General features: G+C 61.1%; 50 protein-coding genes and 2 tRNA genes (1 of these 52 running past the window's edge). 17 read left to right on the forward strand and 35 right to left on the reverse strand.

The window, feature by feature from the left end:
• Positions 1-320: 320 nt before the first annotated feature.
• The 6 genes from msrQ to HAQ05_RS20210 all read right to left on the reverse strand — a co-directional run bounded on the left by msrQ (position 321) and on the right by HAQ05_RS20210 (position 6,316).
• Entirely contained in the window at positions 321-941 is a 621-nt protein-coding gene (gene msrQ / locus HAQ05_RS20185) for a protein-methionine-sulfoxide reductase heme-binding subunit MsrQ (protein ID WP_190423851.1), read from the reverse strand.
• A complete protein-coding gene (gene msrP, locus HAQ05_RS20190) occupies positions 941-1,954 on the reverse strand; it encodes a protein-methionine-sulfoxide reductase catalytic subunit MsrP (RefSeq protein WP_190423853.1) in 1,014 nt (337 codons plus the stop codon). The genes msrQ and msrP overlap by 1 nt, the downstream gene beginning before the upstream one ends.
• 64 nt (positions 1,955-2,018) lie before the next feature.
• Positions 2,019-2,867 (reverse strand): CDP-diacylglycerol--serine O-phosphatidyltransferase, encoded by an 849-nt coding sequence (gene pssA / locus HAQ05_RS20195; RefSeq protein ID WP_190423855.1) that lies wholly within the window; start codon positions 2,865-2,867, stop codon positions 2,019-2,021.
• Positions 2,868-3,024: 157 nt separating this feature from the next.
• Positions 3,025-4,041, reverse strand: a complete 1,017-nt coding sequence (gene ilvC, locus HAQ05_RS20200) for a ketol-acid reductoisomerase (protein WP_190423856.1) — start codon at positions 4,039-4,041, stop codon at positions 3,025-3,027.
• A 57-nt stretch (positions 4,042-4,098) separates the two neighbouring features.
• Positions 4,099-4,590, reverse strand: a complete 492-nt coding sequence (gene ilvN / locus HAQ05_RS20205; protein WP_190423858.1) for an acetolactate synthase small subunit — start codon at positions 4,588-4,590, stop codon at positions 4,099-4,101.
• Position 4,591: 1 nt separating this feature from the next.
• On the reverse strand, positions 4,592-6,316 hold the full coding sequence (locus HAQ05_RS20210) for an acetolactate synthase 3 large subunit (protein WP_190423860.1): 1,725 nt from the start codon (positions 6,314-6,316) through the stop codon (positions 4,592-4,594).
• A 359-nt stretch (positions 6,317-6,675) separates the two neighbouring features.
• Between HAQ05_RS20210 and HAQ05_RS20215 the strand changes: the two genes are divergently transcribed.
• Positions 6,676-7,113, forward strand: a complete 438-nt coding sequence (locus HAQ05_RS20215; RefSeq protein WP_190423862.1) for a DUF4124 domain-containing protein — start codon at positions 6,676-6,678, stop codon at positions 7,111-7,113.
• On the opposite strand, the gene HAQ05_RS20220 is transcribed toward HAQ05_RS20215, so the two are convergent.
• Genes HAQ05_RS20220 through mrcB form a run of 3 tightly spaced genes read right to left on the reverse strand, consistent with a single transcriptional unit; the run spans position 7,114 to position 10,530 of the window.
• Positions 7,114-7,440 carry a YqcC family protein gene (locus tag HAQ05_RS20220; RefSeq protein ID WP_190423864.1) on the reverse strand — a complete coding sequence of 109 codons (327 nt, stop codon included), beginning with the start codon at positions 7,438-7,440 and terminating at the stop codon, positions 7,114-7,116. It lies immediately after the preceding gene.
• The gene (locus HAQ05_RS20225; RefSeq protein ID WP_190423866.1) at positions 7,440-8,186 is read right to left on the reverse strand and encodes a tetratricopeptide repeat protein; all 747 of its coding nucleotides are present in this window, start codon (positions 8,184-8,186) and stop codon (positions 7,440-7,442) included. The genes HAQ05_RS20220 and HAQ05_RS20225 overlap by 1 nt, the downstream gene beginning before the upstream one ends.
• A 16-nt stretch (positions 8,187-8,202) precedes the next feature.
• Positions 8,203-10,530 (reverse strand): penicillin-binding protein 1B, encoded by a 2,328-nt coding sequence (gene mrcB, locus HAQ05_RS20230; protein ID WP_190423868.1) that lies wholly within the window; start codon positions 10,528-10,530, stop codon positions 8,203-8,205.
• A gap of 106 nt (positions 10,531-10,636) precedes the next feature.
• Here mrcB and HAQ05_RS20235 point away from each other — a divergent pair, with 106 nt between their 5' ends.
• Both HAQ05_RS20235 and HAQ05_RS20240 read left to right on the forward strand, forming a co-directional pair.
• Entirely contained in the window at positions 10,637-12,166 is a 1,530-nt protein-coding gene (locus HAQ05_RS20235) for an AAA family ATPase (protein WP_190423870.1), read from the forward strand.
• 295 nt (positions 12,167-12,461) lie between these two features.
• Positions 12,462-12,737, forward strand: a complete 276-nt coding sequence (locus HAQ05_RS20240) for a TfoX/Sxy family protein (RefSeq protein ID WP_190423872.1) — start codon at positions 12,462-12,464, stop codon at positions 12,735-12,737.
• 336 nt (positions 12,738-13,073) lie between these two features.
• Here HAQ05_RS20240 and sfsA read toward each other — a convergent pair whose 3' ends face one another.
• The gene (gene sfsA, locus HAQ05_RS20245) at positions 13,074-13,784 is read right to left on the reverse strand and encodes a DNA/RNA nuclease SfsA (protein ID WP_190423874.1); all 711 of its coding nucleotides are present in this window, start codon (positions 13,782-13,784) and stop codon (positions 13,074-13,076) included.
• The gene (locus HAQ05_RS20250; RefSeq protein WP_190423876.1) at positions 13,784-14,956 is read right to left on the reverse strand and encodes a pyridoxal phosphate-dependent aminotransferase; all 1,173 of its coding nucleotides are present in this window, start codon (positions 14,954-14,956) and stop codon (positions 13,784-13,786) included. Before HAQ05_RS20250 ends, sfsA begins: the two co-directional genes overlap by 1 nt.
• 227 nt (positions 14,957-15,183) lie before the next feature.
• Here HAQ05_RS20250 and dksA point away from each other — a divergent pair, with 227 nt between their 5' ends.
• From dksA to HAQ05_RS20310, 12 genes are all read left to right on the forward strand, one after another.
• A complete protein-coding gene (dksA, locus tag HAQ05_RS20255) occupies positions 15,184-15,627 on the forward strand; it encodes an RNA polymerase-binding protein DksA (protein WP_190423878.1) in 444 nt (147 codons plus the stop codon).
• Between the two features lie 53 nt (positions 15,628-15,680).
• Positions 15,681-16,562: a tRNA glutamyl-Q(34) synthetase GluQRS gene (gluQRS, locus tag HAQ05_RS20260; protein ID WP_190423881.1), complete on the forward strand. Its 882-nt coding sequence runs from the start codon at positions 15,681-15,683 to the stop codon at positions 16,560-16,562.
• 109 nt (positions 16,563-16,671) lie between these two features.
• Entirely contained in the window at positions 16,672-16,848 is a 177-nt protein-coding gene (locus tag HAQ05_RS20265; RefSeq protein WP_003250005.1) for a hypothetical protein, read from the forward strand.
• Positions 16,832-19,789, forward strand: a complete 2,958-nt coding sequence (locus HAQ05_RS20270) for a sensor histidine kinase (RefSeq protein ID WP_190423882.1) — start codon at positions 16,832-16,834, stop codon at positions 19,787-19,789. The genes HAQ05_RS20265 and HAQ05_RS20270 overlap by 17 nt, the downstream gene beginning before the upstream one ends.
• Before the next feature lie 22 nt (positions 19,790-19,811).
• Entirely contained in the window at positions 19,812-21,245 is a 1,434-nt protein-coding gene (locus HAQ05_RS20275; RefSeq protein WP_190423884.1) for a sigma-54-dependent transcriptional regulator, read from the forward strand.
• Between the two features lie 714 nt (positions 21,246-21,959).
• Positions 21,960-23,330 (forward strand): polynucleotide adenylyltransferase PcnB, encoded by a 1,371-nt coding sequence (locus HAQ05_RS20280; protein WP_190423886.1) that lies wholly within the window; start codon positions 21,960-21,962, stop codon positions 23,328-23,330.
• A 52-nt stretch (positions 23,331-23,382) separates the two neighbouring features.
• On the forward strand, positions 23,383-23,877 hold the full coding sequence (gene folK / locus HAQ05_RS20285) for a 2-amino-4-hydroxy-6-hydroxymethyldihydropteridine diphosphokinase (RefSeq protein ID WP_190423889.1): 495 nt from the start codon (positions 23,383-23,385) through the stop codon (positions 23,875-23,877).
• Between the two features lie 245 nt (positions 23,878-24,122).
• Positions 24,123-24,923 (forward strand): 3-methyl-2-oxobutanoate hydroxymethyltransferase, encoded by an 801-nt coding sequence (gene panB, locus HAQ05_RS20290; RefSeq protein ID WP_190423891.1) that lies wholly within the window; start codon positions 24,123-24,125, stop codon positions 24,921-24,923.
• Positions 24,920-25,792 carry a pantoate--beta-alanine ligase gene (panC, locus tag HAQ05_RS20295; RefSeq protein ID WP_190423893.1) on the forward strand — a complete coding sequence of 291 codons (873 nt, stop codon included), beginning with the start codon at positions 24,920-24,922 and terminating at the stop codon, positions 25,790-25,792. Before panB ends, panC begins: the two co-directional genes overlap by 4 nt.
• A gap of 149 nt (positions 25,793-25,941) precedes the next feature.
• Positions 25,942-27,606 (forward strand): glucose-6-phosphate isomerase, encoded by a 1,665-nt coding sequence (pgi, locus tag HAQ05_RS20300; RefSeq protein ID WP_190423895.1) that lies wholly within the window; start codon positions 25,942-25,944, stop codon positions 27,604-27,606.
• A 37-nt stretch (positions 27,607-27,643) separates the two neighbouring features.
• Complete coding sequence (locus HAQ05_RS20305; protein WP_190423897.1) at positions 27,644-28,516, forward strand: oxygenase MpaB family protein; 873 nt, start codon at positions 27,644-27,646, stop codon at positions 28,514-28,516.
• An 85-nt stretch (positions 28,517-28,601) separates the two neighbouring features.
• Positions 28,602-31,520: a DUF748 domain-containing protein gene (locus HAQ05_RS20310; protein WP_190423899.1), complete on the forward strand. Its 2,919-nt coding sequence runs from the start codon at positions 28,602-28,604 to the stop codon at positions 31,518-31,520.
• A gap of 147 nt (positions 31,521-31,667) precedes the next feature.
• On the opposite strand, the gene HAQ05_RS20315 is transcribed toward HAQ05_RS20310, so the two are convergent.
• Both HAQ05_RS20315 and HAQ05_RS20320 read right to left on the reverse strand, forming a co-directional pair.
• Positions 31,668-32,690: an alpha/beta hydrolase gene (locus HAQ05_RS20315; RefSeq protein WP_190423902.1), complete on the reverse strand. Its 1,023-nt coding sequence runs from the start codon at positions 32,688-32,690 to the stop codon at positions 31,668-31,670.
• Positions 32,691-32,798: 108 nt separating this feature from the next.
• Positions 32,799-33,224 carry an organic hydroperoxide resistance protein gene (locus HAQ05_RS20320; RefSeq protein ID WP_190423903.1) on the reverse strand — a complete coding sequence of 142 codons (426 nt, stop codon included), beginning with the start codon at positions 33,222-33,224 and terminating at the stop codon, positions 32,799-32,801.
• A 111-nt stretch (positions 33,225-33,335) separates the two neighbouring features.
• Between HAQ05_RS20320 and HAQ05_RS20325 the strand changes: the two genes are divergently transcribed.
• Positions 33,336-34,220, forward strand: coding sequence for an AraC family transcriptional regulator (locus HAQ05_RS20325; protein ID WP_190423906.1), 885 nt, complete (start codon positions 33,336-33,338; stop codon positions 34,218-34,220).
• Between the two features lie 105 nt (positions 34,221-34,325).
• Here HAQ05_RS20325 and HAQ05_RS20330 read toward each other — a convergent pair whose 3' ends face one another.
• From HAQ05_RS20330 to rlmE, 16 genes are all read right to left on the reverse strand, one after another.
• Positions 34,326-34,673 carry a BON domain-containing protein gene (locus HAQ05_RS20330; protein ID WP_190423907.1) on the reverse strand — a complete coding sequence of 116 codons (348 nt, stop codon included), beginning with the start codon at positions 34,671-34,673 and terminating at the stop codon, positions 34,326-34,328.
• A 290-nt stretch (positions 34,674-34,963) separates the two neighbouring features.
• Positions 34,964-37,072: a polyribonucleotide nucleotidyltransferase gene (gene pnp / locus HAQ05_RS20335; RefSeq protein WP_190423909.1), complete on the reverse strand. Its 2,109-nt coding sequence runs from the start codon at positions 37,070-37,072 to the stop codon at positions 34,964-34,966.
• A 288-nt stretch (positions 37,073-37,360) separates the two neighbouring features.
• Positions 37,361-37,630 (reverse strand): 30S ribosomal protein S15, encoded by a 270-nt coding sequence (gene rpsO, locus HAQ05_RS20340; protein ID WP_190423912.1) that lies wholly within the window; start codon positions 37,628-37,630, stop codon positions 37,361-37,363.
• A gap of 114 nt (positions 37,631-37,744) precedes the next feature.
• On the reverse strand, positions 37,745-38,662 hold the full coding sequence (gene truB / locus HAQ05_RS20345) for a tRNA pseudouridine(55) synthase TruB (protein WP_190423914.1): 918 nt from the start codon (positions 38,660-38,662) through the stop codon (positions 37,745-37,747).
• Between the two features lie 3 nt (positions 38,663-38,665).
• Positions 38,666-39,052 carry a 30S ribosome-binding factor RbfA gene (rbfA, locus tag HAQ05_RS20350; protein WP_190423916.1) on the reverse strand — a complete coding sequence of 129 codons (387 nt, stop codon included), beginning with the start codon at positions 39,050-39,052 and terminating at the stop codon, positions 38,666-38,668.
• Between the two features lie 105 nt (positions 39,053-39,157).
• The gene (gene infB, locus HAQ05_RS20355) at positions 39,158-41,731 is read right to left on the reverse strand and encodes a translation initiation factor IF-2 (protein ID WP_190423918.1); all 2,574 of its coding nucleotides are present in this window, start codon (positions 41,729-41,731) and stop codon (positions 39,158-39,160) included.
• 26 nt (positions 41,732-41,757) lie between these two features.
• Positions 41,758-43,239 carry a transcription termination factor NusA gene (gene nusA / locus HAQ05_RS20360; protein WP_190423920.1) on the reverse strand — a complete coding sequence of 494 codons (1,482 nt, stop codon included), beginning with the start codon at positions 43,237-43,239 and terminating at the stop codon, positions 41,758-41,760.
• Between the two features lie 63 nt (positions 43,240-43,302).
• Complete coding sequence (gene rimP / locus HAQ05_RS20365; protein ID WP_190423922.1) at positions 43,303-43,761, reverse strand: ribosome maturation factor RimP; 459 nt, start codon at positions 43,759-43,761, stop codon at positions 43,303-43,305.
• 127 nt (positions 43,762-43,888) lie between these two features.
• Positions 43,889-43,965: transfer RNA gene (locus tag HAQ05_RS20370), tRNA-Met, on the reverse strand.
• A 97-nt stretch (positions 43,966-44,062) separates the two neighbouring features.
• Positions 44,063-44,148, reverse strand: a tRNA-Leu gene (locus HAQ05_RS20375).
• Positions 44,149-44,168: 20 nt separating this feature from the next.
• Positions 44,169-44,555, reverse strand: coding sequence for a preprotein translocase subunit SecG (gene secG, locus HAQ05_RS20380; RefSeq protein WP_190423979.1), 387 nt, complete (start codon positions 44,553-44,555; stop codon positions 44,169-44,171).
• A 4-nt stretch (positions 44,556-44,559) separates the two neighbouring features.
• Positions 44,560-45,315 (reverse strand): triose-phosphate isomerase, encoded by a 756-nt coding sequence (gene tpiA, locus HAQ05_RS20385; RefSeq protein ID WP_190423924.1) that lies wholly within the window; start codon positions 45,313-45,315, stop codon positions 44,560-44,562.
• Between the two features lie 66 nt (positions 45,316-45,381).
• Positions 45,382-46,722: a phosphoglucosamine mutase gene (gene glmM, locus HAQ05_RS20390; protein WP_190423927.1), complete on the reverse strand. Its 1,341-nt coding sequence runs from the start codon at positions 46,720-46,722 to the stop codon at positions 45,382-45,384.
• A 17-nt stretch (positions 46,723-46,739) separates the two neighbouring features.
• Positions 46,740-47,591: a dihydropteroate synthase gene (folP, locus tag HAQ05_RS20395; protein ID WP_190423929.1), complete on the reverse strand. Its 852-nt coding sequence runs from the start codon at positions 47,589-47,591 to the stop codon at positions 46,740-46,742.
• An 8-nt stretch (positions 47,592-47,599) separates the two neighbouring features.
• On the reverse strand, positions 47,600-49,507 hold the full coding sequence (ftsH, locus tag HAQ05_RS20400) for an ATP-dependent zinc metalloprotease FtsH (RefSeq protein WP_190423930.1): 1,908 nt from the start codon (positions 49,505-49,507) through the stop codon (positions 47,600-47,602).
• A 223-nt stretch (positions 49,508-49,730) separates the two neighbouring features.
• A complete protein-coding gene (gene rlmE / locus HAQ05_RS20405; RefSeq protein WP_190423932.1) occupies positions 49,731-50,351 on the reverse strand; it encodes a 23S rRNA (uridine(2552)-2'-O)-methyltransferase RlmE in 621 nt (206 codons plus the stop codon).
• Positions 50,352-50,457: 106 nt separating this feature from the next.
• Here rlmE and yhbY point away from each other — a divergent pair, with 106 nt between their 5' ends.
• Positions 50,458-50,766, forward strand: coding sequence for a ribosome assembly RNA-binding protein YhbY (gene yhbY, locus HAQ05_RS20410; RefSeq protein ID WP_190423934.1), 309 nt, complete (start codon positions 50,458-50,460; stop codon positions 50,764-50,766).
• 7 nt (positions 50,767-50,773) lie between these two features.
• On the opposite strand, the gene HAQ05_RS20415 is transcribed toward yhbY, so the two are convergent.
• From HAQ05_RS20415 to dnaJ, 6 genes are all read right to left on the reverse strand, one after another.
• Positions 50,774-51,211, reverse strand: a complete 438-nt coding sequence (locus HAQ05_RS20415; protein WP_190423936.1) for an MFS transporter — start codon at positions 51,209-51,211, stop codon at positions 50,774-50,776.
• On the reverse strand, positions 51,189-51,662 hold the full coding sequence (gene greA, locus HAQ05_RS20420) for a transcription elongation factor GreA (protein WP_190423938.1): 474 nt from the start codon (positions 51,660-51,662) through the stop codon (positions 51,189-51,191). The genes HAQ05_RS20415 and greA overlap by 23 nt, the downstream gene beginning before the upstream one ends.
• Positions 51,659-54,880: a carbamoyl-phosphate synthase large subunit gene (carB, locus tag HAQ05_RS20425; RefSeq protein ID WP_190423940.1), complete on the reverse strand. Its 3,222-nt coding sequence runs from the start codon at positions 54,878-54,880 to the stop codon at positions 51,659-51,661. Before carB ends, greA begins: the two co-directional genes overlap by 4 nt.
• 123 nt (positions 54,881-55,003) lie before the next feature.
• Positions 55,004-56,140 carry a glutamine-hydrolyzing carbamoyl-phosphate synthase small subunit gene (gene carA, locus HAQ05_RS20430; RefSeq protein ID WP_190423941.1) on the reverse strand — a complete coding sequence of 379 codons (1,137 nt, stop codon included), beginning with the start codon at positions 56,138-56,140 and terminating at the stop codon, positions 55,004-55,006.
• 193 nt (positions 56,141-56,333) lie between these two features.
• Entirely contained in the window at positions 56,334-57,137 is an 804-nt protein-coding gene (gene dapB / locus HAQ05_RS20435; protein ID WP_190423943.1) for a 4-hydroxy-tetrahydrodipicolinate reductase, read from the reverse strand.
• Between the two features lie 23 nt (positions 57,138-57,160).
• Positions 57,161-57,671, reverse strand: the 3' portion of a protein-coding gene (dnaJ, locus tag HAQ05_RS20440) for a molecular chaperone DnaJ (protein WP_190423945.1). Its footprint extends 620 nt past the window's final position; 511 of the gene's 1,131 nt are visible here — the last part of the coding sequence; its start codon lies beyond the right edge, outside the window — the gene reads right to left on this strand; it ends in the stop codon at positions 57,161-57,163.

A 57,671-nucleotide genomic window follows, 5' to 3' on the forward strand; every position in this document is an offset into this window, starting at 1 on the left:
TTAAAGAGCGGTGGGTTGAGCCTTCGCTTCAACCGAGGCGCGCATTCTACGCTAACCTCTCTTGCTGTCAAGCGGAATATTCAGAAGCTTTTCGAAGAAACCGTTCAACTTCAACCACTTGACACGCTTCAGACCTCTCGAAGCGGGAGGCGAATTCTACAGCCTTAACACCGGCTGTCAACCACCTTTTTCACCGCGTTCAATCCGGGAACTGAAACCACTTCCCGCAGCCCGAAAACCCTAACCCCTTGATAAACAAAGTGTTTAGCGTTCCGTTGTCGCTGGAAGTGGTGCGCATTATAGGGGCTTGGAACCTAGCGTCAAGCCTTGTTCGAGGAAAAAGCCCGTTTATTTTTCCGGCGCGGCAGCCGCCGGCTGATTGCCGGCACGCGCAGCAGTAGCAACACGCCGCCCACCGCCGCATAAATCGCCCATTCCTTAAGGTCGGCCCTTACAATCCATAGAAAATGCAAAAGCCCGAGGCCGAGCACCCCATAGGCAAGTTTGTGCAGGGTTTTCCACCTGGCCCCCAGCCGGCGCTGGCTATAGCGGTTGGAGGTGATCGCCAGTACCAGCAGTATCAGAAACGCCACGGCCCCAACGATGATGTAGGGGCGCTTGCTGAGCTCGACCCCCAACTGTGCCCAGGCCAACCCCAGCACGAAGAACAGGTAGGCCACCAAATGCAGCGCCACATAGGCAAAGCACCACAGCCCCAACTGCCGCCGCACCACCACCCACCCCGCCCAGGCCGTCACCCGCTGCAAGGGCGACATCGCCAGGGTAATCAACAACAAGATCAACGCGCCCAGCCCCAACCGGTCAACCAGTACCTTGCCCGGGTCTGGCCCCAAGGCAAAGATCCACGCTTGGTACAACCAATACACCGGCCACAGCGCTATGGCGAGGAACACTGCCAGGCGGAACCAGGGATAGCGCATCAGTAATTCACCCGCAGGTCCATCCCACTGTAAAGCGACGCCACTTCGTCGGCATAGCCGTTGAACATCAGCGTTTCGCGAACATTGGGGCTGAACAAACTGCTGGGCAGGCGCCGCTCACGGGCCTGGGTCCAGCGTGGGTGATCGACCGTCGGATTGACGTTGGCATAAAAGCCATATTCACTCGGCGCGATCTGCTGCCAGGTGGTGGCCGGCTGTTGCTCGACCAAGGTGATCCGCACAATCGACTTCACCCCCTTGAAGCCATACTTCCACGGTACGATCAGGCGCAGCGGGGCACCGTTCTGGTTGGCCAGCTCGCGCCCATACATGCCCACCGCCAGGATCGCCAACGGGTTCATCGCTTCGTCCATGCGCAAGCCCTCTACATAGGGCCAGTTGATCAATGCGAAGCCCGAGCGCTGCCCCGGCATGTGCTCCCGGTCGACCAAGGTTTCGAAGCGGATGTATTTGGCCTTGCTGGTGGGTTCGACCTGCTTGAGCAATGCCGAAAGCGGGAAACCCAACCATGGGATGACCATCGACCACGCCTCTACGCAGCGCAAACGATAAATGCGTTCTTCCAACTGATAGGGCTTCATGAAATCTTCCAGGGCATATTTGCCTGGCTTGCCTACCTCACCGTCGACTACTACCGACCATGGCTCGGTAGGCAGGCTGCCGGCGTATCGCGCCGGGTCGCCCTTATCGGTGCCGAACTCGTAGTAGTTGTTGTAGTGCGTCGCGTCATTGAACGGCGTGATGCTTTCGCCTTGCACCGTTACCGCCTGCCAGCGCGTGTCGGGTAGCTTTTGCCTGAACCAGCCCGGGGCTGCGCTTGGCGCTACGCCGTCGTAGGCGCCCGGCGCCGCGCCCATGGCAAGCCCTGGCAGCAGCGCGCCGGCACCCGCCAATACCGCCCCACCGAGCACACGGCGGCGCGAGAGGTAAAGGGCTTCCGGGGTGACCTGCGACTCATTGCAGTCGCTGGGCCTGGACATCTTGATGAGCATAGGGCGCCTCCACAGGCCGATTAAGGGTCGATCCTAGGTGTGACGGCGCTGGGGGGCGTTTATTTCATTTACGCCGGCGCATCCGCAGCAGGTGCTGGATCGGGCCCGACGCCGCATAGGCCAGGAAGATCAGCAACAGGATGCGGGGCGGGTCGCTGAATACCACGGCGAACACCAGCACCACCGCCAGGATCGCCACAAAGGGTACACGGCCTTTGAGGTCCAGCTCCTTAAAGCTGTTGTACTTGATGTTGCTGACCATCAGCATGCCGGCCGCGGCGACCAGCAGCGCCACCAGGAACGAAAGCTTCGAGCCTGGGATGTCGTAGTCGCTCAAGGCCCATACCGTACCGGCGACGACACCGGCCGCCGCCGGGCTGGCAAGGCCGATGAAATAGCGTTTGTCTGCCTTGCCCACCTGGGTGTTGAACCGTGCCAGGCGAAGTGCAGCCCCGGCTACGTAGATGAACGCGACCATCCAGCCTACTTTGCCCATATCGCCCAACGCCCAGCCGAAGGCCAACAAGGCCGGGGCCATGCCGAACGCGACCATGTCGGACAGCGAGTCGTACTCGGCGCCAAAGGCGCTTTGGGTGTTGGTCATCCGCGCCACGCGACCGTCGAGGCTGTCGAGCACCATCGCGACGAAAATGGCAATGGCGGCGTAGGAGAAGTACTTGGAGGCCTCTACCGAATTACCGGCGCTCAACGCATTTTGTGCGCTGATCGAGTTGATGATCGAATAGAAGCCAGCGAACAGGTTGGCGGTGGTGAACAGGTTAGGCAGCAGGTAAATACCGCGATGGCGGACTTTGCGTCCTTGCGCATCGTGCCCTTCTTCGATGTGCTCATCGATAGGCAGCAAACTCTCAGCGTCAGCGGCCTGGTTGGGCTCTTCGGGACGTTCGCTCATGATAAATCCTTGCAACAATATTAAAAAATTCGACCTGTGCCCACCGCGTGCGTTCGCACTACACCAGGCTACAAACGTTGCAGCTTTATACCAGAACCCTGGCTGGCAAAACGAAAAAACGCGGCCGAGGCCGCGTTTTTAATGGGCACTGAACGTGTCAGTTCTTGCTTTTGTCGACGATCTTGTTAGCCGAAATCCATGGCATCATCGAACGCAATTGCTCGCCAATCACTTCGATACCGTGCGCCGCGTTGTTGCGACGGCGTGCAGTCATCGATGGGTAGTTGGCGGCGCCCTCGGCGATGAACAGCTTGGCGTATTCGCCGTCCTGAATGCGCTTGAGCGCATTGCGCATGGCTTTGCGCGATTCTTCGTTGATCACTTCCGGGCCGGTGACGTATTCACCGTACTCGGCGTTGTTGGAGATCGAGTAGTTCATGTTGGCGATACCGCCCTCGTACATGAGGTCTACGATCAGTTTCAGTTCGTGCAAACATTCGAAATAGGCCATTTCAGGTGCATAACCGGCTTCGACCAGGGTTTCGAAACCGGCCTTGACCAGCTCGACGGCGCCACCGCACAGAACGGCCTGCTCACCGAACAGGTCGGTTTCGGTTTCGTCCTTGAAGGTGGTTTCGATGATACCGGTGCGCCCACCACCCACGCCGGCGGCGTACGACAGCGCGACGTTCTTGGCGTTGCCCGACGCGTCTTGGTATACGGCGATCAGGTCAGGGATGCCACCGCCCTTGACGAATTCCGAGCGCACGGTGTGGCCTGGGGCCTTCGGCGCGATCATGATGACGTCAAGGTCGGCACGCGGCACCACTTGGTTGTAGTGGATGGCGAAACCATGGGAGAAGGCCAAGGTGGCGCCCTGCTTCAGGTTCGGCTCGACTTCATCCTTGTACAGGCGTGACTGGAATTCGTCGGGGGTGAGGATCATCACCAGGTCGGCGGCCGCAACGGCGGTCGGTACGTCGGTGACCTTCAGCCCATGAGCTTCGGCCTTGGCAACGGTCGGGGAGCCCTTGCGCAAGCCGACAGTGACCTCGACGCCGGAATCTTTCAGGTTGCACGCCTGCGCATGGCCCTGGGAACCGTAACCGATGATGGCGACTTTTTTGCCCTGGATGATCGACAGGTCGCAGTCTTTGTCGTAATAAACTTTCATGAAATACCCCTGGTTGTTATCTGGGCCACACAGGCCACTTGCAAAAATGGTAAGCGTTTAGACGCTCAGAACTTTGTCGCCACGGGCGATCCCGGTTACACCGCTTCGCACGGTTTCAAGAATCGACGACGTACCCACTGCCTGGATGAAACTGTCGAGCTTATCGCTGGTACCGGCCAGTTGAACGGTATAGACGCTGCTCGTCACATCGACGATTTGCCCGCGGAAGATATCCGTGGTGCGCTTGACCTCTGCGCGTTGGGCGCCAGTCGCCTTGATCTTCACCAGCATCAGTTCGCGCTCGATGTGCGAGCTTTCCGACAGATCGACCAACTTGACCACCTCGACCAGCTTGTTGAGGTTTTTGGTGATCTGCTCGATGGTTTCGTCATGGCCAATGGTGGTCAACGTCAGCCGCGACAGGGTCGGGTCTTCGGTGGGCGCCACGGTCAGGCTTTCGATGTTGTAGTTACGCTGGGAGAACAGCCCTACCACGCGGGAAAGCGCGCCCGGTTCGTTTTCCAGCAACAGGGAAATGATGTGCCGCATGTCAGGTACGCTCCGTCTTGCTCAGCCACATATCGCGCATCGACCCATCCTTGATCTGCATTGGATAGACGTGCTCGCTGATGTCCACCGCGATGTCGAGAAACACCAGGCGGTCCTTCATTGCGAAGGCTTCGGCCATCATCGGCTGGAGGTCCTTGAGGTCGGTGATGCGCATGCCCACGTGCCCGTATGCCTCAGCCAGCTTGACGAAATCTGGCAGCGACTCCATGTACGAATGCGAATGGCGGCTGCTGTAGTTCATGTCTTGCCACTGCCGCACCATGCCCAGTGCACCGTTGTTCAGGTTCACGATCTTCACCGCCAGGCCGTACTGCATGCAGGTAGACAGCTCCTGGATGTTCATCTGGATGCTGCCTTCGCCCGTTACGCAGGCTACGTCTTGGTCGGGGAAGTTGAGCTTCACCCCCATCGCGGCTGGGAAGCCAAAGCCCATGGTGCCCAGGCCACCGGAGTTGATCCAGCGGTTAGGCTTGTTGAAACGGTAATACTGGGCGGCAAACATTTGGTGCTGGCCCACGTCGGAACTGACAAAGGCGTTGCCACCGGTCACTTGCGACAAGGTTTCGATCACCGTTTGCGGCTTGATCACGCTGCCATCGCCCTTTTCATAGGGGAACAAACCGCGCTCACCACGCCACTCCTCGATCTGCTTCCACCACGCGGCTACCGCTTCCTTGCTTGGCGCTTCGCCGATGTCCTTAAGCGTCGCGACCATTTCAGCCAGTACGCTATCGACCGGCCCCACTATCGGCACGTCGGCCTTGATCGTTTTGGAGATCGATGCCGGGTCGATATCGATGTGGATGATCTTGGCGCTGGGGCAGAACTTCGCCGCGCTATTGACCACCCGGTCGTCGAAACGCGCGCCCACGGCGAGAATCACGTCGGCGTGATGCATGGCCAAGTTAGCGGTGTAGCTGCCGTGCATGCCGAGCATGCCGACGAATTGGCGATCCGAACCGGGGTATGAACCCAAGCCCATGAGGGTGTTGGTCACCGGCGCGGTCAGCTGCTGGGCAAGTTCCGTCAGCGCGGCCGAGGCGCCGCCCAGAATCACCCCGCCACCGGCGTAGATCACGGGCCGCTTGGCCGCCAGCAGCATCTCGCTGGCTTTGCGGATTTGCCCGGAATGGCCGCGCAAGGCTGGCGAGTAGGAGCGCAGCTTGGCTTTTTGCGGGTGCGTGTATTCGTACTTCTCGCCCGGGGTGGTCATGTCTTTGGGGATATCTACCACGACCGGGCCAGGCCGGCCCGACTCGGCCAGGTAGAATGCCTTTTTCAGCACTTCCGGGATTTCCGAGGGGTGCTTGATCATGAAGCTGTGCTTCACGATCGGCCGGGAAATACCGATCATGTCGGTTTCCTGGAAGGCATCGGTGCCGACCGAAGTGCTGGGCACTTGGCCAGACAACACCACCATGGGTATGGAATCCATGTATGCGGTGGCAATCCCGGTGATCGCGTTGGTGGCCCCTGGGCCAGAGGTCACCAGTACCACGCCAGCCTTGCCCGTGGCGCGGGCATAGCCGTCAGCCATGTGGGTAGCGGCTTGCTCATGGCGAACGAGGATGTGCGATACCTCAGGCTCCTTGAATAGCGCATCGTATACATGCAGAAGAGCACCCCCAGGGTACCCATAGATGTGCTTGACACCCTCGTCACGCAAAAAGCGGACGATCATCTCAGCGCCGGATAAGAGCTCCACGTTGTTCACCTCTAACACGCCAGAATACCGCTCGTCGCGAGCGGGTCTTAAGTAGGTTTACTGCTAAGCAGAGCATGAGCGACGGTGGTCGCCGACTACGTCAGCTACTGACTGAGCAAGTATCGGGAACGCCCCAGAATGTTGCGGGGTTCTCCCACCCAGCGCGAGGTAACGCGTTGCGGGGTAAAACAGGTCGGCGCGGGTGTGCGCCTCATGATCTGCTGAGCGGGTCTGCTTCTGGCAGTCCCTTCACAGCGGACTTCGGATTGTTGTGAATAGCCCCCTGCAAGTCAAGCGATCCGTGGCTTTTCTTCATCTGTGGTAGCTTTTATGGCAGCTAAACTCATTTCGGAGCCTCCATGCGCCTCAAACCACTCATAGCCAGTATTGTTTTGGCGGCGGGCACCTATGCCAGTGCCGCGCAGATCTACAAATGGGTGGATGCCCAGGGCGTGACCCATTTTGACGCACAGCCGCCAGCCGGGCAGAACGCCCAGCCCGTGCAGATCAACGCGCCGCAGCCGGCCAGCCCGCCCGGCGATAGCGATGGTGAGCCAGCGCCGAAACCCGATAACCAGCAGCGCGCCGTAGATGCCTCGGTGCGCCAGCAAGTGCAGCAACAACAGCAACAGACAGACGATTACTGCCAGCAGGCCAGAACTAACCTGGCGCAATTGAACAACAATCCGCGCGTGCGCATGGAAGTGGACGGCGAAATGCGCCGGCTGACCGAAGAAGAGCGGCAAAAGCAAATCGCCACCACCCAACAAGGGATTGACGACAACTGCAAAAACTGATCAGCCGCGGCTGATTAACCCGTCGAATTGCTTGAGCGCGTCGCGCAGCCCTTGTGAGGCGTGCGGGCGGTCGGCGTATACCACCTCGGCCATCGCCAGAATGCCGGAGGCATTGGGCAGCGCAAGGTCCTGCTCGAGAATGGTTTTCATCCTTGGCAGGAACACCCATTGCAACCACTGCTCGAACGCCAAGGTGTCGACGCAAAATGGCTCGACGCTGGCCAGCAGTTGCTCGGCGGGCCGCTCGGCGCCCCACCAGCCTTGCAAGCGCAACTCGCGCTCGATCAACAGCAGTTGCTCGGCCAATCGCGGCACGCGGGGGTCCATCAGAGGTTGACCTTGGCTTGTTGCCGGGCCTGCGCCGCGCCGGCCGCATCGCCTTGTTTAGTTCGAGCTTGGGCGATGGTTTCCCATAAGCTCGCTTGCAAGTCGGGGCGACCATTGGCGTAAGTCAGGGCGCGCCGCGACAGTTGCTCGGCTTGCCCCGCGTCACCTTGGGCCAAGCGCACCTGGGCCAAGCGGAACAACACCTGCGGCTCGCGCGGGGCGATACGCTGGGCGCGCTCCAGGCTGGACGAGGCGCCGTTCAAGTCGCCGCCGCCCTGTTGTTGCTGGGCCGTGGTGAGCAGGGCCAACACCGGGCCGTCGAGCTGTTCGTCTGCCGCTAGGCCACCACCAGCGCTGTTGCTGCCAGGAATGCCGGTAGGCGCGGTGGCCGTGGTGGAATTGGCCGCACCACTGTTGCCAGCCGGCGCGGCCGGGGCGCTGCTGCTGGAGAACCCGGGCCCCGTGCTGAAGCCAGCGCCGGTGGTGAGCGGCGCGGCGGTACCGGTGGTGATCGGCTGCGAACTACTGCCTTGCGGCACCATCACCTGCACGTCGGAACCCTGCTGCGCGGCTTGGGGCTGCGCGGCAGGCTGGCGGTAGGTGCTGGCACCGCGGTTGCCGGCCACACCCTCGCCGTTGGAAACCACCTGCCCTTGGTCGACCACAGGGATCGAACCCTGCGGTACGCTGGCACAGCCGTGCAGCAATGCCAGGGACGCCAACGCGGGAAACCACCATTTATTCACTTCAGCTCCTCATCGTTCAATTCAACCAGCCCTTGATCCAATCCATCACCGGGGCGGCCGGCGACGACTCGGAGCCTTCGCCACAGGCGGCGCCCGGCGCGGGTTCGCTGCCTCGAATATACGGCATCTGTACCGCATCCGGGCAGCCCTCGGCCGAGCCTTGGCCGGTGTGTGCATTGACCCAAGCATTGACCACGTTACCCGGCAGCGGCGTATCCAGCGGCAGCGGGTCTACTTTTTTCATGAAGCTGGTCCATATCTGCAACGCCCCGGTGGCGCCGGTGAACGGCGTCTTGCCGTTGTCGTCGCGGCCCATCCACACCACCGCCAAGGCGTTCTGGCTGAACCCTGCGAACCAGCTGTCACGGGAGTCGTTGGTGGTCCCGGTTTTACCCGCCAGGTTCAACGACGGCGACAGTACGTTGTATGCCGAGCGCCCCGTGCCTTCACGCATTACCCGTTGCATGGCGTTTTGCAGCAGGTAGATAGACCCTGCGTCAAAACGTTGTTGTACCTGGAACGGGTAGCGTTTGAGCGGCTGGCCCTCGGCGGTGAGCACACTGCGAATGGCCCGCATCGGTGTATTGAAACCGCCGTTGGCGATGGTTTGGTACATGGTCGCCACTTGCAACGGCGACATGGCGCCGGCGCCCAGTAGCATCGACGGGTAAGCCGGCCAATCGACCGCCACACCCAACTTACCAATGGTCTTGAACACATTGGGAATGCCCAGGTCCAGGCCCAACCGGGCGCTGGAAAGGTTCAGCGAATGGGCCAGGCCCTGGTACAGAAAAACCGTACCGTTGGCGCTGCGCTCATAGTTCTGCGGGCTCCACACCTGCCCGTCGGCGCCCTTGACCGAGAAGGGCTCGTCTTTGATCCAGGTGGTGAGGGTGTACTGGCTGGGTTTTTCCAGTGCGGTGAGGTAGATCGACGGCTTGACCAGCGAGCCGATCGGCCGCATCGCATCCAGCGCGCGGTTGAACCCGGCAAAGCCTGGTATGCGGCTGCCGACCACCGCCTGCACCTCGCCGCTCTCCGGGTTGGTCACCACCATTGCCGATTCGATGTCATCCAGCCCTTTACGGCCCTTGAAGCGCTTGAACGTGTCGAGGATCGCGCCCTCGGCCTTCATTTGCGTGATCGGGTCGAAACTGGTGAAAATCCGCAGGCCTTCTTCGGTCAGGTCTTCATCGCGGTAGTCATCACGCAGTTGGCGCTTGACCAAGTCGATGAAGGCAGGAAATGAGCTGTCGGCCAGGCTGCCGAGTTGGGTCACGCCCAGTGGCATTTTTTTCGCGGCCGCGACTACCTCCGGCGTGGCGACGCCCTGCTGTTGCAGCAGGTCGAGCACCAGGTTGCGCCGCTCTAGTGCACGCTCCGGGTAACGCCGGGGGTTGAAATAGGAAGGCCCCTTGACCATCCCCACCAACAACGCCACTTGGTGCAGCTTCAATTCAGACAGCGGCTGGCCGAAGAAGAATTGGCTGGCCAGGCCGAAACCATGCACGGCACGCTGGCCATCCTGGCCAATGAACACCTCGTTGAGGTAAGCCTCGAGGATTTCCTGCTTGCTGTAGTGCACCTCCAGCAGCATGGCCATCATCGCCTCGGTAACCTTGCGGGTAATACTGCGCTCGTTGGTCAGGTAGAAATTCTTTACCAATTGTTGCGTAAGCGTACTGCCGCCCTGGCGCATGCGCCCAGACGACGCGTTGATCCACATGGCACGGGCGATGCCCTTGGGCGATATGCCGAAGTGGTGGTAAAAGTCGCGATCTTCTACGGCGACCAGGGTGTCGATCAGGTAGGGCGGTACCTGATCGAGCTTGATCAGGATCCGGTCTTCGAGGTTCTTCGGGTAGATGCCGCCGATCAACAAAGGCTCCAAACGTGCCACCGGTAGCTTTTCTGCGCCAGCGCCGCTGAGCTCTGCTACGAAGTCGCCGGAAAACCGGACGCGCACCTGGCGCGCCGGCTCCAGGCCCTCATAAAACTGAAAACCGCGGGTATTAAGCAGCACCGTACCGCCATTGACCGCCGCATCGCCGGGCCCGTTCACAGCGCTTACCCGGCGGTAGCCGAGCGCATCGAGTTCCGTCAGGAAGTCTTTCTGCGCAAGCTTTTGCCCTACGAACAATTCGAGCGGCCTGGCATAGACCTTGGCCGGGATGCTCCAGCGTTTACCTGCGAATTTTTCCTGAACGACCGCGTCGAGATAAACCGCGAAACCCGCCAGCAGTACGAGGCCGACGAGGCTGAGCTTGAGGGCCCACCCCAGTAGGGAGCGCAGGCGGCTGGTGGCAGGTTTCTTGGACTTACGGGGGGATCGGGTACGTGTCATGGCGGCGGATTATACGCATATTGCCGAGGCACCGGACAGACGCTTGCAGGCACCAGCCCAGGGGCCATAATGTCGCTCAAACATACAGGCAACGAAAGGATGTTCCGTGAGCCAGACCCTGATCGCAGCGTTACAGAACCCGGCGCTGTACCCGCACCCGGTCGACACCTTCCAGGTCATCGAAACCCATATTTCCTGGGTGATCCTCACCGGCGAGTACGCCTACAAAATCAAGAAGCCAGTGAATTTCGGTTTTCTCGATTTCACCGAGCTCGCCGCGCGCCAGCATTTTTGCGAAGAAGAACTGCGCCTGAACAGCCGCCTGACCGAAGGGCTTTACCTGGAGGTATTACCCATTACCGGTAGCGCCGAGGCGCCACAATTGGCCGGCAGCGGGCCGGTGGTGGAATACGCGCTGAAGATGCGCCAGTTCCCACAAAGCCAGTTGCTGAGCACCTTGCAGGCCAACGGCGAGTTGGGTAACAGCCATATCGATGCCCTGGCGCGGCAGGTCGCCGAGTTTCACTTGGCCGCGCCGCGCGTCCCGCTCGAACGGGCCGAGGGCACCCCGGCCATGGTCATGGCGCCGGTTACGCAGAACTTCGAGCAAATTCGCCCCTTTCTAAGCGAGAAGGCCGACCTGCAACAGCTCGATGCGCTGCAGGGCTGGGCCAGCGCCGAATTCGACCGCTTGCTGCCATTGCTGGAACAACGCAAGGCGGCGGGGTTCATCCGCGAATGCCATGGCGATATCCACCTGGGCAATGCCACCGTGATCGACGGCAAGGTGGTGATCTTCGATTGCATCGAATTCAACGAGCCCTTCCGCTTCACCGATGTGTGGGCCGACACCGCGTTTTTGGCCATGGACCTCGAAGACCGCGGCCTCAAATGCCTGGCCCGGCGTTTCGTCAGCCTTTACCTGGAAACCACTGGCGATTATGCCGGCCTGGACCTGCTCAATTTCTATAAAGCCTATCGCGCCTTGGTGCGGGCGAAGGTCGCCTTATTCAGCATGCCGGCCGATGCCGACGGATTGCAAAAAGCCACCGCACTGCGCCAATACCGCAACTACGCCAACCTCGCCGAACGCTACAGCGCCATCCCCTCACGCCTGCTGGCGATTACCAGCGGCGTCTCGGCTGTGGGCAAGAGCCACGTGGCCATGCGCCTGGTCGAATCGTTGGGGGCTATCCGCCTTCGCTCCGACGTCGAACGCAAGCGCCTGTTCAGCGGCGGCGTCTATACGCAGCAGGCCAGCGAGGCCACCTATACGCACCTGCACGAACTTGCCTCCAGCGTATTGGCCGCGGGCTTCCCAGTGGTGATCGACGCCACCTACCTCAAGCGCAGCCAGCGCGAGGCGGCGGAACGCGTTGCCCAAGCGCGCGGCGTGCCATTCCTGCTGCTCGATTGCCAGGCGCCGCAGGCGGTGATCGAAAGCTGGTTAGCCCAACGCCAAGCCGCTGGGCAAGACCCATCCGACGCCACCTTGGAGGTGATCGCCACGCAGCAGGCCAGCCGCGACCCACTCACGCCGCAAGAAGCGCTGCAAGCGCGGCAGGTGCTTACCCATGAGGGGGCGAGCTTGGACGCCTTGATCGAGGATATCCGCCGCCGGCTACCGGGGATCTGAACGATCGCCGCTGTGGTGCGGTGGCCATTTGCCCAACCGCCCGCCGCGTCAGGAGGATGGCACCGCTAAGCCACCCAGGCGCCATCCTGCACCAACCCAAGCTTATCGATTCGCCGTTAGTGGCAAAAAATGTGCAGGGCGAATGAGGAAAGCAAAGCGAGGCGCCAACGACGTTTTGCCTGCTTATTTGGGTAATCTGCTGGCATTACCGCACCCGCTGACAGCCTGGCGGCGAACCTGACCGCCAGCGCTACACTCACAGAAGTGTTCACCTTACATACCGCCCGGAGGCCGGATGAACGATGAACTCCTGCACCTGAGGAACTTGGGCAAAACGTCCGCGCGCTGGCTGCATGCCTGCGGCATCCACAGTGCCGCCGATTTACGCCGGCTGGGTGCGGTCGCTGCCTACCGTGCCGTGCGCAGCCGCGGCTTCAAGGCTTCGAAAGTGTTGCTGTACGCCATCGAAGGCGCGCTGCTAGACGTGCATTGGAGTGAGGTGCCCGCCGAACGCAAAAACCTGTTGAATGAGCAACTGGACGCAGTCTCGTCTCGGCAGAACGTTCAGTAACGCCAATGCAGCCAGGCTATGCCTATTCGGTTAATGGCCAGGGAGGCGGCTCATAAGTCAGTTGCACACTTTTGCCGGTGCCTGCCCGGCAGCCCCCATTCACGCGCCAATTCTTGTGCAAGCTTCTGAGACGCCGAACTGGCTACATGCGGCCGCAGATAAACGGCAAAAAGCATGGTTGACATCTAAATGATAATTGTTATGATTACCACAACTGGTCGCGAGGCCAGCCGATAATCTGGCGCCGGTTTCGGTTTCAGCTTATCTCCTCATCAGGCTAATCACGGTTATTGACCCGGCATCTTGCCGGGTCTTTTTTTACCTGCTCGCCAGCGTTCACCCCAATTGCACCCCCAAGCGGCGGTCGATGAACACTTCATCGATACTCACGTGCACCCCATACGCCAATACCTCCACACCCTGCTGCTGGGCTTCGCGCAAGGCATCGGCGTAGGCCGCGTCGATCTCCCCCGCTGGGCGTACCGCCTCGGCGCCGCTTAAGTTCACACAATATAACTGCACCGCGCGCACACCTTGGCGGGCCAATGCCGCCAGCTCACGAAGGTGTTTGGCGCCGCGCTGAGTAACCGCATCGGGAAACGCCGCCACCGCACTGCCCTCGTAGCCAAGGGTCACGCTCTTGACCTCGACATAGGCCGGGCCACTGGGATATTGCAGGTAAAAATCGATGCGGCTGCGCTCCTGGCCATAGGGCACCTCGCGCTTAAGGGCGGTGAAGCCGGCCAATTCGCTGATCGCCCCGGCGTACAATGCCTCTTCCACCAGCGGGTTGGCCCTGGCGGTGTTGATGCAGGCCAAGCGCCCCTGGGGCGTTTCGCTCAGCTCCCAGGTGCCGGGCAGCTTGCGCTTGGGGTCGTTGCTGCAGCTGAACCAGACACGCCCGCCCTCGACCATGCAGTTGCGCATCGAGCCGGTATTAGGGCAATGCAGGGTGATGATCTCGCCACTGGCCAACTCAACGTCGGCGAGAAAGCGCTTATACCGGCGCAGTAAGCGCGCCGGTTGCAATTCCGGTATAAAACGCATCAGCCTTGCCAACCCCGCAGCCCACGGGCAATACGCTCCACCGCCTGCTCCAGGCGCGGTAACGCCTGTGTGTAGGCAAAGCGCACATGCTGGCTGGCCAAATGGCGGCCGAAATCCAGGCCCGGCGTAAAGGCTACGTGCTGGGTTTCAAGAAAGTATTGGCAGAACGCAAAAGCATCCCCGCCGAAGGCACTGATATCGGCATATAAATAGAACGCACCCTGTGGCTCCACCGCGATGCCGAAACCCAACTCACGCAGGGCCGGCAGAAGAAAATCACGGCGCTGGGCGAAGGCGTGGCGGCGCTGTTCCAAAATCGCCAACGTCGCCGGCTCAAAGCACGCCAAGGCGGCATACTGGGCCATGCTCGGCGCGCTGATATACAGGTTCTGCGCCAGCTTTTCCAACTCCGGCACTGCGGCAGGCGGTGCCACCAGCCAGCCCAAGCGCCAACCGGTCATGCCGAAATATTTAGAAAAACTGTTTAGAACGAAGGCGTCGTCGTCCACCTTCAGCACCGTTTCGGCGTCTACGCCATAGGTCAGCCCGTGGTAGATCTCGTCGACCACCAGGTGGCCGCCATGGCGCTTGCTGGCAGCACTCAACTCGGCCAGTTCATCCCGGGAGAGCAGCGTGCCGGTAGGGTTGGCCGGCGAGGCCACCAATACGCCGGCGGTGTGGGCGTCCCAGTGCTCGTCGAGTAATGGCGCGTTCAACTGGTAGCGCTGCGCCGGCCCCACACTCACCAGCTTCGCCGCCGCTTCGATCAGCCGCAAGAAATGCCGGTTGCAGGGGTAGCCTGGGTCGGCCAGCAGCCAATGCTGGCCTACATCCACCAACAGGCTACTGGCTAGCAGCAAGGCGCCGGAACCACCCGGGGTGACCAGCACCCGTTGAGGGTCCAGCTCGACACCGTAACGGCTGGCATAGAAGCCGGCGATCGCTTCACGCAGTGCGGGCAGGCCCCTGGCCGCGGTGTAGCGGGTGTGCCCAGCCGCCAGTGCCGCTTGCCCAGCGCGAACGATCGGCTCGGCCGTGGTGAAGTCCGGTTCGCCGATTTCCAAATGGATCACGTCGTGGCCCGCTGCTTGTAACTCGTTGGCCCGCGCCAACAGCGCCATCACGTGGAACGGTTCGATGGCGCGGCTGCGCGCACTGTAGGTCGAAGCCATGGTCGGTCCCGGAATGTAAAAAGCACCATTGTACCTTTACACAGTGAGATTTTTTCCAGCCACGCGGTCATATCAGCCACCAAGCACCCTCTTCGGGGCGTGACAACCGGGAGTAGCGCACCTGGATTCGATCTGGTAAGTTCGCCGGCTTGCAGTCGCAGGGCCGGCGGGTGCCGGAGATGGATCATCCTGCGCAGTAGATTAGAAGAGCGAGAGGCGGTCAATTCATGCCCACCAATGAAAACCAGCAAAAAAGCAGTTCGCTTCGCGGCTTCGAGCCTTATGTAACATCCAAGGGCGAGGAGTACATGAGTGAGAACATGCGCAAGCACTTCACCTTTATCCTCAACAATTGGAAGCAAGCGTTGATGCAGGAAGTGGACCGCACTGTGGACCACATGAAAGACGAAGCAGCCAACTTCCCCGACCCGGCCGACCGCGCCAGCCAGGAAGAAGAATTCAGCCTGGAACTGCGTGCGCGCGACCGCGAGCGCAAGCTGATCAAGAAGATCGACAAGACCCTGCAATTGATCGAAGACGAGGAATACGGCTGGTGTGAATCCTGCGGCGTCGAGATCGGTGTTAAACGCCTCGAAGCCCGGCCAACCGCCGACCTGTGCATCGACTGCAAAACATTGGCAGAGATCAAGGAAAAACAGGTAGGCAAGTGATTCAGCCCACAGGGGTGGCCGCTTGCGCCCCTGACTGCTGCCGGCCGAGCCGCATGCACAAGCCAGTTGGGCGTTTCGCCCCCACCCCTAGCGGATATCTGCATTTTGGTTCGCTGGTGGCCGCGCTGGCGTCCTACCTTGACGCACGGGCCCAGGGCGGGCAGTGGCTGGTGCGCATGGAAGACCTCGACCCTCCCCGTGAAGTGGCCGGCGCCGCCGATGCGATACTGCGCACACTTGAAGCCTACGGCTTCGAGTGGGACGGCCCGGTGCTGTACCAGAGCCAACGCCACGCGGCCTACCAAGCGGTGATCGACCAGTGGCTCGCGGCGGGCCTGGCCTACGCCTGTACCTGCTCGCGCAAAACCCTTGAAGCATTCAATGGGGTTTACCCCGGGCTGTGCCGTGATGCGGGCCACCCCTGGCAGGGTGCGGCCATACGCCTGCGCGTGCCGCAGTTGCGTTATGGGTTCGACGACCGCCTGCAAGGCCATTTTGAACAGCACCTGGGGCACGACGTGGGCGATTTCGTGATCCGCCGCCGCGACGGATTATACGCCTACCAGTTGGCGGTGGTGCTGGATGACGCGTTGCAGGGCGTGACCGACGTGGTGCGCGGCGCCGACCTGCTAGGCTCGACGCCACGGCAGCTGTACCTGCAGGAGTTGCTAGGGGTGCCTGCCCCGCGGTACCTGCACGTTCCGCTGATCACCCAGCCGGATGGGCACAAGCTGGGCAAGCGCTACCGTTCCGCCCCTGTGCAAGCGCAATACGCCAGCGCGGTGTTGATCCGCGCGTTACGCGCGTTGGGCCAGCGGCCAGAGCCGGCGCTGGAACACGAAACGCCCCACACACTGCTCGGTTGGGCCCGTGCCCATTGGGCCGCACATGCCATACCCCGCGTCGCCAGCCTTGCCGAAGCGCAACTGGCCTGAGCGGCAGGGTTTTCCGCGGGCTGGCGTGAGCGGTTTGCACGCCAGCACGGTTCCGCTACCATCGCGGCCAAGCATCACCACCCATGGCGCGCCTAAATGAGAGGCCAACATGTATATCTACCGTTTGGTCCTGCTGCTGGTGGTAGGCATTTACCTGTTCTCGCCCGCCATCATGGACTGGTGGATCGAGCCGACCGGCGCCTGGTACCGCCCCTATTTGTTGTGGCTGATCCTCATCGTGGTGACATTCATCCTGCAAAGCCAGCGAGATGCCGATGAGCTTTAGCCTCACCCAAATGGTATTGGTCACCGCCGGCTACTTGTTGGTGCTATTCGGCGTGGCCTGGGTCAGCGAGCGCGGGCTACTGCCCCGTGGGCTCACCCGCCACCCGCTGACCTACACACTGTCATTGGGTGTTTACGCCAGCGCCTGGGCGTTCTACGGCACGGTAGGGCTGGCCTATGAATACGGTTACGGCTTCCTCGCCTGCTACCTGGGCGTGTCGGGTGCCTTCTTGCTGGCTCCGGTGTTGCTGTATCCGATCCTGCGTATCACCCGCACCTACCAGTTGTCATCACTGGCCGACCTGTTCGCGTTTCGCTTTCGCAGCACCTGGGCCGGCGCCCTGACTACGTTGTTCATGCTGGTGGGCGTACTGCCCCTGCTGGCGTTGCAGGTACAGGCCGTAGCCGAATCGATCAGCATCCTCACCCGCGAGCCGCTACAACAACATGTCGCGATGGGTTACTGCGTATTGGTGGCCTTGATCACGCTGTTCTTCGGCTCGCGCCATATTGCCTCGCGGGAGAAACACGAGGGGTTGGTGTTCGCCATAGCCTTCGAGTCGCTGATCAAACTGGTGGCCATGGGCGGCGTTGGCCTGTACGCGCTATATGGGGTATTCGGCGGCCCACATGCTTTGGAGCAATGGTTGTTACAGAACCAGACCGCCCTCTCGGCCCTGCATACGCCATTGCAGGAAGGGCCGTGGCGTACCCTGCTGCTGGTGTTTTTCGCCTCGGCCATTGTAATGCCGCACATGTACCACATGGCCTTCACCGAAAACCTCAACCCCCGCGCGCTGGTCAGCGCCAGTTGGGGCTTACCGTTGTTCCTGCTGCTGATGAGCCTGGCGGTGCCGCTTATTCTATGGGCGGGCTTGCAGCTGGGCGCCACCACTACCCCGGAATACTTCACCCTGGGCATCGGTATCGCCGCCAACCAGCCATTGCTGGCGCTGCTTGCCTATGTGGGCGGGTTGTCGGCGTCCAGCGGCCTGATCATCGTCACTACCCTGGCGTTGTCTGGCATGGCGCTGAACCACCTGGTGCTACCTTTGTACCAGCCCCCGGCCGAAGGTAGCATCTACCGCTGGCTCAAATGGACCCGCCGCGGCTTGATCATCGCCATTCTTGCCGCCGGCTATGGCTTCTACCTGGTGCTGGGCACCCGCCAGGACCTCGCCCACCTGGGCATCCTCGCCTTTGTCGCCACCCTGCAATTCCTCCCTGGCGTGTTGTCGGTGCTGTATTGGCCAGCGGCCAACCGACGGGGCTTCATCGCCGGCCTGCTAGCAGGTATCAGCGTGTGGCTGGTGACCATGCTGCTGCCGCTGGTGGGCGACCTGCAGGGTTTCTATATTCCCGCGCTGGACCTTGTGTACGTCTTGGACGACACCAGTTGGCACATGGCGGCGATCGCTTCGTTGGCGGTGAACGTATTGATTTTCACCCTGGTTTCGTTGTTCACCAGCGCCAGCCCAGAAGAAGCCAGTGCCGCCGAGGCCTGTGCAGTCGACAACGTGCGCCGACCCCAGCGCCGGGAGTTGCACGCCGCGTCACCGCAGGAGTTCGCCACCCAACTGGCCAAGCCGCTCGGCCCCAGGGCTGCGCAAAAAGAGGTGGAACAAGCGTTGCGCGACCTCTACCTGCCCTTCGATGAGCGCCGCCCTTATGCCCTGCGCCGCCTGCGTGACCGTATCGAAGCCAACCTTTCGGGCTTGATGGGCCCGAGCGTCGCGCAAGACATGGTCGAAACCTTCCTGCCCTACAAGGCCCCCGGTGGCGAAAACTACGTTACCGAAGATATTCACTTCATCGAAAGCCGCCTGGAAGACTACCACTCACGGCTCACGGGCCTGGCGGCGGAGCTTGACGCACTGCGCCGCTACCACCGGCAAACCTTGCAAGAGTTGCCCATGGGCGTGTGTTCACTGGCCAAAGACCATGAGATCCTAATGTGGAACAAGGCCATGGAAGAACTGACCGGCGTGGCCGCCCAGCGCGTGGTCGGTTCGCGCCTGGGCGCGCTCGAAGAGCCCTGGCATAGCCTGCTGCTGGGGTTCATTCACCTGCCCGACCAGCACTTGCACAAGCAACAACTGACCGTGCAAGGCCACACCCGCTGGCTGAACCTGCATAAAGCCGCGATCGCCGAGCCGCTGGCCCCCGGCAATAGCGGGTTGGTATTGCTGGTCGAAGACCTCACCGACACACAGCTACTCGAAGACAAACTGGTGCACTCCGAACGCCTCGCGAGCATCGGCCGCCTGGCCGCTGGGGTAGCCCACGAAATTGGCAACCCTATCACCGGCATCGCCTGCCTGGCGCAGAACCTGCGTGAAGAACGCGAAGAAGACCCGGAACTCAACGAGCTGAGCAGCCAGATCCTCGACCAGACCAAACGGGTGTCGCGTATCGTGCAATCGTTGATGAGTTTCGCCCATGCCGGCAGCCACCAACACAGCGTGGAGCCGGTGAACCTGGCCCAGGTTGCGCAGGATGCGATAGGCTTGCTGGCGTTGAACCGGCGCAACTTCGAAGTCCATTTCTTCAACCTGTGCAAGCCGGAACACTGGGCCGACGGCGACCCCCAGCGCCTGGCGCAGGTCTTGATCAATTTGTTGTCCAACGCTCGCGATGCCTCGCCCCCCGGCAGCGCCGTGCGCGTGCGCAGCGAAGCCAACGAACACACTGTTGACCTCATCGTCGAGGATGAGGGCACTGGCATTCCCAAGAGCATCATGGACAGGCTCTTCGAACCCTTTTTCACGACCAAAGACCCCGGTGAGGGAACAGGGCTAGGGCTTGCGCTGGTCTATTCGATCGTGGAAGAGCATTATGGACAAATCACCATCGACAGCCCGGCTGACGTAGAACGGCAATTGGGCACCCGCATCCGGGTGACCCTGCCACGCCATGTCGAAGCGACGCCCGCCGTGAACTGAGACCGTCGAGAGAATTGAATACATGCCTCATATTCTTATCGTCGAAGACGAGACCATCATTCGATCTGCCTTACGCCGCCTGCTGGAACGGAATCAATACCAGGTCAGTGAAGCCGGCTCCGTGCAAGAAGCACAAGAGCGCTTCGCCATTTCCTCGTTCGACCTGATCGTCAGCGACTTGCGCCTGCCCGGGGCGCCGGGCACCGAGCTCATTCCCCTGGGCGAAGGCAAGCCGGTGCTGATCATGACCAGTTATGCGAGCCTGCGCTCGGCGGTCGATTCGATGAAAATGGGCGCGGTAGACTACATCGCCAAGCCTTTCGACCACGATGAAATGCTCCAGGCCGTCGCGCGCATTCTTCAAGACCGCCGCCCGCCCGCCAGCCAACCGGCTGCCGAGCGCGCCCCGGCCAAGCCGAGCGAGAAACCCGCTACGCCCGGGGCGAACGGAGAAATCGGCATCATCGGCTCTTGCCCACCGATGCTCGACCTGTACAGCAAAATCCGCAAGGTCGCACCCACCGACTCGAACGTGTTGATCCAGGGCGAGTCCGGTACCGGCAAGGAATTGGTAGCCCGGGCCCTGCACAACCTGTCGCGGCGTGCCAAAGCCACGATGATTTCGGTCAACTGCGCGGCCATTCCGGAAACCCTGATCGAATCGGAGCTGTTCGGCCACGAAAAAGGCGCATTCACCGGCGCCAGCGCCGGCCGTGCGGGCCTGGTCGAAGCCGCCGACGGCGGCACGTTATTTCTCGATGAGATCGGCGAGTTACCGCTCGAAGCCCAGGCGCGCTTGCTGCGGGTGCTCCAAGAAGGTGAAATTCGCCGGGTAGGCTCGGTGCAATCGCAAAAGGTAGATGTACGTTTGGTTGCGGCGACCCACCGCGACCTGAAAACCCTAGCCAAAAACGGCCAGTTCCGCGAAGACCTCTACTACCGCTTGAACGTGATTGCCCTGAGGCTACCCCCCCTGCGCGAACGTGGCGCCGACGTGGCGGAAATCGCCGGGGTATTCCTGGCGCGCCAAACGGCGCGGATGGGCCGCCCGGGCCTGCGCTTCTCAGCCGAAGCCGAAAGTGCCATCCGCCATTATGGCTGGCCGGGCAACGTGCGCGAGCTTGAAAACGCCGTAGAGCGCTCGGTAATTCTCAGTGAAGGCAATGAAATACCCGCCGACCTGCTAGGCATCGACGTCGAGCTGGGCGAAATGGAAGGCATCGACGACTTCCTCGGCCTGCCAGCACAACCGGCGGGCAGCAACAACGCCAGCCAAGACCCGAACGAGGACCTGTCGCTGGAAGACTACTTCCAGCATTTTGTGCTTGAGCACCAGGACCACATGACCGAAACCGAGCTGGCGCGCAAGCTGGGCGTCAGCCGTAAGTGTTTGTGGGAGCGCCGGCAGCGCTTGGGTATCCCCAGGCGCAAGTCAACCATGGCCAACGAAAGCTGATACGTTTCAGCGAAAACCGCTCTAATGCGGGCTTTTCGGCGGTGTACGCAAGACTGTTACCGCAGGGCCGCCAACGTAACACTAAGCGAGAAATACGGTAACGAAAAACCCCTGTAGCCAGCGCAGAAAAACGCTACAAAAAATTCAACCTGCTGATTTTAAAGTATTTTTCAGAATTGGCACAGCACCTGCTATATGTCTGGTACAAGAACAACAATAACTGAAGCACCCCATAACAAAAACAATACGAATCGCTCAAGCACAATAAAAACAAGACGGCATGAGACGCAGCTAACTGATTCTTTTGAAGAGGTATTGATTTTGGGTTCGCCCCCGCAGCCAGCGAAAAGAACAAAACTGCGATAAGCAGCTCGGCACTGGTTGGACCACATCGGTCATCTCAATGCGGCGTTCAAAGCAATCCGTTTGCTCTTCGCCCCCGGTTAGGGGGCTCGCCCTTAAGCGGTGACGCTTTCAGGGTAGGGCGCTCAACAAAAACAAGAAGCCCGCTAGAAGAACAATAACGAGCAATCAAAACTTCCTGGGGGAGCTTCGGCTCCCCTTGTGGTTTCTGGCATTTACCATTCCCCACCTGCTTGGTCGCGCCCTTGGGCCGCGGCGTCTTACACCATCGTGTTACTAAATGCTAGAATTCCCGCCTATCATGCGACCATTCATCTATCGGGCCGCCCATTCCTTTACACAGTGCATCCCATGCTGAAGAAGCTGTTCCAGTCTTTCCGCCCCCCGGCGCCTTCGGTGCATCACATTCGCACCACGCCGCAAGTGCTCAATAGCGGCCAACATTCGTTGCAACGCCATCAATTCAGCCGCCATGCGGTGGGCATCGTCGAACGCCTGCAACAGGCAGGTTATCAGGCCTACTTGGTCGGCGGTTGCGTACGCGACTTGCTCCTGGGCATTACCCCCAAGGACTTCGACGTCGCTACCAGCGCCACACCCGAGCAAGTACGCGCAGAGTTTCGCAATGCGCGCATCATCGGCAGGCGCTTCAAGCTCGTTCATGTGCATTTCGGCCGTGAGATCATCGAGGTGGCCACCTTCCGCGCCCACCATCCCGAGGACGACGAGGCCGATTCGCACCTGTCGTCGCGCCACCAGAGTGGCCGCATCCTGCGTGACAACGTTTATGGCACCCTCGAAGATGATGCCCAGCGGCGCGACTTCACCATCAATGCGCTGTATTACGACCCCGTAGCCGAACGCATCCTGGACTACGCCAATGGCGTACACGATGTACGCAACAAGCTGATCCGGCTGATTGGCGACCCGCTGCAGCGTTACCAAGAAGACCCGGTGCGGATGCTGCGCGCGGTGCGTTTCGCGGCCAAGCTCGACTTCAGTATCGAGCGGCGCACGGTACAGCCGATCCGCGAATTGGCCACCAGCTTGCGCGACATTCCCGCGGCGCGGCTGTTCGAGGAATCGTTGAAGCTGTTTTTGTCTGGCCAAGCAGCAGATACGTTCGAAATGCTGGTAGATCTTCAACTGTTCGACCACCTTTACCCCGCCAGCGCCTACGCCCTGGAATTCAACCCCACGTACACTCACAGGCTGATCCGCAATGCGTTGGTGAACACCGACTTGCGCGTAGCCCAAGGCAAGCCGGTGACCCCGGCGTTTCTGTTCGCCGCCTTGCTCTGGCCGGCCTTGCCGATGCGCGCCGCGCACCTGCAGGCCCAGGGCCTGCCGCCGATCCCGGCCATACAGGAGGCCGCGCACGAGTTGATCAGCGAGCAATGCCAGCGTGTGGCAATTCCCAAGCGCTTTACGCTGCCGATCAAGGAGATCTGGGACATGCAGGAGCGCCTGCCGCGGCGCACCGGCAAACGTGCCGATGCCTTGCTGGAAAACCCGCGCTTTCGCGCCGGGTACGACTTCCTCTTGCTGCGTGAGTCTGCCGGCGAACATACCGACGGCCTTGGCCAGTGGTGGACCGAATACCAGGAGTTGCCCGACAGTGAGCGGCGGGCAATGATCCGCGACTTGGCAGGGCGCGACGAAGAAGCTGCCGCGCCACGCAACGGGCGCCGCCGGCGGCGTATCGGTGGGGCCGAGGAATGAGCGCAGCGCCACGCAACGGGCGCCGCCGGCGGCGTAGCGGTGGGGCCGAGGAATGAGCGCAGCGCGTGTGTACGTAGGCCTTGGCAGTAACCTCGCCAGCCCTACTGAGCAACTGCGCCAAGCCATCTGTGCTTTGCAGGCCCTACCACGCAGCCAATGGGTGGGCGTATCGGGTTTTTACAGCAGTGAATCGCTGCTGCCAGGCCAGCCGCGCTACACCAACGCCGTTGCCGCCTTTGACACCACCCTGGCCCCGCTGGCGTTGCTCGACGCCTTGCAGGCCATCGAGAACGCCCAAGGCCGGGTGCGCAGCGAGCGCTGGGGGCCCCGTACTCTCGACGTGGATATCCTCATTTACGGCGAGCAGGTCATCGACCAGCCGCGCTTGAAGGTCCCGCACGAGCAATTGCACCTTCGCCCGTTCGTGCTGTACCCATTGGCAGAACTGGTGCCCGAACACTTTGTACTCGCCGATGGCCGCCCCCTGGCCGCATTGCTGCAAGCCTGCCCATTCCAGGGGCTGGAGCGCCTGCCGACGACCCGGTAACGGCGGTAACACCGCGGTAACAGTATGATTGACTTCCGCGCATCGGCTCACGACTATAGGCCGCCGCTTGCCCATAGCTCCGGCTAGGTGGAGAAACCTGCGCCGCGCAGGCAGCTCACGCCCGGCGTACAGGGTGAACGGCAATAAACTGCTGTGGCCTAAACCTCGCCCAGATCAGGTTACCGCCACCGCCAGCCCATAGGTGCGCCGCCCCGCCAGGTGCGGCCGACCGAGGATGCCTTTTGATGCCAGCGATCACCCTCACCACCCTACAAGGCCTCAAGCACAAGGGTGAAACAATAACAATGCTGACCTGCTACGACGCCACGTTCGCCCACCTCGCCAGCCAGGCGGGGGTGGAGGTACTGCTGGTCGGTGACTCCCTGGGCATGGTCTTGCAAGGCCATGACAGCACGCTGCCGGTGAGCGTGGCCGACATGGCCTACCACACTGCCTGCGTCAAACGCGGTAACCAGGGTGCATTGATCATTGCCGACCTGCCCTTCATGGCCGGTGCGACCGCCGAGCAAGCCCTGCTGAACTGCACCACGCTCATGCAGGCCGGCGCGCACATGGTCAAGCTCGAAGGTGGCGCCTGGCTGGGCAGCACGGTACGCCTGCTCACCGAGCGCGGTATACCGGTGTGCGTGCACCTGGGGTTGACCCCGCAATCGGTGAACCTTATCGGCGGCTACAAGGTTCAGGGCCGCGAACAGGCGCAGGCGCGCCAACTCTGCGACGCCGCACACGCCTTGGAACAGGCCGGCGCCGCGATGATCGTGCTCGAGTGTGTGCCCAGCGCATTGGCCCATGACGTTACCCGCGCCGCCCAGGTGCCAGTGATCGGTATCGGCGCTGGCAACGCAACCGACGGCCAGGTATTGGTGCTGCACGATATGCTCGGCCTTTCACTGACCGGCCGCGTACCGAAGTTCGTGAAGAACTTCATGGCCGGCCAGCCGGATATTACCAGCGCCCTGCGCGCCTATGTCGGTGCGGTCAAAGACCGCAGCTTTCCTGCCAGCGAACACGGATTCAACGCATGAACACAGTCAATAGCGTCCGGGAGCTACGCGCCGCAGTGGCCCGCGCCCGCAACGAGGGCAAGCGCATCGGCTTCGTGCCGACCATGGGCAACCTGCACGCCGGGCACATCGCGCTGGTCACCAAAGCCCAGCAGCGTGCCGACTTCGTCGTGGCCAGCATCTTCGTCAACCCCTTGCAGTTCGGCCCCCACGAAGACCTCGACAGCTACCCGCGCACCCTCGCCGCCGACCAGGAGAAACTCGTGCAGGCAGGCTGCAACCTGCTGTTTGCGCCCAGCGTCAGCGAAATGTACCCCGCCGGCACCGCCGTGCAAACGCGCGTTAGCGTACCGGAGCTGGCCCAGGAACTGTGCGGCGCAAGCCGCCCCGGGCATTTCGACGGTGTAGCGACCGTGGTCTGCAAACTGTTCAACGTGGTGCAACCAGACCTCGCCGTGTTCGGCCAAAAGGATTACCAGCAGTTGGCGGTGCTTCGCGCCATGGTGCGCGACCTGAACATGCCCATCCAGATCATCGGCGAGGCGACCGTACGCGCCGAAGACGGCCTGGCGCTGTCTTCGCGCAATAGCTACCTCAATGCCGAACAGCGCGCCCTGGCGCCACTGCTGCAACAAACGCTGCAACGCATGGCCTCGGCCATTCTGGCCGGCGAGCGGCACTACGAAGCATTGATGACCCGCCACCGCCAAGCCATCGCTGCCAGCGGCCTGCGCTTGGATTACCTCGACATTCGCGAAGCCACCACATTGCACCCGGCCACCGTAGGCGACTCACTGGTGGTGATCCTGGTTGCCGCCTATGCCGGCACAACACGGCTGATCGACAACCTTACCCTGGACCTGGCAGCGGCGACCGATAAACCCCAGTGACCGGATGGCCATCTGCGCGTATGCTCGGGGTAATTGCGGGCCGGCGCGGCCGTTGGCGCGGCCTTCGGCGCAACCTTCATGTATTAAAGGCAACCGGGCCGGCGGCCCAATGTCCAAGAGGCAGTACAAGTAATAAGGATCCTGCAGCTATGGCGTACTACCGCACACCCCACGACGTCACGACCCTGCCCGCTTGGCAGGCGTTAAGCGAACACCGCGCGGCCATGAAGGGCTTCAGTATGCGCGAGGCGTTCAATGCCGACCCCAACCGTTTCGATACATTTTCCCTGAGCGGTTGCGGCCTGTTTCTGGACTACTCCAAGAACCTCATTACCCAGCACACCCGCGACCTGCTGGTGCAACTGGCCGATGAGGTAAAGCTTCAAGACGCGATCGGCGCCATGTTCAGCGGCGAGATCCTCAATGCCTCGGAGAACCGCCCCGCGCTGCACACCGCGTTGCGCCGGCCGGTGGGTGACAAGCTCAAGGTCAACGGCAGCAACGTGATGCCTGAAGTGCATCGGGTGCTCAACCAGATGACCGAACTGGTCACCCGTATTCACGACGGGCTGTGGCGTGGCTATAGCGAAAAACCCATCACCGACGTGGTCAATATCGGTATTGGCGGTTCGTTCCTGGGCCCAGAGCTGGTGTCCGAAGCGCTGTTACCCTATGCGCAAAAAGGCGTGCGCTGCCATTACCTGGCCAATATCGACGGCAGTGAATTCCACGAATTGGCTTCGCGCATTCGCGCCGAAACCACGCTGTTCATCGTTTCGTCCAAGTCGTTCAGCACCCTCGAAACCCTGAAGAACGCCCAAGCCGCCCGTGCGTGGTACCTGGCCCAGGGCGGCTCGGAGGCCGAGCTGCACCGCCACTTCATTGCCGTGTCGAGCAACAACGCCGCCGCCGTGGCGTTCGGCATCCGTGAAGAGAACATCTTTCCAATGTGGGATTGGGTTGGCGGGCGCTACTCGCTGTGGTCGGCGATCGGCCTACCGATCGCCATGAGCATCGGCACCGCCAACTTCAAGGAGTTGCTCTCCGGCGCCTACACCATGGACCAACATTTCCAGACCGCGCCGTTCGCCGAGAACATGCCGGTGCTGCTGGCGCTGCTGGGCGTGTGGTATGGCAACTTCTGGGGGGCGCAAAGCCACGCGATCCTGCCCTACGACCATTACCTGCGTAACATCACCAAACACCTGCAACAGCTCGACATGGAGTCCAATGGCAAGAGCGTTCGCCAGGACGGCAGCCCGGTGGTTACGGGCACCGGCCCGGTGATCTGGGGCGGCGTGGGCTGCAATGGCCAACACGCCTACCACCAACTGTTGCACCAAGGCACCTTACTGATCCCGGCGGACTTCATCGTGCCAGTGGTCAGCTTCAACCCGGTAGCCGACCATCACCAATGGCTGTTCGCCAACTGCCTGTCGCAGAGCCAAGCGTTGATGCTGGGTAAAACCCGCGCCGAAGCCGAAGCGGAGCTGCGTGAAACCGGCATGCCCGAAGACGCTGTGCAAAAGCTCGCCCCGCACAAGGTGATCCCCGGCAACCGCCCCAGCAATACGCTGGTGGTGGAACGTATCAGCCCACGCCGCCTCGGCGCGCTGGTGGCGATGTACGAACACAAGGTCTTCGTCCAAAGCGTGATCTGGGGCATTAATGCCTTCGACCAATGGGGCGTGGAATTGGGCAAGGAACTGGGCAAAGGTGTGTATCAGCGGCTGATCGGCGGGATCGAAGAGCCGGCTGAAGACCCTTCGACCCAAGGCCTGATCGACTTCTTCCGCAGCCGCCACCGCGGCTGAGCACAGGCGCCCTCACCCGCGCGAGGGCGCTCCATGCATGGACGCTATCCGCCGCCGTATCGAGCGCCAGGTACTCAGCCTCACCGGCTTGTCACTGGGCCAACTGGACCTTGAGAACCCCAAGGGCGACCCGGGCCTGTTCGGCCCGGCGTCGGTCTGTTGGCAAGTGCATGGTGATTTCACCAGCATGCTGATCGGTGGCATCGCTGCACTGATGCTGCAGATGCTCCACCCGTTGGCGTTGGCCGGGGTATGGGACCACTCGAATTTTCGCCAGGACATGCTTGGGCGGCTGCGCCGCACCGGGCAGTTCATTTCCGGTACCACGTTCGGCGCCACCCACGATGCCGAATGGCTGATCGAAAAAGTGCGCACTATCCACCTGCAAATCAGCGGCACGGCCCTGGACGGCCGCCCCTACGCGGCCAGCGACCCGAACCTGCTCACCTGGGTACACGTGGCCGAGATGAGCCAGTTTCTCGCCGCACATTTGCGCTACCGCAACCCGCGCCTGCCGCCCGAAGAGCAGGACCGTTATTACCGGGAAGTTGCGTTGGTGGCGCAACGCCTGGGCGCCCGGGATGTGCCCACCTCGTGTGGGGCGGTGGCCGATTACCTTCAGGGGCAGCGCCCACAGTTGTTATGCGACGCTCGTTGCCGTGAAGTGGTAACGCTGCTGCTCGATGCGCCGGCACCCAGCAGGGCCGCCAAGCCCGTGGGCCAATTGATGATGCGCGCCGGTATCGACCTGCTGCCCGGCTGGGCCAGTGAAATGCTCGGGCTGCATCAAGGCCGGCTGCAAAAACACGGGGTGCGCGGTGCCGTGCAATGCGTGGCGCCTATCCTGCGCTGGGCTGTGCGCGATGGCTCTGCCCACCGTGCGCGACGCCGGCTGGGCATCGAAACCTAACGATAATGAGTGGCGCGCTGCCGACAATGAACCGACTGGGCGTGCCATACTCAAAACCACGTTTAATCGACACGGCGAAACATTCATGCGCAAAGGATTCATACGCGCCGCGATCGGTGTGCTGGTGGCCATCGGTCTTTACGCCCTTTTAGGCTTTTTGCTGCTACCTGGGGTGGCCCTGCGAATCGCCAACCAACAACTGGCCCATTACTCGACGTTGCCGGCACGGCTGGAACGTATCGAATTCAACCCGTTCAGCCTTGAACTCACGCTGTGGGGCCTGCACCTGGGCGCCCCCGGCGCCGACCAAGTGGCCTTCGAGCGGCTGTATGCGAACCTGCAGGTCGACAGCCTTTGGACCGGCGCATTGCACCTGGCGGCCGTCACCCTCGACAAACCCCACACGGAACTTGCCTTTGCCAAAGACGGCACACTCAACTTGGCAAAGTTGTTCAACCTGCCGCCCAGCGAACCCAAACCGGCCCAGCCCGACAGCAAACCCTTCCCGGTGCGGATCGGGGTCATCACGCTGAACGAAGGGTATTTGCACTTCAAGGATGAGCGGCCAAGCGAGCCCATCGAGTTCGTTTACGATTCGATGAACCTGGCGCTGAAAAACCTCAGCACCTTGCCGGACGACAACGCCGATATGACCTTGGTCGCCGATGGCCCCACGGGCGGCCGTATCGACTGGGCTGGGCAGGTGAGCCTGCAGCCGATCGCCTCGCACGGCACCCTCAAAGTGACTGACGGCCGCCTGCAAGTGTGGTGGCCCTATATACGCGACCGCATACCGCTTGACCTCAAGCAAGGGCGCTTCAGCTTCAGTACCGCCTACCAACTGAATCTGGCCGACACCACCGACCTGAAACTGGAACAGGCGGCCCTGACCCTAGCCCCCTTTGCCGTGGACAGCGCAGAAGGCAAACCCCTGCTGCGCCTGGAACGCCTAGACGTGGCGGATACCACGTTCGACCTCGCCAGCCGGCGCGTCACCCTGGGCAAGGTCAGCAGCGATAAACTCGAAGCCTGGGCCGCGCACGAGGCTGACGGCCAGCTCGACTGGCAAAAGCTGCTAGCCAGCCCGCCGGCCAAACCCGCCGAGCCCCAGCCTCAGCCGCCCGCAACGACTGCTGCACCGCCCCCTGCCGCCAAGCCGGACAAGCCCTGGCAAATCCTGCTCACCGACGTGCAGCTTCGCGGTTATCAATTTCATTTGGCCGACCGCCAGCCGAAGGCGCCGGTCGCGCTCGACGTGGGCCCGCTGAACCTCGACCTGCAAGGTTTCGACAGCCTGGCGTCCAAGCCCTTCACGGTCAAACTCGATACTGGGGTCGGCAAACAGGGCAAGCTGCAGGCCAGCGGCCAAGTGGGCCTACAGCCAGTCAGCGCCCAACTCAAGGTCGCCACCCAAGACCTTGACCTGCGAGTGGCCCAGGCTTATATCAGCCCATTCGTCCGCTTGGAGTTGCGCAGTGGGATGCTTGACAGCGACCTGGCGGTAGACCTCAAGGGCACCGACCCACTGGCGTTCAGCGTGACCGGCAATGCGCAAGTGAACCAGTTGCATACCCTGGATACCCTCAAATCGCGGGATTTCGTGCGCTGGAGCAGGCTCGACGTACAGGGCCTGGATTACCGCCAGGGCGAAGGCCTGAACATTGCCAGCATTGCCCTGCAACAGCCTTATGTGCGCTTCATGATCAACGAAGACCAAACCACCAATGTCGACGACCTGATCATCAAACAGCCGGCCGACCCCGCCGCACCGCCCAGTAGCAGCGCCAACAAAGGCAAGCCCATGCCTATTCGCATCGGCGGCATCAGCATCAACGAAGGCTCGGCAAACTTTGCCGATTTCACCCTTACCCCCAACTTCGCCACGGCCATCCAACAGTTGCAAGGCAAAATAGGCACGCTCGACAACAGCTCGCCGAAGGCTGCCCAGGTCGATATCAATGGCCGTGTAGACCGTTATGCACCGGTAGTCATCAAAGGCAACCTCACGCCTTTCGACCCATTGAACAGCCTCGACATTGCCACCAGCTTCAAACGCGTAGAGCTGACCACCCTGACCCCCTACTCCGGCAAATTCGCCGGCTACCGTATACGCAAGGGCCGGTTGAGCCTCGACCTGCATTACCAGATCCGTTCAGGCAAGCTGCAGGCGCAGAACAACGTGTTGGTGGAGCAACTGCAACTGGGCGACAGAGTAGACAGCCCTGATGCGGTCAACTTGCCGATAAAACTGGCAGTGGCCTTGCTTAAGGATAATCAGGGCAATATCGCTATCGCCCTGCCGGTGTCTGGCGACCTGAACAACCCGCAATTTTCGGTGATGCCTATCGTTTGGCAAACCCTGCGTAACCTGTTGGTGCGCGCGGCTTCGGCACCCTTCAAATTGCTGGGCGGCCTGGTTCACGGCGCCGACTCCGAAGACCTCAGCAGCGTGGCGTTCGCCCCCGGCAGCAGCGAGCTGGACGCCCAGGCCCAAGCCAGCCTGCTAAAACTTGCCACGGCCCTGAAGCAACGGCCAGAGTTGCGCCTGGAAGTGGAAGGCACCAGCGCCAAGGGCAGCGACGGCCAATTGCTGGCACAACAGCGGCTGGAGCAGGAATATCAGAACACCTGGTACAAGATCCTGCAGCGGCGCGGCGACAAAGTCCCCGCCCAGGCGTCGTTGCTTCAGGTACCCGACAGCGAAAAGCCCGCCCTGCTCGAAGGCATCTACCGCGCTCGCTTAAAACAACAACCGCCCGCGGCCTGGCAGCAGCTCGACAGCGACGAACACGAACAGAAGCTGCGCGACGCGGTTATCGGCTCTTGGAGCGATAGCACCGCATTGCTAAGGGAACTGGGCCAAGCCCGCGCCAGTGCGATCAAAAACTTTTTGGTGGACAAAGGCCAGTTGGCCGATGAGCGCGTGTTCTTGATCGATGCGAACCTGGTCGATGCACAAGCCAACGCCAAGGTAGCAACTAATTTGCACCTGGATGCTGACTGAGCATAGCTGCGTGCCCTTGCCAGCCTTTCGTGGGTATTGAATGGCGCTTCAAACGTGATACGTGGGACAGCGCGTATGCGGCCGGTGGTGGCACACAGGCAATGATCTACGAGGTGCCCCCCCGGCCGGAGCGGAGTGCCGCTTCGTTCAGCGTTCAAGGCTCTGCTTCAGTTCTTCGCTGGCCTGATGCAACGCTGCGCGCACCGCCGGCACGTCGGCGAGCGCGTTGAGCAGGCCATAGTCATGGATCATGCCGTTGTAGCGCACCGACACCACTGGCACCCCGGCTTGGTCAAGGTGGCGCGCATAGGCTTCGCCTTCGTCGCGCAGCACGTCGTTCTCGGCGGTCTGCACCAATGCCGGCGGCAGGCCCTTTAACTGTTCCGGCGTGGCCAGCAGTGGCGACGCGTAAATTTCCGCACGCTGCTGGGTGTCGGTGGTATAGGCGTCCCAGAACCATTTCATCGCGCTTTTGCTCAAGAAATAGCCGTTGGCGTAGGTGTCATAGGACGTGTTCTCAAAACTGGCATTGGTCACCGGCCAGAACAGGATTTGCGAGCGCAGCTTAGGCCCGTTTTCCAGCTTGGCCTTCAACGCAACGACCGCCGCGGCATTGCCGCCGACGCTGTTACCGACGACAGCGAGCGGGTTGTTATCGAGACTGAATGCCTTGCGGTGGGTATCGGCGTATTGCGTGGCCAGGTATTCCTGATTGATGGAGGTCGGGTAGTGCGCTTCGGGAGACGGGGTGAAGTTGACGAAGATCGCTTCCTGCCCGGAATCGACGACGAGGTCGCGCACGAAGCGTTCATGGTCGGCATAGCTGCCGAGAACCCAGCCACCGCCGTGGAAGAACATGAAGCCCGGCAGCGCGCCTTTCGCACCTTGCGGGCGCACGATGGTCAGCTTCAAGGGGCGGCCGTTGTAGTCGATGGTTTTTTCGCTAACATCCGCTGGCGGCAACTTGGCGCCTTTCTGCGCACCGAGCAGCACCTGCCGGGCATCGGCCGGCGACAGGGCTTCAAGTGGCTTGCCGCCGCCTTTGGCGAGGGCTTCGAGGAAACTCTGCACATGGCTTTCAACCAGCGGGCCGCCAGCGTTGGCGGCAAAGGCGGTGGAAGTAGATGCGGCCAGGGCGACGGCTGCGGTGATCTGGGTCCAACGGTTCATGGTGGTTTCTCCAGGCAAAGAAAGGCTATCGACGCTGCGGCTGCGGCGTCGTGGGTGCAATGGGGGGAAGGCTATCGCTGGAAACAATGATCGATTACGTCTGATTTCTCAGATGATGGTCAGCGTTACATCGATGTTGCCGCGGGTGGCGTTCGAGTATGGGCAGACGATGTGCGCCTTTTGCACCAGGTCCTCGGCGACGCCGCGAACCAGGCCCGGCAGGCTGATCTTCAGCTCGACTTCGATGCCGAAGCCGGTCGGGATCGCGCCGATGCCGACGGCGGCCTGTATGTTGGTATCGACCGGCAGTGCAAATTTTTCCTTGCTGGCGGCGAACTTCAGGGCACCGAGAAAGCAAGCCGAATAGCCGGCGGCGAACAGTTGTTCCGGGTTGGTGCCTTGCCCGCCTGCCCCACCGAGTGCCTTCGGCGTGGCCAACTTGAGGTCGAGGACGTTGTCGGACGAGACGGCGCGGCCGTCCCGGCCACCTGTGGCGGTGGCATGGGCGGTGTAAAGGGTTTTTTCGATGGACATGACGCAACTCCTGATCGGGCGGATAGAGGCCAGTTGGCAGGTGTTACTTTGCCCTAATCAGGCGTACGATATGCTACGTTAAGTCCCATAAACTTTACTCATAGTTCGAATATGGTTGATCGCCTTGAATCGTTGTTCGATCGCTTCAGCGTGACGGCAGAGGCATTCCATGCCGGCCCGCTGTGCGGCATCAATGACCTGACTGCCGAGGGCACCGGCCAGTTGCACTTGGTGCGCTGGGGTGAAGCGGATGTGGTGAATGAGGGCAAGCTTGCCGTGCGCGTGCGGGAGCCGAGCCTGCTGCTGTACCCGCGCCCGTTGGCGCACCGCTTCATCACTGACGAAGTGCGCGGCGCGGATTTCGCGTGTGCCAACCTTAAATTCGGGGGTGGCCCTTCCCATCCGATCGCAGCGGCGCTGCCGGCGTTCATGTGCTTGCCATTGAGTAAGATCGAAGGCGCCGAAGGTGTGTTGGCCCTCCTGTTCGACGAAGCGTTCACCAGACGCTGCGCCAGGCAAGCCATGCTCGACCGTTTGTTCGAAGTATTGCTGATCCAGATTCTTCGCCATTCGATGGAGCACGGCCACGCCAAAGCCGGGCTGCTGGCGGGTTTGTCACATCCGCGCTTGCGCCATGCGCTGGTGGCGATGCACGAACACCCGGAAAAGGAATGGATGCTGGAAACACTGGCCAGCGCCGCCGGTATGTCGCGCACGGTGTTTGCCAATACCTTCCACGAGGTTGTCGGCGTGACGCCTGGCCAATACTTGCAAAGCTGGCGCATCAGCCTCGCGCAACTGGCGATACATCGTGGCCAGCCGTTGAAGCTGATCGCCGATGAGGTGGGCTACAGCAGCGAGGCAGCATTATCGCGTGCATTCAAGGCGCAAATCGGCAGGTCGCCACGCGAATGGAAGCGTGCGCAAGCGCAAGCCGGTTGGGCGGCCTCGCGGCCAGGCGTAGCCCAGCGAAGTACCGCCCCAGAGCCTTCGTGAAAAAAAGGCCCCGCTCAGTTGAGCGGGGCCTCAGGGTGATCAGGTCCTTCTGATCTTAGCATGAACCCAGTGGATGGGGTTCGGCGGTAATATCTATTCTCGATATTACTCAGCCTTCAGGCCGTCGGCGGAAACAGCCTTCACACCTTTGATCTTTTTGGTGATGGCTACCGCAGTAGTCTTCTGAGCCTCGGTAATGGCCACCGTCGACGACAAGGAAACCACGCCTTTATTGGTTTCAACTTTGATGTCAGTGCCTGGGATGCCTTTTTCGGTCACCAAATCGGCTTTAACCTTCGTGGTGATCCAGGTGTCGGAAACCTCACCCTTAGTCGTCTCAGCGGCTGCCAGCACCATCGGTGCCGGTTGCGCTTCGGCGGCTTGGGCGATAGCGACGTTACCCAAGCTCAGGGCCAGGGCGGTAGCAGCGGCAGCAATAGCAAACTTTTTCATACGAAAAACTCCTGTTCTCTTGAAAAGCTCCCCCGGCGTTCTAATGAGTAGTGGGGCAGTGCGATTGTTGTTGCAGGGGCCGTGCCAGACAGCTGAAAAAAAATATGCTTTTAATAACAGCCAGTTATGAAACCGCCGTTACGCCTCAGTCGTGCAAGTTGCATGGATAAGGTAAAACTTTGCGTGCAAGTTGCAGCTCCCTGAAAAATGGGGTGCGTCAACAGCCGGGCCAGCGCAAAAAAAAGGCCCCGCGGTTATCCCTGCGGGGCCCTTCTTATAGCCTAGGGCTCTTAGATACCGGAGGCTTCGGCAGCCGGCACGTCCTTGATCGAAAGCTTGATGCGGCCGCGGTTGTCCACGTCCAGCACCAATACCTTGACCTCTTGGCCTTCCTTGAGCACGTCGGTGACCTTCTCCACGCGCTGGTCGCTCAGCATGGAGATGTGCACCAGGCCGTCTTTACCCGGCAGGATGTTAACAAAGGCGCCGAAATCGACGATACGCTCGACCTTGCCCACATAGACCTTACCGATTTCCGCCTCGGCAGTAATGCCCAGCACGCGCTGGCGTGCGGCCTCGGCGGCTTCTTTGGTTTCACCGAAGATCTTGATCGAACCATCGTCCTCGATGTCGATCGAGGCTTTGGTTTCTTCGCAAATGCCACGAATGGTTGCGCCACCCTTGCCGATCACATCGCGGATCTTGTCGGTATCGATTTTCATCGACAGCATGGTCGGGGCGTTCGCCGACAGCTCGGTGCGCGACTGGGCGATCACGTCGTTCATCTGGCCGAGGATGTTCAGGCGCGCTTCCAGGGCTTGGCCCAGGGCGATCTCCATGATCTCTTCGGTGATGCCGTTGATCTTGATGTCCATCTGCAGCGCGGTCACGCCCTTGGCAGTGCCGGCGACCTTGAAGTCCATGTCGCCGAGGTGGTCTTCGTCGCCGAGGATGTCGGTCAATACGGCGAACTTCTCACCCTCCTTGACCAAGCCCATGGCGATACCCGCCACCGGCGCCTTCATAGGCACACCGGCATCCATCAGCGCCAGCGAAGCACCGCATACCGACGCCATGGAGCTGGAGCCGTTCGATTCTGTGATTTCCGACACCACGCGAATGGTATAGGGGAACTCGCTGTCTTTCGGCAGCATGGCCTGTACGCCCCGGCGTGCCAGGCGGCCGTGGCCAATCTCGCGGCGGCCGGCACCGCCCATGCGGCCACACTCACCCACCGAGAACGGCGGGAAGTTGTAATGCAGCAGGAACGCGTCTTTCTTCTCACCTTCGAGGGTGTCGAGCAGTTGGGCGTCACGCGCGGTGCCAAGGGTCGCGACCACCAGCGCCTGGGTTTCACCGCGGGTAAACAGGGCCGAACCGTGGGTTTTGGGAAGCACGCCGACTTGGATATCCAGCGGGCGCACGGTACGGGTATCACGGCCGTCGATACGCGGTACGCCGTTGACGATATTCTCGCGCACAGTGCGGTATTCGATCTCACCGAAAATCTCTTTCACTTCGCCCACGCTCGGGGCGCCATCCTGTTCGCTGGCGAAGCGGGCAATGGCCTGTTCACGCAGCTCGCCCAGGCGGGTGTAGCGGTCGGCCTTCTGGGTGATGGTATAGGCTTGCGAAATGGCCGCGCCAAACTCACCGCGCACGGCGTCGATCAGGGCGCTATTGGTAGCCGGCGGTTGCCAATCCCACGTCGGCTTGGCGGCTTCGGCGGCCAGTTCCTTGACGGCGTTGATCACCACTTGCAACTCGTCGTGGGCAAACAGCACAGCGCCGAGCATTTGGTCCTCGGTCAGTTCCTGGGCTTCGGATTCAACCATCAGCACTGCATCGCTGGTACCGGCCACGACCATGTCCAGGCGCGATGCAGAGAGTTGTTCGTAGGTGGGGTTGAGCAGGTAGCCGGTGCCTTCGTGGTAGGCCACGCGAGCGGCGCCGATTGGGCCGCTGAACGGGATGCCGGAAACGGCCAAGGCGGCGGAAGTACCGATCATCGCAGCGATATCCGGGTCGGTCTTCTTGCTGGTGGACAGCACGGTGCAAACCACCTGCACCTCATTCATGAAGCCTTCGGGGAACAGCGGGCGAATCGGCCGGTCGATCAAGCGCGACGTCAGCGTTTCCTTTTCGGAAGGGCGGCCTTCACGCTTGAAGAAACCGCCGGGGATTTTCCCGGCGGCGTAGGTTTTTTCCTGGTAGTGCACCGACAGCGGGAAAAACCCCTTGCCTGGGTCAGCCTGCTTGGCGCCGACCACGGTGACTAATACGGTGACGTCGTTATCGACGCTGACCAGCACGGCACCACTGGCCTGGCGGGCGATACGGCCCGTCTCGAGGGTTACGGTCGACTGGCCGAACTGAAATTTCTTGATTACCGGGTTCACGGCTTCCTACCTTCTATTGCTCTAGGGGAAACGGGCCGAGGCGTTGTACGGCGCGTGGCGTTGCGGGCCACTTTTGCGTACGAACCCTCACAAAAATGCTTGGGCAACCGCGGGGTTCGGCCCGGCAGCCGTCCAGATAAAACTTGAGGCTGGAAGCCCGGCCACCCGCTGCATACGCATCGGGCGGCGCGAGCCGCCAACCTCATTGAATCGCACAGCCGCCGCGCCACGATCAGCCTGAGCCGGGACGAAGCGCGAAGCGCTGTGCTCACCACTGGCCGTTCGCAATCAGCGGCGCAGGCCCAAGCGACCGATCAAGGTGCTGTAGCGGGTGGTGTCCTTGCCTTTCAGGTAGTCCAGCAGCTTGCGACGCTGGTTAACCATGCGGATCAGACCACGACGGGAGTGGTGGTCTTTACCATTGGCCTTGAAGTGGTCTTGCAGCTTGTTGATGTTCGCGGTCAACAGGGCAACCTGAACTTCCGGCGAACCGGTGTCACTGGCAGCTTGCTGATATTCGCCAACGATACGAGCTTTTTCTTCAACGCTGAGTGCCATGAGGCTTCTCCTAATCAACGGGAAACGCTAAAAGCGAACCCAATAGGCCGAGGTCGAAACCCCGTATAAAAAAATGAGGCGTGACCGTGCCTATTAACAGCCACCCTCGTTCGGTCACTCCGACCGAATCAAGCGACGCGGCGCGATGCGCCCGTCTTCAGCCACTTCACCGATACCGATGAAGCGCCCTGTATGATCTTGCACCCGCACCATGCCAAAGGCCGGTGCCTGCGGTGCGCGTACCGGTTGGCCATGCAACCAGTAATAGCTGCTGTGCTCGGAAAACTGCACGGCCGGCCAACTGAGCAGGCCGCTGTCGGCCGGCAATAGAAACCGGTCCAGCGCCTCGCTGCCGCCCTCGGCATGCGCCGCCTCCAACGCTTGCAACGTGACCGCCTGCGGCAGGCTGAACGGCCCCGCCTGGGTACGGCGCAACTGTGCCACATAGGCACCGCAACCCAACCGCTCGCCAAGGTCTTCGACCAAGGTACGGATATAGGTGCCTTTACTGCAGCTCACGGCGAGCGTTGCGGTGGTACCCTCAACCGCTAGCAATTCCAGGCTGGCAATAGTAACAGAACGCGCCTCGCGCTCCACTACTTCACCGGCACGTGCGAGCTTGTAAAGCGGTTGCCCGTCGCGTTTGAGCGCTGAATACATCGGCGGTATCTGGCGTATCTGCCCGCGAAAGGCCGGCAGGTTAGCTTCGATGTCTGCGCGACCGGCGGTAACCTCGCGGCGCTGTAGCACCTCGCCTTCGGCATCGGCGGTGGTGGTGGTCACTCCCAGTTGCATCTGCGTATGGTAAGCCTTGTCGGCGTCGAGCAGGTACTGTGAAAACTTGGTCGCCTCACCGAAGCACAGCGGCAGCACGCCGGTGGCCAACGGGTCGAGGCTACCGGTGTGGCCGGCCTTCTGAGCATTGAGCAGCCAACGCACTTTCTGCAGCGCGGCATTGGAGGTGAGGCCCAGGGGTTTGTCCAACAGGATAATGCCGCTGACGTCGCGGCGGATACGCTTGACCTGTGCCACCGCTTACTCCTTGTCGGCGTCGCGGTGCTGGCTGTCTTCTGCCACCGCCCGCTCGATCAACGCCGATAAATGGGCGCCACGGGCCACGCTTTCGTCATAATGGAAGTGCAACTGCGGCACACTGCGCAGTTTCATTTCCTTGCCCAACTGGGTGCGCAGAAAACCCGCGGCAGCCCCGAGCACTTTCAGGCTCTGGGCCACTTGGTCCTGGCCTTCGGCCCCCATCACGGTGATGTAGACCTTGGCATGGCCCAGGTCGCGCGACACGTCGACCGCGGTAATGGTGACCAAGCCCACGCGCGGGTCTTTGACTTCCCGGCGAATCAATTGGGCCAGTTCGCGTTGTATCTGGTCGCCGATGCGCTGGGTACGGCTGTATTCTTTTGCCATGGTGAAACTACCTGTATCTCCCCACTGTTGGGGGCTGAAAGCGGCAAACGCCCGGCCTGGCGAAGGCCAGGCCGGGCGCTGCGGGATCGTGGCTGGCAGGCTCGGTTAGAGCGTACGGGCCACCTGGACTTTCTCGAAGACTTCGATCTTGTCCCCGACCTTGACGTCGTTGTAGCTCTTGACGCCAATACCGCACTCCATGCCGTTACGCACTTCGGCCATGTCGTCCTTGAAGCGGCGCAGCGATTCCAATTCGCCTTCGAAGATAACCACGTCTTCGCGCAGCACCCGGATCGGGCGGTTGCGGTAGACCACACCTTCGATGACCATACAACCGGCGATCGCACCGAACTTCGGCGAACGGAACACGTCGCGCACTTCGGCGACACCCAGGATGTTCTCCCGCACATCGCTGCCAAGCATGCCGGTCAGGGCTTTCTTGACGTCTTCGATGATGTCGTAGATCACGTTGTAGTAACGCAGGTCCAGGCCTTCCTGCTCGACGATCTTGCGCGCGCCAGCATCGGCACGCACGTTGAAGCCGAACAGCACGGCATTGGATGCCAGCGCCAGGTTCGCATCGCTCTCAGTGATACCACCCACGCCACCGGCGACCACACGCACCTGCACTTCGTCGTTGCCCAGGCCCGCCAGCGCGCCTTGCAACGCTTCGAGGGAACCGCGCACATCGGACTTGAGCACGATGTTGAGGGTCTTTTTCTCTTCCTGCCCCATGGTTTCGAAGATGTTCTCGAGCTTGCCGGCCTGGGCACGGGCGAGTTTGACCTCGCGGAACTTGCCCTGGCGGAACAGCGCGACTTCGCGGGCTTTCTTCTCGTCAGCCACTACGCTCATCTCGTCACCGGCTTCCGGCGTACCGTCCAGGCCGAGAATCTCGACTGGGATCGACGGGCCGGCTTCCTTCACGGTTTTGCCATTCTCGTCGTACATGGCGCGGATACGGCCGAAATTCGAGCCAACCAGCACCATGTCGCCTTGGCGCAGCGTACCGTCTTGTACCAGCACGGTCGCTACCGGGCCACGGCCCTTGTCGAGGCGGGATTCGACGACCACGCCACGGCCTGGGGCCTGCGGGCTGGCTCGCAGTTCAAGCACTTCCGCCTGCAACAGTACCGCTTCGAGCAGTTCATCGACGCCAGTACCCATTTTTGCCGAAACCGGCACGAACATGGTATTGCCGCCCCACTCCTCAGGGATCACATCCAGCGCACCCAGGCCGCTCTTGATACGGTCCAGGTCAGCGCCCGGTTTGTCGATCTTGTTCACCGCGACCACCAGCGGAACACCGGCTGCCTTGGCGTGCTGCACGGCTTCCTCGGTTTGCGGCATCACGCCGTCGTCGGCTGCCACCACCAGGATAACGATGTCGGTGGCCTTGGCACCACGCGCCCGCATCGCGGTGAATGCCGCGTGGCCCGGGGTATCGAGGAAGGTGACCATGCCACGGTCGGTTTCCACGTGGTATGCACCGATGTGCTGGGTAATACCGCCGGCTTCGCCCGCGGCGACTTTTGCCCGGCGGATGTAGTCGAGCAGCGAGGTTTTACCATGGTCGACGTGGCCCATCACGGTCACCACTGGCGCACGGGAAACCTTCTCGCCTTCGAACCTGAGCGATTCGGCCAGGGATTCTTCCAAAGCGTTGTCGCTGACCAGCCTCACCTTATGGCCCAATTCTTCGGCGACCAGTTGGGCCGTTTCACGGTCCAACACCTGGTTGATGGTCACTGGCGTGCCCAGCTTGAACATGAACTTGACCACTTCGGCGCCCTTCACGGACATCTGCTGGGCCAAGTCGGCCACGGTGATGGTTTCACCGAGGTTCACGTCACGCACCAGAGGCCCGGTGGGGTTCTGGAACCCATGGGCGTTGCGCTTCTTGAGCTTGGACTTGCCACCGCCACGGCGCCGGAAGCCATCGCTTTCCTCGTCGGTGGTGCGCGGCGCGGCGCGTACCGTCGGGGCCTTCTGTTTGTCGGGCGCGCGATGGGGTTGGCTCTTGCCCCGGCGATCGTCCTCGGCACTGCGCGCGGTCTTCTCCGGGCGGTTCTCCGTACGGCGAGGAGCGTCTTCACGCTTACGCACTTGAACGGTGGTAGCCGGTACGGCCGGGCGCTCTGGCGTCGCCACCGGTTGCCCCGCAGCGCCGTCGGCCACTGCTACGGCCTCTTGCTCCGCAGGCTGGGTGCCGGCTAATGGCGCGGCCGCTGGGCCACCCGTAGGTTCTTCGGCCGCAGCCTGAGGCTGGCGTTGCGCGCCGTCCTCCGCACGCTGCGGGCTAGCTTGTGCATCGGCCTTCTCACGGGCAGCCGCTTCGGCAGCACGGCGCTCCTCGAGTTCGCGGCGCTGTTCGGCCTCGATCTCTTCCGGGCTACGCTTAACGAAGGTTTTCTTCTTGCGCACTTCAACACTGATGGTTTTGCTGCCAGCAACTCTCAGGGTGCTGGTGGTCTTGCGCTGCAAGGTAATCTTGCGCGGTTCTTCCACTTTCACCTTGTGGCTGCTCTTGAGATGGGCCAGCAACGCTTGCTTTTCGTTATCGGTCACAACTTGGCCGGCATCCGTGTGTGGCAAGCCTGCCTCACGCATTTGCTGCAACAGGCGCTCTACCGGGGCGGCAACCTCTTGGGCCAGTTCTTTCACCGTGACTTGCGTCATGCACTTCTCTCCTCAGGCCGCACTACTTACTCGAACCAATGGGCTCGGGCGGCCATGATCAACTTGCCGGCACGATCTTGGTCGATGCCGCCGATGTCGAGCAGGTCGTCGATCGACTGCTCGGCCAGGTCTTCGCGGTTTACGACGCCGCGTACCGCCAGTTCCATCGCCAGTTCCTTGTCCATGCCCTCTAGCGAGAGCAGGTCTTCTGCCGGATGGGCATCTGCCAGCTTTTCTTCGGAAGCGATGGCCGCAGTCAACAAACGATCCTTGGCGCGGGCGCGCAGCTCATTGACGATATCCTCGTCGAAGCCATCGATGTTGAGCATTTCTTCCAGAGGAACGTAGGCAATCTCTTCCAGGCTGGTGAAACCTTCGTCTACCAGTACCTGGGCCAGGTCTTCGTCGACTTCCAACTCGTTGACGAAATTGCGCAGGATATCGCCTGTCTCGGCCTGCTGCTTGGCCTGGATGTCCGACTCGGTCATCACGTTCAGCGTCCAGCCGGTCAGTTGGCTGGCCAACCGCACGTTCTGCCCGCCCCGGCCGATGGCCTGGGCAAGGTTATCAGCCGCGACGGCGATATCCATCGCGTGGGCGTCCTCATCCACGATAATCGCTGCGACTTCCGCCGGCGACATGGCATTGATAACGAACTGCGCCGGGTTCTCGTCCCACAGCACGATATCCACCCGCTCGCCGCCCAATTCGCCAGACACCGCTTGTACCCGCGAACCGCGCATGCCGATGCAGGCACCCTGCGGGTCGATGCGCTTGTCCTTGGAACGCACGGCAATCTTGGCACGCGAACCCGGGTCTCGAGAAGCTGCCATGACCTCGATCAGGCCCTCGGCGATTTCCGGTACCTCGATGCGGAACAACTCGATGAGCATCTGCGGCGCCGTACGCGACAGGATCAACTGCGGGCCGCGGTTCTCGCTGCGAATTTCCTTGAGCAGCGCGCGAACCCGCACACCCACGCGGAAAGTCTCACGGGAAATGATGTCTTCGCGGGCCAACAGCGCCTCGGCGTTGTTGCCCAGGTCGACGATAACATTGTCGCGTGTCACCTTCTTGACCGTACCGGAGATGATCTCGCCTACCTTTTCACGGTAGGCATCCACCACCTGGGCACGCTCGGCCTCGCGAACCTTCTGCACAATGACCTGTTTGGCGGTCTGCGCGGCAATACGACCAAACTCGATCGATTCTATTTTTTCTTCGATCACTTCACCGGCGACGGCGCCAGGCTTACGCGCCTGAGCCTGGTCTACGGCCAACTGGATCGCAGGGTCTTCGAAATCTTCATCTTCGACCACTGTCCAGCGCCGGAAGGTTTCGTAGTTACCCGTGTGGCGGTTGATTTCAACACGCAGGTCGACTTCATCTTCGAACCGCTTCTTGGTCGCGGTTGCTAGCGCAATTTCCAGCGCCTCGAAGATAACGCCCGCCGGTACGCCCTTTTCATTGGATACCGACTCAACAACCAGCAGTACTTCTTTACTCATCGTACGCCTCGCCTTTCGCAAGCCTTTTAGGATCCGCACACAAAGCGCGGAACCCGAAACGTCTTAGTCAAACCGTGGAATGATGTTGGCCTTGTCAATCGAATCGACCGGCAACAGGAACTCATGGTTATCGACTTGGACCACGACATCCTGTTCCTCCACACCGCGGAGCAGGCCCTGGAAATTGCGCCGGCCGTCAAAGGGGCTGCGCAATTTGATTTTTACGTGTTCACCTACATGGGCGGCAAACTGCTCAAGCGTGAACAGCGGCCGATCCATGCCAGGGGAGGAGACTTCGAGGGTGTATTCGACGCTGATCGGGTCTTCGACATCGAGTACACCGCTAACCTGGCGGCTGACGACTTCGCAATCGTCGACGCCAATGCCGGTGTCTTTGTCGATAAAAACCCGTAACAACGTATGGCGGCCTTGGGAAACGTATTCGATCCCCCAGCATTGATAGCCAAGCGCTTCAACCACCGGGGCCAGCAAGGCCTGCAACTGTTCTAGCTTGCTCGACACCTGAACCCCCTCGTGCATGCTGTGCAAATAAAAAATGGGCGAAACGCCCATCCTGGAAACACCCTGGTTACAAGCGGCGTCAAGAACTGATCAGCTAACAAAAAGCCCCTGAGCAGGGGCCTAAAACTGGTTGCGGGGGCTGGATTTGAACCAACGACCTTCGGGTTATGAGCCCGACGAGCTACCAGACTGCTCCACCCCGCGACAAAGCTGGGCCGAAAGTATACGACCGAACCCTTCAAGGGTCAATCGAGCCTCCAGCGACAAAAAAGCCCGCTACAAAGCGGGCTCCTCTGATAATTGGTACCGAGAAGGGGACTCGAACCCCTACACCCTATGGGCACAACCACCTCAAGGTTGCGTGTCTACCAATTCCACCACCTCGGCAAAACTACTTCGAAACCCGGTTACTTCTGCTCAGGAGCGGCGGGGACATCAGCCGGGGCTGCATCACCTTTTTGCTCCTGAAGCACTGGTACATCATCTGAAGCAGGCTTCTGCTGAGGTACCTCGATTGCAGCGGGTTGTTGCGGTAACCCTACTTGATTAAGCTCATGAGCTTTCTCTTTAGCAAAGTAACCTAAACCCAAGCTGGTCAAGAAGAAACAGGCGGCCAGTATAGCAGTAACCTTACTCAAAAAGGTAGCGGAACCTTGGCTTCCGAACACAGTATTTGAAGCGCCTGCGCCGAAAGATGCACCCGCTTCCGCACCCTTACCCTGCTGCAACAGCACAAGGACAACTACGCCCAAAGCTGCAAGCAGATGAAACACAACTACGACTGTTTCCAGCATTTTGTCAGTTTCCCGCGGCGCGACAAATCGCACCGAAATCATCTGCATTCAGGGAGGCACCACCAATCAGCCCCCCATCGATGTCCGGCATGTTGAACAGCTCGGCTGCATTCGCCGCCTTTACACTGCCGCCGTAAAGAAGCCGCACGTTTTGCGCGACCTCTGCATTCTTGGCCGCCAGTTGGGCCCGGATGGCTGCGTGAACCTCCTGTGCCTGCGCTGGCGATGCCGTGAGCCCCGTACCGATAGCCCAAACCGGCTCGTACGCGACCACCGCCTTGTGGAACACCTCGATACCCAGGGCATCGACGATACTGTTCAACTGCCTGGCGACCACCCCTAGGGTGTTGCCCGCCTCACGCTCGGCAAGGGTTTCCCCTACGCAAAGCACCGGCACCAGCCCAACCTGCTGTGCGGCCGCGAACTTGAGGCATAGCTCCTCATCGCTCTCGCCCAGCACTTGGCGGCGCTCCGAATGCCCGACCAAGGCCAGCGTACAACCGGCATCGGCCAACTGGCTGGCGGCAATTTCGCCGGTCAGGGGGCCTTGCTCGGCCTGGCGCGCCACGTTCTGCGCCCCTACCGAAATGGCGGTGCCATTCAGGGCCTCGACCACCTGACCAATGTATAAACTGGGTGGAAACACCGCAACATCGACATTGGTTGGGAAATCAAAGGCTTTCAACGACCGAGTCAGCTCAGCGACGCTAGCGCCGGTACCGTGCATTTTCCAGTTACCCGCTACCATCTTACGACGCATGCTGTACCTCGTCGGTCAAAGTGGGCGCAGATGTTACCCAAGGTTGATATAGCTGGCAAGCCAAAATCACGCGCACACCTCGCCGACCAACTTTGCCAGCTCTTCGGCATAACGGCGCACCTGCAGTTCTTCATCGCCTTCAACCATTACCCGCACCAAGGGCTCTGTGCCCGACTTGCGCAACAGCACGCGGCCGCGGCCCTTCATGGCGGTGGTGACCCGCTCGCAGGCCTGGGTCACCTCAGGGTCTTGCACCGGATCGCCCCCTGAACCGTTAAAGTGCACATTGATCAACACCTGTGGGCATTTACGCAGCCCATGGCGCGCCTGTGCCAGGGTTTCCCCGCGGCGCTTGAGCGCCAGCAACACCTGCAGCGCGGCAATGATCGCATCACCCGTGGTGGTATGCTGGGCACAAACGATGTGCCCGGAGTTCTCGCCGCCCAAGTGCCATTCACGCTCGAGCATTTCGGCGATCACATAGCGGTCACCTACTTTGGCACGGGTAAAAGGAATCTGCAGCTCTTCCAAGGCCAGTTCCAGGCCCAGGTTGCTCATCAGGGTGCCGACCACGCCCCCCCGAAGCTTGCCCCGGTCCTGCAGGTCGCGGGCAATGATGAACAAGAGTTCGTCACCGTCCACGATCGCCCCGGTATGATCGACCATCAGTACCCGGTCGCCATCGCCGTCGAACGCGATGCCCAGGTCGGCATGCCCCACGAGCACGGCCGCTTGCAAGGCTTCCATGTGCGTGGAGCCGCAATTCTCATTGATGTTCAGGCCATCGGGCGCGGCACTGAGCACCGTGACCTGGGCGCCCAATTCACGTAATACGTTCGGCGCCACCTTGTAGGTCGCACCATGGGCGCAATCGATCACCACCTTGAGGCCGGCGAAATCGGTCGTGGTCGGCACGCTGCTCTTGCAGAATTCGATATAGCGGCCGGCAGCGTCGTTGATTCGCGACACTTTGCCCAGCTTCGCAGACTCAACCACCGTCATGGGCTGGTCCATCAGCTCTTCGATCATCAGTTCGAGCTCGTCGGGCAACTTGGTACCCTGCCCCGAGAAGAACTTGATGCCATTGTCGTCGTGCGGGTTGTGCGAGGCACTGATCACAATGCCCGCCTCGGCATGGAAAGTTCGTGTGAGGTAGGCGATCGCCGGCGTGGGCATCGGGCCCAGCAACATCACATCGGCACCTGCCGCCGAAAGCCCCGCTTCCAGCGCCGACTCGAACATGTAGCCGGAAATCCGGGTGTCTTTACCTACCAATACCCGGCAAGCACCCATCTTGCGAAATGCCATGCCTGCCGCCCACCCCAACTTGAGCATGAAGTCTGGAGTAATGGGGTATTCTCCTACACGGCCCCGGATACCGTCGGTGCCAAAATACTTTCTGCTCATACGCACTCCAGAAGTTCTTATTCGGCCGCTTCCACGGCTTCGAGCATGCGCACCACATCCATGGTCTGCGCCACGTCGTGCACACGCAATATACGCGCCCCCTTGACCTGCGCCAGGGCAGCCAGGGCCAGGCTTCCAAACAGCCGTTCGCCTACCGGCTTGCCAAGGGCCAAGCCCACGATGCTCTTGCGCGAAACACCGACCAACAAGGGCCTGCCCAATTCGAACAATGCGGGCATGTGCTTGAACAAGCTCAAATTGTGCGCATGGGTTTTGGCAAAGCCGAAACCAGGGTCCAGCACAATATGCGAAGCGTCGATACCCGCGGCTTGGCAGGCGCGTAGGCGCTCGGCGAGAAACTCGCTCACCTGCGCTACCACGTTGTGGTAGTGGGGTGCCTCCTGCATGTTCCCAGGCTCGCCAACCATGTGCATCAAGCACACCGGCAACCCGGTGGCCGCCGCCGCTTCGAGGGCACCCTCGCGCCGTAGGGAGCGCACATCGTTGATCAAGCCCGCGCCGAGCCGCGCCACTTCTCGCATTACCTGGGGCGTGGAGGTGTCTACGGAAACCACCACGTCCAATTCGCGAGTAATGACTTCGACCACCGGCGCCACCCGTTCCAATTCTTCGCCGGGGGCGACCGGCGCAGCACCGGGGCGAGTCGACTCGCCGCCGATATCGACCAGGGTCGCGCCGGCTGCCACCATCGCTTGGGCGTGGCGTAACGCTTGCTTGATGGATATGAAGCGCCCGCCGTCGGAGAAGGAGTCAGGGGTTACGTTGAGGATACCCATGACATGGGTACGGCTCAAATCAAGAACCCGGTTGCCGCAAGGCAACCGGGTTGGGTACAACGCTGGCATCATGTAAAGCCTTAGACTTGTGCCGCAGGGCCACCAATGGGCTTCTGCGGGCGCTCATCGCGCGGCTCGGGCGTACCGGTAGGCCCACCCGAGCCGCCCCAGTCGCGCGGTTCGCGGATAGTTCGGCCGGCCATGATATCGTCAATTTGGTCGGCATCGATGGTTTCGTACTTCATCAATGCGTCGGCCATGGCTTCCAGCTTGTCGCGGTTATCGGTCAGGATCTGCTTGGCCGTGGCATAGCAGTGGTCGATGATACTGCGCACCTCGCTGTCGATCAGCTTGGCGGTTTCACCGGAAACATTGGCGTTCTGTGAACCGCCCCCGCGGCCAAGGAACACCTCGCCTTCTTCCTCGGCATACATCAACGGGCCCAGCTTCTCCGAAAGGCCCCACTTGGTGACCATGTTCCTGGCCAACTGGCTAGCGCGCATGATGTCGTTGGACGCGCCAGTGGTGACGCCGTCGAAGCCCAAGGTCATTTCTTCAGCGATCCGCCCGCCGTAAAGCGAACAGATTTGGCTGATCAACGCGCGCTTGGACAAGCTGTAGCGATCCTCTTCGGGGAGGAACATCGTCACACCCAGCGCCCGGCCTCGCGGAATGATCGATACCTTGTAAACAGGGTCGTGCTCGGGCACCACCCGGCCGACGATAGCATGCCCTGCCTCGTGGTAGGCGGTGTTCCGCTTTTCTTTTTCCGACATGACCATGGTCTTGCGCTCGGCACCCATCATGATCTTGTCTTTGGCCAATTCGAATTCGCGCATTTCGACGACACGTTTACCGCCACGTGCGGCGAACAGCGAAGCTTCGTTGACCAAGTTGGCCAAGTCCGCACCGGAGAAGCCAGGAGTGCCACGGGCGATGACGCCAGGGTTGACATCGTCGCCAATCGGCACCTTGCGCATGTGCACCTTGAGGATCTGCTCGCGCCCTCGGATGTCGGGCAAGCCAACCACTACTTGGCGGTCGAAGCGGCCTGGGCGCAGCAGCGCGGGGTCGAGCACGTCAGGGCGGTTGGTGGCGGCGATCACAATGATGCCGTCGTTCATCTCGAAGCCGTCCATCTCCACCAGCAACTGGTTGAGGGTTTGCTCGCGCTCATCATGGCCACCGCCCATGCCGGCACCACGGTGGCGGCCCACCGCGTCGATTTCGTCGATGAAAATAATGCACGGGGCATGCTTTTTCGCCTGCTCGAACATATCGCGCACACGGCTGGCACCCACACCCACGAACATTTCGACGAAGTCAGAGCCGGAAATGGTGAAGAACGGCACTTTCGCCTCACCTGCAATCGCCTTGGCGAGCAAGGTTTTACCCGTACCAGGAGGGCCCACCATCAATACGCCGCGGGGGATGCGGCCGCCCAGGCGCTGGAACTTACCCGGGTCGCGTAAGAACTCGACCAGTTCGCCGACCTCTTCCTTGGCTTCGTCGCAGCCAGCGACGTCGGCCAGGGTGGTCTTGACCTGATCTTCGGACAGCAGCCGGGCCTTGCTCTTGCCGAAACTCATCGGCCCGCCCTTGCCTCCGGCGCCTCCCTGCATTTGCCTCATGAAGAACATGAACACCGCAATGATCACCAGGATCGGGAAGCTGGCCACCAGAAGCTGGGTCCAGATACTTTGCTGCTCGGGCTGTTTGCCCTCGATCACGACGTGGTTGTCGACCAAGTCGCCGATCAGGCCGTTATCCTGGATCGCCGGGCGGATGGTCTTGAAGTTATCGCCATCGTTGCGCTTGCCGGTAATGACGTAACCGTCGACGGCCACACGCTCGATTTTGCCGTCCTTGACCTGCTGAAGGAAATCGGAGTAATTGAGGGTTTGCGGCTCGTTAGGGCTGGAGAAGTTGTTCATCACCGTTACCAAAACGGCGGCGATGATCAACCACAGGATGAGATTCTTTGCCATATCGTTCAATTCACTACCCTCTGGACCGCGCTACCTCTACCCAGGGGCTACGCGCTCCGCATGATAATCATCGGCCTAACTTACTACACAACCATCACGAACAGCAGACGACGTCTGTAACGCTTTGTGAAACTTTGACTGCGTAATTATTCGCTTTGCTCAGCGGGCCGCACCATTTAAAAAAAGCTATCGACCGGGGCTACAGGGCCCAATCGCTTGGAAATCAACCTCTAAACCCCCGTGCCAGAAGGTATTGTTCACGCGAGCGATCACGCGAAGACGAGGGTTTGCGCATTTGTACCTTATCGAACATCTGCCGAACGGTCTTCAGGTAAGTATCGAAACCCTCACCCTGAAAGATCTTGATCAGAAAATCCCCGCCCGGCTTGAGCACCCGCCCGGCCAGGTCCAGCGCCAATTCGCAGAGGAACATGGCCTTGGGCATATCGACCGCACTCAGACCACTCATATTGGGGGCCATATCGGAAATCACAAGGTCTACCTGCAAATCGCCCACCGCCCCGAGGATCTGCGCAAGCACCGCGTCATCGGTAAAATCCCCTTTGATGAAGGCCACGTCTGGTATGGCGTCCATGTCGAGGATGTCCGAGGCGATCAGGCGGCCTTGGCCGCCGATCAGACGACTGGTCACCTGCGACCACCCGCCAGGGGCCGCGCCAAGGTCGATAACCGCCATCCCTGGGCGAATGAGTTTGTCCTTTTCTTGTATCTCTAGCAGCTTGTAACTGGCGCGCGAACGGTAGCCGTCCTTCTGCGCCTGTTTCACGAAGGGGTCGTTGAAATGTTCTCTGAGCCAGTTTTGGCTGGATTTGGAACGGGCCACAAGGCACCTCTCGGCAGGGCGGACGTCGCGATTGGCTGGGCTAAGCCCGTTGGCCTCGGGTAAAATGGCCGCCGTTTTCATACGATTTACTAAGGGTCACACAATTATGCCGCTCACTCCGGAGCAGAAGAAGCAATACAAGTCCATCGGCCACCACCTCAAACCGGTGCTGATCGTGGCCGAAAATGGCTTGACCGACGGTGTCATCGCGGAGCTCGACCGTGCGCTGGGCGACCATGAGCTGATCAAGGTCAAGTTCAACATCATCGAGCGGGGCGACCGCGTCGACACCATCGAAGCCCTGTGCAAGGCCGGCAAGGCAGAGCACGTACAGACCATCGGCAAGATGGCCCTGCTGTATCGCAAGAACCCCAAGCCCAACAAACAGCTGTCGAATATTCACCGCCACCAGTAAGGCGGGCTCAGGGAGCCGCCTGGCGCGCCGCACCGGGCGGCGGCTGCAATACCAACAGCACGCCACACGCCCCTAGCAGCATATAGCACCCAACCTGGATGCGCCCGCCCTGGGCCTGGGCCAGGGCGGCGCCCAAGTATATCAGACACGCCGCCAGGCCCAGCAGCAGGAGCTGCCCCCGTGTATCGCCGGACAGCGTGCGCCAGCCGTGCGCTGCCACCAGCAGCACCAGCTGTAACACGATGCCCGCACTTGCCACTTCGATAAGCACCTGGCCCGCCTGCTGCAGCACGTCGTCGACCAGTAGGGGCGCAAGCCCCATCAGGCGCAGCGCTGGCACCAGCAACAGCGGCAACACGTACAGCCCACCCACCCAGAACACTTGGGCTAGCTGCCAAAGGGTCGCGCCAACCCGTGAGCGGTCAAACGTGAACGACTTCGACAATCTCGTACTCGATCACGCCACTGGGCGTTTTCACGGTGACCACATCGCCTTCTTCTTTGCCGATCAGGGCGCGGGCGATGGGTGAGCCCACCGAGAGCTTGCCAGCTTTGATATCGGCCTCGTCTTCACCGACGATCTGGTACCGCACGCTTTCATCGGTTTCAACATTGGCAATTTCCACGGTCACCCCGAAAATCACCTTTCCGGTCTTGGGCACAGTGGCCACATCGATGATCACCGCATTCTGCAGGCGGCCTTCGATATCCCGAATCCGCGCCTCGGCCAGGCCTTGCTCTTCGCGAGCGGCATGGTATTCGGCGTTTTCCTTGAGGTCGCCCAGTTCGCGCGCTTCGCCGATTTTCGCGCTGATCTGCGGGCGCCGCTCCTTAAGCGCTTTGAGTTCTTCTTCCAGGGCGCGGGCGCCTTGGACGGTCATAGGGTATTTGTTCATGCATTCAATCCTGCGTGTAGGTCTTGCAAACGCCGTACGGTCTTCTCTGCGCCGAATTTGAGCGCCTCACAAATGGCTTCGCCGGCCGCGATCGTCGTGGTGCAATAGATCTTATGCTGCAATGCGTTGCGGCGAATCGAATAGGAATCGGCGATCGACTGCCGACCCTCGGTGGTGTTGATGATCAAGGTGACTTCGTCATTTTTGATCATATCGACGACGTGCGGGCGCCCTTCGGTCACCTTGTTGACGCGGCGCACTTTCAGCCCCGCGGCCTCGATCACCCGTGCGGTGCCGGCCGTGGCGACGATCTCGAAGCCCAGGCCGATCAGGTCGCCAGCGACCTTGGCCACCAGAGGCTTGTCGTCGTCGCGCACACTGATGAACGCCGTGCCGCCGGTGGGCAGTACTTCGCTGGCACCCATCTGCGCCTTGGCGAAGGCTTCGCCGAAGCTATCACCTACCCCCATCACCTCGCCGGTAGACTTCATTTCCGGGCCAAGGATCGGGTCTACTCCTGGGAACTTGGCAAACGGAAATACCGCTTCCTTGACGCTATGGAAATTCGGGATGATTTCCTGCGTGAACCCCACCTCTTTCAGGGTTTTGCCGGCCATTACCCGTGCGGCGATCATCGCCAGCGAGGTGCCGATGCACTTGGATACGAACGGCACAGTACGCGAGGCACGCGGGTTGACTTCGATCACGTAGATTTTATCGCCCTGCAGGGCCAACTGCACGTTCATCAAGCCGACCACGCCCAGCTCCAGGGCCATTTTCTTGACCTGCTCGCGCACTTCGTCTTGCACGTTGGCCGGCAGCGAGTAGGGCGGCAACGAGCAGGCGGAATCCCCGGAGTGAACGCCGGCCTGCTCGATGTGCTGCATGATCGCGCCGATGACCACGTCGGTGCCGTCGCACACCGCATCCACGTCCATTTCGATGGCGCAGTTGAGGAAGTGGTCGAGCAGCACGGGGCTGTCGTTTGACACCTGTACCGCATCGCGCAGGTAACGGCGGATTTCGTCTTCGTTGTAGACGATTTCCATGGCCCGGCCACCCAGTACATAGGAAGGCCGAACCACCAGCGGATAACCAATGCGCCCAGCCGCACGAATGGCTTCGTCTTCACTGCGCACGGTGGCGTTCGGCGGCTGCAGCAGGTTAAGGCGCTCGACCATCTGCTGGAAACGCTCGCGGTCTTCGGCGCGGTCGATGGCGTCCGGGCTGGTGCCGATCACCGGCACGCCGGCTTCTTCCAACGCGCGGGCAAGCTTGAGCGGGGTCTGGCCGCCGTAATGGACGATCACGCCCTTGGGCTTCTCGACGCGCACCACCTCCAGCACGTCTTCGAGGGTCAGCGGCTCGAAGTACAGGCGGTCGGAGGTGTCGTAGTCGGTGGAGACGGTTTCCGGGTTGCAGTTGACCATGATGGTTTCGTAGCCGTCCTCGCGAAGGGCGAGCGCCGCGTGCACGCAGCAATAGTCGAATTCGATGCCCTGGCCGATACGGTTGGGCCCACCGCCGAGGATCATGATCTTGTCACGGTCGGTCGGGTTGGCCTCGCACTCCTCTTCATAGGTGGAGTACAGGTACGCGGTATCCGTCGCGAATTCGGCAGCGCAGGTGTCTACGCGCTTGTATACCGGGAACACGTCAAGCTTGTGGCGGTGGCGGCGCAGGTTTTTATCGGTCACCCCCAGCAGCTTGGCCAGGCGCGGGTCCGAAAAACCCTTACGCTTGAGGCGGAACATGGTGTCTCGGTCGATGTCAGCTAGGCCCAGGGTCTTGACCGTTTCTTCTTCACGGATCAGGTCTTCGATCTGCACCAAAAACCAATGGTCGATCTTGGTCAGCGCAAAGATTTCGTCACGACTCATGCCGGCGCGCATGGCATCGGCCACGTACCAGATGCGGTCGGCCCCGGGCACGGTGAGCTCGCGTTTGAGCACGCCGCGCGCTTCAGGGTCGGCCAGGTCGACTTTCGGGTCCAACCCCCAAACGCCCACTTCAAGCCCGCGCAGTGCCTTTTGCAAGGATTCCTGGAAGGTACGGCCAATTGCCATAACCTCCCCCACTGACTTCATTTGGGTGGTCAGGCGGGCATCGGCATTCGGGAATTTCTCGAAGGCGAACCGTGGCAACTTGGTGACTACATAGTCTATCGAAGGCTCGAACGACGCCGGTGTGCGACCACCGGTGATATCATTGTGCAGCTCATCGAGGGTGTAACCCACCGCCAGCTTGGCCGCGACCTTGGCAATTGGAAAGCCGGTGGCTTTCGAGGCCAGCGCCGAAGAACGGGAGACTCGCGGGTTCATCTCGATCACGACCATGCGGCCGGTATCCGGGCAGATGCCGAACTGTACGTTGGAGCCACCGGTTTCCACGCCGATTTCACGCAACACCGCCAATGAGGCGTTGCGCATGATCTGGTATTCCTTGTCAGTCAGCGTTTGGGCCGGGGCCACGGTGATCGAGTCGCCGGTGTGCACGCCCATCGGGTCGAAGTTCTCGATAGAGCACACGATGATGCAGTTGTCCTTCTTGTCGCGGACCACCTCCATCTCGTATTCCTTCCAGCCGATCAGCGATTCGTCGATCAGCAGTTCCTTGGTGGGCGACAAGTCCAGGCCGCGGGCGCAAATCTCTTCGAACTCTTCGCGGTTGTAGGCGATACCGCCGCCGGTGCCGCCCATGGTGAACGAAGGCCGGATAATGCAGGGAAAACCCAGGCGCTCGAGCACGGCGAAGGATTCTTCCATGCTGTGGGCGATACCCGAACGCGGGCACTCCAAGCCGATAGCCTTCATGGCCGCGTCGAAGCGGGAACGGTCTTCGGCCTTGTCGATGGTGTCGGCGTTGGCACCGATCATTTCGACGCCGAATTTTTCCAGCACCCCTTCGCGCTCCAGGTCCAGCGCGCAGTTGAGCGCCGTCTGGCCGCCCATGGTCGGCAGCAGGGCGTCGGGGCGTTCCTTCTCGATGATCTTGGCGACCGTGGCCCACTTGATCGGCTCGATATAGGTGGCGTCGGCCATCGCCGGGTCGGTCATGATGGTCGCTGGGTTGGAGTTGACCAAGATGACCCGGTAGCCCTCCTCACGCAGGGCTTTGCAGGCCTGGGCGCCGGAGTAGTCGAATTCGCAGGCTTGGCCGATCACGATGGGGCCGGCGCCGAGAATCAGGATACTTTTGATGTCTGTACGTTTTGGCATGGTTGTCACTCACATCCGCGGGTCAGTCGGCTGGCCTGAACGGCGAGCCGCCTTGAACAATCTTTGGCAATGCTCCGATGCACGTTCGCAGGCCGGAGCACCTTGCAATTTCAAGGCGATCGCTTAGCGCCTTTTGGCCATCGCTTCGATGAAGCGGTCGAACAGCGGGGCGACGTCGGTCGGGCCCGGGCTCGCTTCAGGGTGGCCCTGGAAGCTGAATGCACTTTTGTCGGTGCGCTCGATGCCCTGCAGGGTGCCGTCGAACAGCGACTTGTGGGTGGCACGCAGGTTGGCCGGAAGCGTCGCCTCGTCTACGGCAAAGCCGTGGTTCTGGCTGGTGATCATCACGGCCCCGGTGTCCAGGTCTTGAACCGGGTGGTTGGCACCGTGGTGGCCGGTTTCCATTTTCACCGTGCGCGCACCGGAAGCCAGTGCCAACAGTTGGTGACCCAGGCAAATACCGAACACCGGCACGTCGGTTTCCAGTACGGCCTGGATAGCTTTGATCGCGTAATCGCACGGCTCAGGGTCGCCGGGCCCATTGGAAAGGAACACGCCGTCGGGGTTCATCGCCAGCACTTCGCTGGCCGGCGTTTGCGCCGGCACCACCGTCAGCCGGCAACCGCGGGCGACCAGCATGCGCAGGATATTCAACTTTACACCGTAGTCCCAGGCCACGACATGGTAAGGCAGCTCGCTGTCGGGGCGGTCGGGGTGGCAGTCGCCCTTGAGTTTCCACACGCTGGAGCGCCACGCGTAAGTGGTTGCGGTACTGACTTCCTTGGCCAAGTCCATGCCCTTCAGGCCGGGAAAAGCACGGGCAGCAGCAATTGCCGCCTCCTCGGTCACCCCATCACCCGCCACAATCGCCCCGTTCTGCGCGCCCTTCTCACGCAGGATGCGGGTGAGCCGGCGGGTATCGATGCCCGCGATCGCCACCACATTGTTGGCTTTGAGGTAATCCGACAGCGATTGGGTGTTGCGCCAGTTGCTGGCCAGCAGCGGCAGGTCGCGGATCACCAGGCCGGCGGACCACACTTTGGACGATTCTGCATCGAGCGCCGTGGTGCCGGTGTTTCCGATGTGCGGGTAGGTCAGCGTAACGATTTGCTGAGCATAGGACGGGTCGGTGATGATCTCCTGATAACCGGTCATAGCGGTGTTGAACACCACCTCTCCGACGGTTTGCCCATCAGCTCCGATCGCTTCACCGCGAAAGAGGCTGCCGTCGGCAAGGGCGAGTATGGCTGGCTTAGTCAAGAAGACCTCCGAAATTAAAGCCTGAAGGGGCGATCGCAGGTTGTAAAAAAGCGGAATGACGTATTCACGTCACCCCGCTTTATTTACCGAATTCGTCTGCGCGCTTTTAGTGGACACACTAAAGCTGTAGCTTACAGAAAAATTGTTTTTGGGTCCACCGCCAATACACCCAGGCAGCTTACGGCAAGGGCCCTCAGTGTAGCCCCAGTACGTCCTGCATGTCGTATAGGCCCGGCGCCCGACCATCCAGCCACATGGCCGCACGGACCGCGCCCTTGGCGAAGGTCATGCGGCTGGAGGCCTTGTGGGTGATCTCCACGCGCTCGCCTTCACCGGCGAACAGCACGGTGTGGTCACCCACCACATCCCCCGCCCGAACGGTCGCAAAACCGATCGTTTGTCGCTCGCGGGCACCGGTTTGGCCTTCACGGCCATAAACAGCCACTTCACGCAGGTCGCGCCCCAGCGCGTTGGCCACCACCTCGCCCATGCGCAGGGCCGTGCCCGAGGGTGCGTCTACCTTATGCCGGTGGTGCGCCTCGATGATCTCGATGTCGACGTCTTCGGCCAGCACACGCGCCGCGGTATCGAGCAGTTTCAGACAAAGGTTGACCCCCACGCTGAAGTTCGCGGCAAAAACGATGGGAATGTCTTTGCCCGCGTCGGCCAAGCGGTTTTTTTCCTCTTCGGTGAAACCGGTGGTGCCGATCACCATCGCCTTGCCAGCCTTGCGGCAGAAAGCCAGGTTCTTCAAGGTGACCGATGGGTGGGTAAAATCGATCAGTACATCGAACTCTTGCGCCACACGCGCCAGGTCGCCCGACAACGGCACGCCAATGCGGCCAAGTGCAGCCAGTTCGCCAGCGTCGGCGCCCACCAGCGTGCTGTCGGGGCGGTCGACGGCAGCGGTAAGGCCAGCGCCAGGCTCCTTCTGCACCGCCTCAAGGAGGGTTTTACCCATACGCCCGGCCGCGCCGGTCACTGCTATACGTCGCATGTCTGCGTCCTTTTTAGCCTGGTTCACAGGTCGCCGAAAAAGCGCTTAACGCCCTCGAACCAGCCACTGGCCTTCGGCGAATGGGAGCTGTTGCCCTCGAGCGATGCGCGGAACTCCTCGAGCAACTCGCGTTGGCGGCGATCAAGGTTGACCGGTGTTTCGACCGCCACGCGGCACATCAGGTCACCGGGGCCACCGCCACGCACCGGCGCTACACCCTTGCCACGCAAGCGGAACTGTTTGCCGGTTTGGGTGCCTTCGGGAATCTTCAGCTTGACCCGCCCATCAAGCGTAGGCACTTCCAGTTCGCCGCCCAGCGCCGCGTCAGTGAAGCTGATCGGCACTTCGCAGAACAAATGCTTGCCGTCGCGCTGGAAAATCGAGTGCTCGCGAACACTGATGACCACATAAAGGTCGCCGGCCGGGCCGCCGTGCATGCCCGCCTCGCCCTCGCTGGCCAGGCGGATGCGGTCACCGGTATCAACGCCGGCCGGTACCTTGACCGACAGGTTCTTGAACTCTTCTACCCGCCCC

Source organism: Pseudomonas typographi (genome assembly GCF_014694385.1).
GTDB classification, from domain to species: domain Bacteria; phylum Pseudomonadota; class Gammaproteobacteria; order Pseudomonadales; family Pseudomonadaceae; genus Aquipseudomonas; species Aquipseudomonas typographi.

What these genes read in the sequence shown, in the direction of transcription:
- msrQ (WP_190423851.1), bottom strand. Translation starts at nt 941, where the DNA reads ATGCGCTATCCCTGGTTCCGCCTGGCAGTGTTCCTCGCCATAGCGCTG.
- msrP (WP_190423853.1), bottom strand. Translation starts at nt 1,954, where the DNA reads ATGCTCATCAAGATGTCCAGGCCCAGCGACTGCAATGAGTCGCAGGTC.
- pssA (WP_190423855.1), bottom strand. Translation starts at nt 2,867, where the DNA reads ATGAGCGAACGTCCCGAAGAGCCCAACCAGGCCGCTGACGCTGAGAGT.
- ilvC (WP_190423856.1), bottom strand. Translation starts at nt 4,041, where the DNA reads ATGAAAGTTTATTACGACAAAGACTGCGACCTGTCGATCATCCAGGGC.
- ilvN (WP_190423858.1), bottom strand. Translation starts at nt 4,590, where the DNA reads ATGCGGCACATCATTTCCCTGTTGCTGGAAAACGAACCGGGCGCGCTT.
- HAQ05_RS20215 (WP_190423862.1), top strand. Translation starts at nt 6,676, where the DNA reads ATGCGCCTCAAACCACTCATAGCCAGTATTGTTTTGGCGGCGGGCACC.
- HAQ05_RS20220 (WP_190423864.1), bottom strand. Translation starts at nt 7,440, where the DNA reads ATGGACCCCCGCGTGCCGCGATTGGCCGAGCAACTGCTGTTGATCGAG.
- mrcB (WP_190423868.1), bottom strand. Translation starts at nt 10,530, where the DNA reads ATGACACGTACCCGATCCCCCCGTAAGTCCAAGAAACCTGCCACCAGC.
- HAQ05_RS20240 (WP_190423872.1), top strand. Translation starts at nt 12,462, where the DNA reads ATGAACGATGAACTCCTGCACCTGAGGAACTTGGGCAAAACGTCCGCG.
- sfsA (WP_190423874.1), bottom strand. Translation starts at nt 13,784, where the DNA reads ATGCGTTTTATACCGGAATTGCAACCGGCGCGCTTACTGCGCCGGTAT.
- HAQ05_RS20250 (WP_190423876.1), bottom strand. Translation starts at nt 14,956, where the DNA reads ATGGCTTCGACCTACAGTGCGCGCAGCCGCGCCATCGAACCGTTCCAC.
- dksA (WP_190423878.1), top strand. Translation starts at nt 15,184, where the DNA reads ATGCCCACCAATGAAAACCAGCAAAAAAGCAGTTCGCTTCGCGGCTTC.
- gluQRS (WP_190423881.1), top strand. Translation starts at nt 15,681, where the DNA reads ATGCACAAGCCAGTTGGGCGTTTCGCCCCCACCCCTAGCGGATATCTG.
- HAQ05_RS20265 (WP_003250005.1), top strand. Translation starts at nt 16,672, where the DNA reads ATGTATATCTACCGTTTGGTCCTGCTGCTGGTGGTAGGCATTTACCTG.
- HAQ05_RS20270 (WP_190423882.1), top strand. Translation starts at nt 16,832, where the DNA reads ATGCCGATGAGCTTTAGCCTCACCCAAATGGTATTGGTCACCGCCGGC.
- HAQ05_RS20275 (WP_190423884.1), top strand. Translation starts at nt 19,812, where the DNA reads ATGCCTCATATTCTTATCGTCGAAGACGAGACCATCATTCGATCTGCC.
- HAQ05_RS20280 (WP_190423886.1), top strand. Translation starts at nt 21,960, where the DNA reads ATGCTGAAGAAGCTGTTCCAGTCTTTCCGCCCCCCGGCGCCTTCGGTG.
- folK (WP_190423889.1), top strand. Translation starts at nt 23,383, where the DNA reads ATGAGCGCAGCGCGTGTGTACGTAGGCCTTGGCAGTAACCTCGCCAGC.
- panB (WP_190423891.1), top strand. Translation starts at nt 24,123, where the DNA reads ATGCCAGCGATCACCCTCACCACCCTACAAGGCCTCAAGCACAAGGGT.
- panC (WP_190423893.1), top strand. Translation starts at nt 24,920, where the DNA reads ATGAACACAGTCAATAGCGTCCGGGAGCTACGCGCCGCAGTGGCCCGC.
- pgi (WP_190423895.1), top strand. Translation starts at nt 25,942, where the DNA reads ATGGCGTACTACCGCACACCCCACGACGTCACGACCCTGCCCGCTTGG.
- HAQ05_RS20305 (WP_190423897.1), top strand. Translation starts at nt 27,644, where the DNA reads ATGGACGCTATCCGCCGCCGTATCGAGCGCCAGGTACTCAGCCTCACC.
- HAQ05_RS20310 (WP_190423899.1), top strand. Translation starts at nt 28,602, where the DNA reads ATGCGCAAAGGATTCATACGCGCCGCGATCGGTGTGCTGGTGGCCATC.
- HAQ05_RS20315 (WP_190423902.1), bottom strand. Translation starts at nt 32,690, where the DNA reads ATGAACCGTTGGACCCAGATCACCGCAGCCGTCGCCCTGGCCGCATCT.
- HAQ05_RS20320 (WP_190423903.1), bottom strand. Translation starts at nt 33,224, where the DNA reads ATGTCCATCGAAAAAACCCTTTACACCGCCCATGCCACCGCCACAGGT.
- HAQ05_RS20325 (WP_190423906.1), top strand. Translation starts at nt 33,336, where the DNA reads ATGGTTGATCGCCTTGAATCGTTGTTCGATCGCTTCAGCGTGACGGCA.
- HAQ05_RS20330 (WP_190423907.1), bottom strand. Translation starts at nt 34,673, where the DNA reads ATGAAAAAGTTTGCTATTGCTGCCGCTGCTACCGCCCTGGCCCTGAGC.
- rpsO (WP_190423912.1), bottom strand. Translation starts at nt 37,630, where the DNA reads ATGGCACTCAGCGTTGAAGAAAAAGCTCGTATCGTTGGCGAATATCAG.
- rbfA (WP_190423916.1), bottom strand. Translation starts at nt 39,052, where the DNA reads ATGGCAAAAGAATACAGCCGTACCCAGCGCATCGGCGACCAGATACAA.
- infB (WP_190423918.1), bottom strand. Translation starts at nt 41,731, where the DNA reads ATGACGCAAGTCACGGTGAAAGAACTGGCCCAAGAGGTTGCCGCCCCG.
- nusA (WP_190423920.1), bottom strand. Translation starts at nt 43,239, where the DNA reads ATGAGTAAAGAAGTACTGCTGGTTGTTGAGTCGGTATCCAATGAAAAG.
- secG (WP_190423979.1), bottom strand. Translation starts at nt 44,555, where the DNA reads ATGCTGGAAACAGTCGTAGTTGTGTTTCATCTGCTTGCAGCTTTGGGC.
- tpiA (WP_190423924.1), bottom strand. Translation starts at nt 45,315, where the DNA reads ATGCGTCGTAAGATGGTAGCGGGTAACTGGAAAATGCACGGTACCGGC.
- glmM (WP_190423927.1), bottom strand. Translation starts at nt 46,722, where the DNA reads ATGAGCAGAAAGTATTTTGGCACCGACGGTATCCGGGGCCGTGTAGGA.
- folP (WP_190423929.1), bottom strand. Translation starts at nt 47,591, where the DNA reads ATGATGCCAGCGTTGTACCCAACCCGGTTGCCTTGCGGCAACCGGGTT.
- ftsH (WP_190423930.1), bottom strand. Translation starts at nt 49,507, where the DNA reads ATGGCAAAGAATCTCATCCTGTGGTTGATCATCGCCGCCGTTTTGGTA.
- yhbY (WP_190423934.1), top strand. Translation starts at nt 50,458, where the DNA reads ATGCCGCTCACTCCGGAGCAGAAGAAGCAATACAAGTCCATCGGCCAC.
- greA (WP_190423938.1), bottom strand. Translation starts at nt 51,662, where the DNA reads ATGAACAAATACCCTATGACCGTCCAAGGCGCCCGCGCCCTGGAAGAA.
- carB (WP_190423940.1), bottom strand. Translation starts at nt 54,880, where the DNA reads ATGCCAAAACGTACAGACATCAAAAGTATCCTGATTCTCGGCGCCGGC.
- dapB (WP_190423943.1), bottom strand. Translation starts at nt 57,137, where the DNA reads ATGCGACGTATAGCAGTGACCGGCGCGGCCGGGCGTATGGGTAAAACC.